Annotated in this window: 63 protein-coding genes and 2 pseudogenes; 7 read left to right on the top strand and 58 right to left on the bottom strand. The window is 40.3% G+C overall.

Translation table 11 applies throughout. The features are described from left to right. From QM877_RS08655 to QM877_RS08690, 8 genes and pseudogenes are all read right to left on the bottom strand, one after another. Positions 1-316, bottom strand: a pseudogene (locus tag QM877_RS08655) (IS3 family transposase); the annotation flags it as partial. A gap of 79 nt (positions 317-395) precedes the next feature. After that, positions 396-2,015: a chaperonin GroEL gene (groL, locus tag QM877_RS08660; protein ID WP_075228501.1), complete on the bottom strand. Its 1,620-nt coding sequence runs from the start codon at positions 2,013-2,015 to the stop codon at positions 396-398. A gap of 15 nt (positions 2,016-2,030) precedes the next feature. Further along, positions 2,031-2,315, bottom strand: a complete 285-nt coding sequence (groES, locus tag QM877_RS08665) for a co-chaperone GroES (protein WP_281335169.1) — start codon at positions 2,313-2,315, stop codon at positions 2,031-2,033. A 155-nt stretch (positions 2,316-2,470) separates the two neighbouring features. After that, the gene (locus QM877_RS08670; RefSeq protein WP_414318158.1) at positions 2,471-2,866 is read right to left on the bottom strand and encodes a single-stranded DNA-binding protein; all 396 of its coding nucleotides are present in this window, start codon (positions 2,864-2,866) and stop codon (positions 2,471-2,473) included. 74 nt (positions 2,867-2,940) lie between these two features. Further along, on the bottom strand, positions 2,941-3,702 hold the full coding sequence (locus QM877_RS08675; protein ID WP_414318159.1) for an SDR family NAD(P)-dependent oxidoreductase: 762 nt from the start codon (positions 3,700-3,702) through the stop codon (positions 2,941-2,943). A 29-nt stretch (positions 3,703-3,731) separates the two neighbouring features. Further along, complete coding sequence (gene ytpR / locus QM877_RS08680; protein WP_414318160.1) at positions 3,732-4,358, bottom strand: YtpR family tRNA-binding protein; 627 nt, start codon at positions 4,356-4,358, stop codon at positions 3,732-3,734. 13 nt (positions 4,359-4,371) lie between these two features. Then, on the bottom strand, positions 4,372-4,689 hold the full coding sequence (locus QM877_RS08685) for a thioredoxin family protein (RefSeq protein ID WP_414318161.1): 318 nt from the start codon (positions 4,687-4,689) through the stop codon (positions 4,372-4,374). Beyond that, entirely contained in the window at positions 4,686-4,976 is a 291-nt protein-coding gene (locus tag QM877_RS08690; RefSeq protein ID WP_414318162.1) for a DUF4651 domain-containing protein, read from the bottom strand. Before QM877_RS08690 ends, QM877_RS08685 begins: the two co-directional genes overlap by 4 nt. Positions 4,977-5,140: 164 nt before the next feature. Between QM877_RS08690 and QM877_RS08695 the strand changes: the two genes are divergently transcribed. Further along, positions 5,141-5,446, top strand: a complete 306-nt coding sequence (locus QM877_RS08695; protein ID WP_414276280.1) for a DUF898 family protein — start codon at positions 5,141-5,143, stop codon at positions 5,444-5,446. A gap of 37 nt (positions 5,447-5,483) precedes the next feature. Here QM877_RS08695 and QM877_RS08700 read toward each other — a convergent pair whose 3' ends face one another. The 25 genes from QM877_RS08700 to QM877_RS08820 form a co-directional block, all read right to left on the bottom strand. Next, a complete protein-coding gene (locus QM877_RS08700) occupies positions 5,484-5,738 on the bottom strand; it encodes a DUF1912 family protein (protein WP_414318163.1) in 255 nt (84 codons plus the stop codon). Between the two features lie 9 nt (positions 5,739-5,747). Next, a complete protein-coding gene (locus QM877_RS08705) occupies positions 5,748-7,082 on the bottom strand; it encodes a DUF438 domain-containing protein (RefSeq protein ID WP_414318164.1) in 1,335 nt (444 codons plus the stop codon). After that, entirely contained in the window at positions 7,082-7,315 is a 234-nt protein-coding gene (locus QM877_RS08710) for a DUF1858 domain-containing protein (RefSeq protein WP_000368731.1), read from the bottom strand. Before QM877_RS08710 ends, QM877_RS08705 begins: the two co-directional genes overlap by 1 nt. A gap of 321 nt (positions 7,316-7,636) precedes the next feature. Next, the gene (locus tag QM877_RS08715) at positions 7,637-7,819 is read right to left on the bottom strand and encodes a hypothetical protein (RefSeq protein ID WP_414318165.1); all 183 of its coding nucleotides are present in this window, start codon (positions 7,817-7,819) and stop codon (positions 7,637-7,639) included. Position 7,820: 1 nt separating this feature from the next. Next, positions 7,821-8,600, bottom strand: a complete 780-nt coding sequence (locus tag QM877_RS08720) for a hypothetical protein (protein WP_414318166.1) — start codon at positions 8,598-8,600, stop codon at positions 7,821-7,823. A 159-nt stretch (positions 8,601-8,759) separates the two neighbouring features. After that, positions 8,760-9,110 carry a 30S ribosome-binding factor RbfA gene (rbfA, locus tag QM877_RS08725; protein ID WP_075227613.1) on the bottom strand — a complete coding sequence of 117 codons (351 nt, stop codon included), beginning with the start codon at positions 9,108-9,110 and terminating at the stop codon, positions 8,760-8,762. Between the two features lie 167 nt (positions 9,111-9,277). Beyond that, on the bottom strand, positions 9,278-12,070 hold the full coding sequence (infB, locus tag QM877_RS08730; RefSeq protein WP_414318167.1) for a translation initiation factor IF-2: 2,793 nt from the start codon (positions 12,068-12,070) through the stop codon (positions 9,278-9,280). 16 nt (positions 12,071-12,086) lie between these two features. Then, complete coding sequence (locus QM877_RS08735; RefSeq protein ID WP_049530127.1) at positions 12,087-12,386, bottom strand: YlxQ-related RNA-binding protein; 300 nt, start codon at positions 12,384-12,386, stop codon at positions 12,087-12,089. Next, complete coding sequence (gene rnpM / locus QM877_RS08740) at positions 12,379-12,672, bottom strand: RNase P modulator RnpM (protein WP_000857562.1); 294 nt, start codon at positions 12,670-12,672, stop codon at positions 12,379-12,381. The genes QM877_RS08735 and rnpM overlap by 8 nt, the downstream gene beginning before the upstream one ends. A gap of 22 nt (positions 12,673-12,694) precedes the next feature. Then, on the bottom strand, positions 12,695-13,831 hold the full coding sequence (gene nusA / locus QM877_RS08745) for a transcription termination factor NusA (RefSeq protein WP_000032287.1): 1,137 nt from the start codon (positions 13,829-13,831) through the stop codon (positions 12,695-12,697). 42 nt (positions 13,832-13,873) lie between these two features. Then, positions 13,874-14,353 (bottom strand): ribosome maturation factor RimP, encoded by a 480-nt coding sequence (rimP, locus tag QM877_RS08750; protein WP_322741480.1) that lies wholly within the window; start codon positions 14,351-14,353, stop codon positions 13,874-13,876. Between the two features lie 243 nt (positions 14,354-14,596). Continuing rightward, positions 14,597-15,766, bottom strand: coding sequence for a glycoside hydrolase family 3 protein (locus QM877_RS08755; RefSeq protein WP_414318168.1), 1,170 nt, complete (start codon positions 15,764-15,766; stop codon positions 14,597-14,599). 172 nt (positions 15,767-15,938) lie between these two features. Then, a complete protein-coding gene (gene trmB / locus QM877_RS08760) occupies positions 15,939-16,574 on the bottom strand; it encodes a tRNA (guanosine(46)-N7)-methyltransferase TrmB (protein WP_414318169.1) in 636 nt (211 codons plus the stop codon). Beyond that, a complete protein-coding gene (ccrZ, locus tag QM877_RS08765) occupies positions 16,571-17,365 on the bottom strand; it encodes a cell cycle regulator CcrZ (RefSeq protein WP_049508541.1) in 795 nt (264 codons plus the stop codon). Before ccrZ ends, trmB begins: the two co-directional genes overlap by 4 nt. A gap of 161 nt (positions 17,366-17,526) precedes the next feature. Next, on the bottom strand, positions 17,527-18,138 hold the full coding sequence (locus QM877_RS08770) for a lysostaphin resistance A-like protein (protein ID WP_414318170.1): 612 nt from the start codon (positions 18,136-18,138) through the stop codon (positions 17,527-17,529). Between the two features lie 29 nt (positions 18,139-18,167). After that, complete coding sequence (blpZ, locus tag QM877_RS08775; protein ID WP_414318171.1) at positions 18,168-18,416, bottom strand: immunity protein BlpZ; 249 nt, start codon at positions 18,414-18,416, stop codon at positions 18,168-18,170. A gap of 40 nt (positions 18,417-18,456) precedes the next feature. Continuing rightward, positions 18,457-19,146, bottom strand: coding sequence for a lysostaphin resistance A-like protein (locus QM877_RS08780; RefSeq protein ID WP_414318172.1), 690 nt, complete (start codon positions 19,144-19,146; stop codon positions 18,457-18,459). 212 nt (positions 19,147-19,358) lie between these two features. Then, entirely contained in the window at positions 19,359-19,670 is a 312-nt protein-coding gene (locus QM877_RS08785; RefSeq protein WP_414318173.1) for a role in replication, read from the bottom strand. 326 nt (positions 19,671-19,996) lie between these two features. After that, a complete protein-coding gene (locus QM877_RS08790) occupies positions 19,997-20,152 on the bottom strand; it encodes a type II CAAX prenyl endopeptidase Rce1 family protein (protein WP_414318174.1) in 156 nt (51 codons plus the stop codon). A gap of 296 nt (positions 20,153-20,448) precedes the next feature. Then, positions 20,449-20,853 (bottom strand): immunity protein, encoded by a 405-nt coding sequence (locus QM877_RS08795; RefSeq protein WP_414318175.1) that lies wholly within the window; start codon positions 20,851-20,853, stop codon positions 20,449-20,451. Then, complete coding sequence (locus QM877_RS08800; protein ID WP_049504290.1) at positions 20,850-21,002, bottom strand: hypothetical protein; 153 nt, start codon at positions 21,000-21,002, stop codon at positions 20,850-20,852. The genes QM877_RS08795 and QM877_RS08800 overlap by 4 nt, the downstream gene beginning before the upstream one ends. A 180-nt stretch (positions 21,003-21,182) precedes the next feature. Then, a complete protein-coding gene (locus QM877_RS08805) occupies positions 21,183-21,539 on the bottom strand; it encodes a hypothetical protein (protein ID WP_414318176.1) in 357 nt (118 codons plus the stop codon). Positions 21,540-22,181: 642 nt separating this feature from the next. Then, complete coding sequence (locus QM877_RS08810; RefSeq protein WP_414318177.1) at positions 22,182-23,522, bottom strand: sensor histidine kinase; 1,341 nt, start codon at positions 23,520-23,522, stop codon at positions 22,182-22,184. Between the two features lie 13 nt (positions 23,523-23,535). Further along, complete coding sequence (locus tag QM877_RS08815) at positions 23,536-24,273, bottom strand: response regulator transcription factor (protein WP_414318178.1); 738 nt, start codon at positions 24,271-24,273, stop codon at positions 23,536-23,538. Positions 24,274-24,277: 4 nt separating this feature from the next. Then, positions 24,278-24,616, bottom strand: coding sequence for a LytTR family DNA-binding domain-containing protein (locus tag QM877_RS08820; protein ID WP_414318179.1), 339 nt, complete (start codon positions 24,614-24,616; stop codon positions 24,278-24,280). 278 nt (positions 24,617-24,894) lie between these two features. Here QM877_RS08820 and QM877_RS08825 point away from each other — a divergent pair, with 278 nt between their 5' ends. After that, positions 24,895-25,224, top strand: coding sequence for a helicase BlpT (locus QM877_RS08825; RefSeq protein WP_414318180.1), 330 nt, complete (start codon positions 24,895-24,897; stop codon positions 25,222-25,224). Between the two features lie 176 nt (positions 25,225-25,400). Here the strand turns inward: QM877_RS08825 and QM877_RS08830 are convergent, their stop codons facing one another. Together QM877_RS08830 and QM877_RS08835 are read right to left on the bottom strand one after the other, a co-directional pair. Beyond that, complete coding sequence (locus QM877_RS08830; RefSeq protein WP_248034718.1) at positions 25,401-26,450, bottom strand: ABC transporter permease; 1,050 nt, start codon at positions 26,448-26,450, stop codon at positions 25,401-25,403. Continuing rightward, a complete protein-coding gene (locus QM877_RS08835; RefSeq protein WP_248034719.1) occupies positions 26,447-27,178 on the bottom strand; it encodes an ABC transporter ATP-binding protein in 732 nt (243 codons plus the stop codon). The genes QM877_RS08830 and QM877_RS08835 overlap by 4 nt, the downstream gene beginning before the upstream one ends. A gap of 67 nt (positions 27,179-27,245) precedes the next feature. Here QM877_RS08835 and QM877_RS08840 point away from each other — a divergent pair, with 67 nt between their 5' ends. The 3 genes from QM877_RS08840 to QM877_RS08850 all read left to right on the top strand — a co-directional run bounded on the left by QM877_RS08840 (position 27,246) and on the right by QM877_RS08850 (position 28,693). Further along, on the top strand, positions 27,246-27,656 hold the full coding sequence (locus QM877_RS08840) for an HIT family protein (RefSeq protein WP_001278295.1): 411 nt from the start codon (positions 27,246-27,248) through the stop codon (positions 27,654-27,656). 9 nt (positions 27,657-27,665) lie between these two features. Continuing rightward, entirely contained in the window at positions 27,666-27,953 is a 288-nt protein-coding gene (locus QM877_RS08845) for a hypothetical protein (RefSeq protein ID WP_223338703.1), read from the top strand. Positions 27,954-28,039: 86 nt separating this feature from the next. Further along, positions 28,040-28,693: a hypothetical protein gene (locus QM877_RS08850; protein WP_414318191.1), complete on the top strand. Its 654-nt coding sequence runs from the start codon at positions 28,040-28,042 to the stop codon at positions 28,691-28,693. A gap of 85 nt (positions 28,694-28,778) precedes the next feature. On the opposite strand, the gene dnaJ is transcribed toward QM877_RS08850, so the two are convergent. The 20 genes from dnaJ to QM877_RS08950 all read right to left on the bottom strand — a co-directional run bounded on the left by dnaJ (position 28,779) and on the right by QM877_RS08950 (position 49,365). Further along, entirely contained in the window at positions 28,779-29,915 is a 1,137-nt protein-coding gene (gene dnaJ / locus QM877_RS08855; RefSeq protein ID WP_414318181.1) for a molecular chaperone DnaJ, read from the bottom strand. 199 nt (positions 29,916-30,114) lie between these two features. Then, positions 30,115-30,747 (bottom strand): DJ-1/PfpI family protein, encoded by a 633-nt coding sequence (locus QM877_RS08860; protein WP_248034722.1) that lies wholly within the window; start codon positions 30,745-30,747, stop codon positions 30,115-30,117. A 238-nt stretch (positions 30,748-30,985) separates the two neighbouring features. Continuing rightward, positions 30,986-32,809, bottom strand: coding sequence for a molecular chaperone DnaK (gene dnaK, locus QM877_RS08865; protein ID WP_414318182.1), 1,824 nt, complete (start codon positions 32,807-32,809; stop codon positions 30,986-30,988). 366 nt (positions 32,810-33,175) lie between these two features. After that, positions 33,176-33,691, bottom strand: a complete 516-nt coding sequence (gene grpE / locus QM877_RS08870; protein WP_414318183.1) for a nucleotide exchange factor GrpE — start codon at positions 33,689-33,691, stop codon at positions 33,176-33,178. Positions 33,692-33,823: 132 nt separating this feature from the next. Further along, on the bottom strand, positions 33,824-34,858 hold the full coding sequence (gene hrcA / locus QM877_RS08875) for a heat-inducible transcriptional repressor HrcA (protein ID WP_414318184.1): 1,035 nt from the start codon (positions 34,856-34,858) through the stop codon (positions 33,824-33,826). A gap of 161 nt (positions 34,859-35,019) precedes the next feature. Further along, a complete protein-coding gene (locus QM877_RS08880; protein WP_414318185.1) occupies positions 35,020-35,532 on the bottom strand; it encodes a DUF2812 domain-containing protein in 513 nt (170 codons plus the stop codon). Between the two features lie 34 nt (positions 35,533-35,566). Continuing rightward, positions 35,567-36,142, bottom strand: a complete 576-nt coding sequence (locus QM877_RS08885) for a DUF2812 domain-containing protein (RefSeq protein ID WP_414276260.1) — start codon at positions 36,140-36,142, stop codon at positions 35,567-35,569. Continuing rightward, positions 36,142-36,462: a PadR family transcriptional regulator gene (locus QM877_RS08890; protein WP_075231544.1), complete on the bottom strand. Its 321-nt coding sequence runs from the start codon at positions 36,460-36,462 to the stop codon at positions 36,142-36,144. The genes QM877_RS08885 and QM877_RS08890 overlap by 1 nt, the downstream gene beginning before the upstream one ends. A gap of 118 nt (positions 36,463-36,580) precedes the next feature. Further along, positions 36,581-37,927: a type I glutamate--ammonia ligase gene (gene glnA, locus QM877_RS08895; RefSeq protein WP_075231545.1), complete on the bottom strand. Its 1,347-nt coding sequence runs from the start codon at positions 37,925-37,927 to the stop codon at positions 36,581-36,583. 35 nt (positions 37,928-37,962) lie between these two features. Beyond that, positions 37,963-38,319: a transcriptional repressor GlnR gene (glnR, locus tag QM877_RS08900; protein ID WP_000659543.1), complete on the bottom strand. Its 357-nt coding sequence runs from the start codon at positions 38,317-38,319 to the stop codon at positions 37,963-37,965. A gap of 75 nt (positions 38,320-38,394) precedes the next feature. Then, positions 38,395-38,922 carry an FUSC family protein gene (locus QM877_RS08905; RefSeq protein ID WP_075231555.1) on the bottom strand — a complete coding sequence of 176 codons (528 nt, stop codon included), beginning with the start codon at positions 38,920-38,922 and terminating at the stop codon, positions 38,395-38,397. 129 nt (positions 38,923-39,051) lie between these two features. Beyond that, a complete protein-coding gene (mraY, locus tag QM877_RS08910) occupies positions 39,052-40,032 on the bottom strand; it encodes a phospho-N-acetylmuramoyl-pentapeptide-transferase (RefSeq protein ID WP_075231546.1) in 981 nt (326 codons plus the stop codon). Position 40,033: 1 nt separating this feature from the next. Then, a complete protein-coding gene (gene pbp2X, locus QM877_RS08915; protein ID WP_075231547.1) occupies positions 40,034-42,289 on the bottom strand; it encodes a penicillin-binding protein PBP2X in 2,256 nt (751 codons plus the stop codon). Positions 42,290-42,292: 3 nt separating this feature from the next. Further along, positions 42,293-42,610, bottom strand: a complete 318-nt coding sequence (gene ftsL / locus QM877_RS08920; protein ID WP_075231548.1) for a cell division protein FtsL — start codon at positions 42,608-42,610, stop codon at positions 42,293-42,295. A 9-nt stretch (positions 42,611-42,619) separates the two neighbouring features. Next, positions 42,620-43,570 carry a 16S rRNA (cytosine(1402)-N(4))-methyltransferase RsmH gene (rsmH, locus tag QM877_RS08925; protein WP_075231549.1) on the bottom strand — a complete coding sequence of 317 codons (951 nt, stop codon included), beginning with the start codon at positions 43,568-43,570 and terminating at the stop codon, positions 42,620-42,622. A gap of 71 nt (positions 43,571-43,641) precedes the next feature. Further along, positions 43,642-45,465 carry an excinuclease ABC subunit UvrC gene (gene uvrC, locus QM877_RS08930; RefSeq protein ID WP_248034729.1) on the bottom strand — a complete coding sequence of 608 codons (1,824 nt, stop codon included), beginning with the start codon at positions 45,463-45,465 and terminating at the stop codon, positions 43,642-43,644. A gap of 70 nt (positions 45,466-45,535) precedes the next feature. Next, the gene (locus QM877_RS08935) at positions 45,536-46,237 is read right to left on the bottom strand and encodes a M57 family metalloprotease (RefSeq protein WP_248034730.1); all 702 of its coding nucleotides are present in this window, start codon (positions 46,235-46,237) and stop codon (positions 45,536-45,538) included. 106 nt (positions 46,238-46,343) lie between these two features. Next, entirely contained in the window at positions 46,344-47,123 is a 780-nt protein-coding gene (locus tag QM877_RS08940; protein ID WP_414318186.1) for an alpha/beta hydrolase, read from the bottom strand. Between the two features lie 65 nt (positions 47,124-47,188). Next, a complete protein-coding gene (locus QM877_RS08945) occupies positions 47,189-48,850 on the bottom strand; it encodes a ribonuclease J (RefSeq protein WP_414318187.1) in 1,662 nt (553 codons plus the stop codon). 230 nt (positions 48,851-49,080) lie between these two features. Next, the gene (locus tag QM877_RS08950) at positions 49,081-49,365 is read right to left on the bottom strand and encodes a DUF2695 domain-containing protein (RefSeq protein WP_414318188.1); all 285 of its coding nucleotides are present in this window, start codon (positions 49,363-49,365) and stop codon (positions 49,081-49,083) included. Between the two features lie 46 nt (positions 49,366-49,411). Here QM877_RS08950 and QM877_RS08955 point away from each other — a divergent pair, with 46 nt between their 5' ends. Then, positions 49,412-49,561, top strand: coding sequence for a hypothetical protein (locus tag QM877_RS08955; protein ID WP_414318189.1), 150 nt, complete (start codon positions 49,412-49,414; stop codon positions 49,559-49,561). Between the two features lie 152 nt (positions 49,562-49,713). On the opposite strand, the gene QM877_RS08960 is transcribed toward QM877_RS08955, so the two are convergent. Together QM877_RS08960 and QM877_RS08965 are read right to left on the bottom strand one after the other, a co-directional pair. Continuing rightward, positions 49,714-50,406 (bottom strand): phosphoglycerate mutase, encoded by a 693-nt coding sequence (locus QM877_RS08960; protein WP_070679035.1) that lies wholly within the window; start codon positions 50,404-50,406, stop codon positions 49,714-49,716. A 132-nt stretch (positions 50,407-50,538) separates the two neighbouring features. Next, positions 50,539-50,907, bottom strand: a complete 369-nt coding sequence (locus QM877_RS08965; RefSeq protein ID WP_075231554.1) for a hypothetical protein — start codon at positions 50,905-50,907, stop codon at positions 50,539-50,541. Between the two features lie 309 nt (positions 50,908-51,216). On the opposite strand from QM877_RS08965, the pseudogene QM877_RS08970 reads away from it, so the two are divergent. Further along, a pseudogene (locus QM877_RS08970) lies at positions 51,217-51,432 on the top strand (transposase); the annotation flags it as partial. A gap of 157 nt (positions 51,433-51,589) precedes the next feature. Here QM877_RS08970 and QM877_RS08975 read toward each other — a convergent pair. After that, positions 51,590-52,572, bottom strand: a 983-nt coding sequence (locus QM877_RS08975) for an Ig-like domain-containing protein (RefSeq protein ID WP_414318190.1), incomplete at its 5' end; no start/stop codon positions are given.

Below are 52,572 nucleotides of genomic sequence, written 5' to 3' on the forward strand. Positions count from 1 at the left end.
TAGTATACCCGTTTTTCTTGTATTGTGCTAGCCAATTAAGAAGTATAGTACGACTTGGGAGGCCGTATTCAAGAGAAACTCTATCTTTAGTCCAGCCTTCATGTAAGACTTTATTAATCATTTCTTGCTTTAAATCAGGAGAATAGTAACGATTTTTTCCTTTTTTGACGAACTCTATTCCATAACGATCAATTAATTTAATCATGTACCTAATATTAGAATTGTTTATCCCAAATATATTTGAAAGCTTCTCTAAGCTATATCCTTGTTTTCTAAGTTCATAGATCTGAACTTTATCATCATAAGTTAATTTCATAATAAAAATACCCCAAAAGTTAGATTTTTTCTGTCTAACTTTTGGGGTTCAGTTCATTCTACCTGTTTTTATTTATTTCTTAGTAGCCACCCATCATTGATGGATCCATAGCTGGCGCTGGTGCAGCGGGTTCTGGTTTGTTAGCTACGACTGCTTCTGTTGTTAGAATCAAGCTTGCTACTGAAGCTGCGTTCTGAAGGGCTGAACGGCTAACCTTAACAGGATCGATAATTCCTGCTTCAATCATGTTGACCCATTCACCTGTTGCAGCATTGAATCCTGTTCCAAGCTCTGCATTTTTCAAACGATCAATAACAATTGAACCTTCATATCCTGCATTGTAAGCGATTTGACGTACAGGTTCTTCCAAGGCACGAAGAACAATGTTGCGTCCTGTTGCTTCATCACCTTCTAACTCCAAGGCCGCAACAGCAGAGATAACATTGACAAGGGCAGTACCACCACCTGCAACGATACCTTCTTCAACAGCTGCGCGAGTCGCATTGAGGGCGTCTTCGATACGGAGTTTCATTTCTTTCAATTCTGTTTCTGTTGCAGCACCAACCTTGATAACTGCTACCCCACCTGACAACTTAGCCAAGCGTTCTTGGAGTTTTTCACGGTCAAATTCTGAAGTTGTTGTTTCAATTTGTGATTTGATGACAGCAACACGGTTAGCAATTGCTTCAGGATTACCTGCACCTTCTACAATGACTGTACTATCTTTATCAACAGACACTTTAGCTGCTTGACCAAGCGCTTCGATAGTAGCATCTTTCAATTCAAGACCAAGATCTTCTGTAATAACAGTTCCGCCTGTCAAAATCGCGATGTCTTCCAGCATAGCCTTACGACGGTCACCAAATCCAGGTGCCTTAACAGCAACTACGTTGAAGGTTCCACGAATTTTGTTCAAAACAAGAGTTGGAAGAGCTTCACCGTCAACATCGTCTGCAATAATCAAGAGTGGACGACTGCTTTGAAGAATACTTTCTAGAAGTGGCAAGATTTCTTGGATATTTGAAATTTTCTTGTCAGTAATTAAAATGTATGGATTTTCTAGGTCTGCGACCATTTTTTCATTGTCAGTGACCATGTACTGTGATAGATAACCACGGTCAAATTGCATTCCTTCTACAACTTCAAGCTCGGTTTCCATACCACGTGATTCTTCAATGGTGATGACTCCATCCTTGCCAACTTTTTCCATGGCTTCAGAGATGTACTCACCAACTTTTTCAGAACGAGAGGATACTGCAGCGACCTGAGCAATAGCTTCTTTATTGGCTACTGGAATAGCATTGTTCTTCAAGGCTTCAACAGCTGCAGCAACCGCTGCTTCAATCCCTCGTCGTATACCAATTGGGTTTGCTCCTGCTGTAACGTTTTTGATTCCTTCACGAACGATCGCCTGTGTCAAGACTGTTGCAGTAGTTGTCCCGTCACCAGCGATATCATTCGTCTTAGAAGCTACTTCTGATACCAATTTGGCACCCATATTTTCAAAATGGTCTTCCAATTCGATTTCTTTAGCGATTGTTACACCATCATTGGTAATCAATGGAGAACCAAATGATTTTTCAAGCACAACGTTACGACCTTTAGGTCCCAAAGTTACTTTAACAGTATCTGCTAGAATATCAACGCCACGAACCATTGCTGAACGAGCATCTGATGAAAATTTAATGTCTTTTGCCATACTTACTTTCTCCTATTATTCTTCAACGATTGCCAAGATACTAGATTCACCCACGATGAGGTATTTTTCATCCCCATCTTTAACATCAATACCTGCATGAGCTTCAACTAAAACATGATCTCCAGCTTTTACACTTGGAGAGACTAACTCACCGCTCAAGGTACGAACACCTTGTCCAGTAGCCACTACTATAGCTGTTTTCGTTTCTTCTTGGGCTGATTTTGCGAGGACAAAGCCTCCAACAGTTTGTTCTTTTTCTTCAATTTTCAAGACCACACGGTCTCCTAATGGTTTCAACATCTGTTTTCCTCCATAATACAATCATATTATTAGCACTCTTTACACACGAGTGCTAAACCATAGTTCTATTGTATCACTTGGTCAAAAATAGTCAAGAAAAAAGTCTGATTTGTAGTAAAAAAAGAGTTGGAGAAAAATCTCAAACTCTTTTCATTTTAGAATGGAAGTTCCTCCTCTTCCAAGACCAGGTCTACCAAATCTTGTCCTGCATTATTTTCACGTATAGCACGTTGGGCACGGCTTTCTAAGAGTTGGAAACCCGTACAGAGAACTTCTGTTACATAGTTGGTCTGGCCATTCTTCTCAAACTTACGGGTACGAAGTTCCCCATCCACAGAAATAAGACTGCCTTTGCTTCCATAACTCGCCAAGGTTTCAGCAAGCTTGCCCCAGACTACAATATTGATGAAGTCTGCTTCACGTTCCCCGTTTTGGTCTTTGTAACGACGATTTACTGCGATAGTTGCTCGTGCAACGGACTTGTCATTGTTGGTTTTGTGCAATTCTGGTGTTGCCACAATTCTTCCAATAAGAATAATTTTATTATACATTTTTTCATCCTCCTACTTATCTATTCGAAGGAATTCAAAAAAAGTTACAAACTTTGTAACTTTTTTAAATAATATTAATCTCTATGAATCATAAATCCAGTTGCCTGTTGATTGGCCATGATGGTCATATCTGTGATTTGTACACGTCGTGGTTGACTGGTCACATAAACTACAGTATCAGCGATATCTTGCGCCTGCAAGGCTTCAAATCCCTGATAGACTGTCGCAGCCCGTGCCTCATCTCCATGAAAACGGACCTTTGAAAAATCAGTTTCTACAATACCAGGTTGAATAGTGGTCACTTTGATATCAGTCGCAATGGTGTCAATCCGAAGCCCGTCTGAAAAAGTTTTAACTGCAGCCTTGGTTGCTGAATAGACTGCTGCACCAGCATAGGCGTAGATACCTGCAGTAGATCCCATATTGATGATATGGCCTTGATTAGCTGATACCATGGCAGGCAAAATACAGCGTGTAACTGCCATTAAACCCTTGACATTGGTATCCAGCATGGTCAACATATCCAACTCTTCATAGTCCTGATAAGGTGCTAAACCGAGAGCCAGCCCAGCATTATTAACTAAAATATCAACCGAACCTACTGCTTCAAGAATTTCTGAACAAACAGTCTTAACCATTGTCATATCGGTCACATCAAGGGGAAAGGTCCAAACTTTTTGATTTGGAAAAGCTTCTGCAAACTCAGTTTTAAGAGTTTCGAGTCTTTCTGTTCGACGCCCTGTAAGAACGATATTTTCACCTTTTTCTAGATAGGCACGCGCAATAGCTTCACCAATACCTGATGTTGCACCTGTGATCACAACATTTTTTGCCATCTTACTTTCTCCTATCTAACTTAACAAATTTAAGCTGTCCAGTGTTTTGCTGGGTCAAATGGTGTTCCGACAACTTGGTCTTCTGACAATTCAATGACACCACGCTTTTGTGGAGCATTTGGTAAGGCAAGTTCACGAGGACTGCACATCATCCCAAAGCTCTTTTCACCACGAAGTTCCCCTGGGAAAATGAGATTCCCTTTTGGCATCATGGCTCCAGGAAGAGCAACAATGGTTTTCAAACCAAGACGCGCATTTGGAGCACCTGCCACGATTTGCACTGTCTTATCATTTCCAACAGCAACTTGACAGATGTTCAAGTGATCACTATCTGGATGTGCCACCATCTCTACAATTTCTCCAACCACAAATTTCGGTTCCTTGTCATTGATAATCTCTTCGGTAAAATCTTGAGCTTGCAATTCTTGGTTCAAACGAGCTACTTGATCGTCTGTCAAGAATACTTGGCCACGTTCCTCAATTTCGAATAAGCTAGAAACTTCAAAAATATTCCAAGCAACAGTTTCACCTGTTTCCTTTAGGAAAATACGCGCCACATTGCCTTTACGTTCAACATCTAGTTTAGCATCGCCACTGTTTTTCACGATGACCATAAGGACATCACCGACATGTTCTTTGTTATATGTAAAAATCATTCTTTCTTTTCTCCTATTTTAATCCTGCTAAAAAGTCGTTAATTTGTTCTTTGGTTTTACGGTCACGATTGACAAAGCGTCCAATCTCCTTGTCCTTGTCTAAAACAACAAGACTTGGAATCCCGTAAACATCCCAAAGTTTGGCTAAGTCCATGTACTCATCACGGTCTACTCGTATAAAGGTAAACTCTGGATTTGATTCTTCAATCTCTGGCAAGGCAGGGTAGATATAACGACAATCGCCACACCAATCCGCAACAAAAAGGAAGACCTTCTTGCCATCCTGCTCTACTAGATTTGCTAATTCTTCGATACTCTTAGAAGAAATCATAAGACTTCCTCCTCATAGATGAGATCTTCATCTTCATAGACAAAGGTATAGTGACGACCATCTTCAAAAATGACACCACCAATGAGACGTTCTAGGCTACTTTCGTACACTTGGACATAGAGTGTCGCAATTTCACCCATCTCTGAAAAGGAGTCACGCACAATAGCGGTCAACTCTTCCTGCGTTTTCATGAGTTTATGGTCATCAGCTACTTTCTTAGCTCCAAAAGCAAGTGCTCCGAGGCCTACTAATGCCAAACCTGTTTTAATGATATTTTTCGTTTTCATGCTAACATTGTAACACAAAAAGATAAGTAGGACAAATCGTGAATGCTATTTTCGTTTGAACTATATGTACCTCATTTCAAGAAATATTGACTCCTATCTCCTCCTATGGTACAACACCTCAAAGTAATGATTTACTTATCCATAAAATTCTAAGGAGACTCTATATGAACAAAGAAAGTTATTTTGACGGTGGATTACTCAGCTTTATTGGACACTCGATTGTCGCTTTTTTCATCATCGCCTTAACTCTAGAAATTGCCACACCTTGGGCCGTTTGTTTTATGCAAGGTTGGAAAGTCAGACATACTGTCATCGATGATCAACGTTTATATTTTGATGGAACTGGTGCCCAGTTATTTGGAAATTGGATCAAATGGTTCTTACTGACGATTATCACTCTTGAAATCTATTCATTTTGGTTAAAAATAAAAACAGAACAATGGATTACCAAGCATACCCATCATATGTAAAAAGTGCGGTTTATAGACCACACTTTTTTTATAGCTCTTAATAATATCTCTCACCAAACAAATCCTCTGGCAATTCATGAAAACCCTTGCCTGCCTTGAAATTTTCAAACTTGCCTAGCAAGAACTGGTAGGCATCTAAGCGGCTTTCATAGCGAATCATGGCATCTTTAGCACGCTCATCTTGATCTTCTTCATAGACCTTTTGGCTTTCCTTGAGCGCCATATCATTAATCATGATTTGGGTATTAACCCAGGCTTCAAATTCCTTCATAAATTCTTGTTCGTAACTCATTGTCTCTCCTTATTCTATTTCGCGATAGTAATCTGTATCAATCTCACGGTATGGTTGAATGTCCTGAACGTATTCTAGGACTCCTTGAAATTTCCCTGTCTCATCGTGTACAGCAGCATAAGTGATATGGACAAACTTGCCCCGTGACTCGGACTTGAACCACATCTCGTACTTGTCTTTTTTCCCTTCACGAAGACCTTGCATAATGGTTTTTACCTTATCCAAATACTTGGGTGGATGACATAGTTCGACATTTCGTCCAACTTGAGACGGTGTCCGCTTGAAAATCATCACATCTGCTGACGTATTGTCATTGTAATACTGGAAGATATCATCCTTATTAACAAAGGTAATCTCCATAGGAAGGTGATTAAGGATAAGATTAGCTTGTTCAACTGAAAGATAGCCATTTCCAAAAGCCTGCTGGCTATTGCGATCTAGCACCGTTTCCTTTTCCTTTGGTGTAAAGGTGATAGTAAACTGACCTTCTGGTGTATCGATCACTTGCTGAACTTGTCCATCTACAGCTTCTGGCTGACTTGGTTCTTCTACACTTTTCTCCTCAACAAAACTTTGACGCTCAGGAACCCATTTCTCAGACGGACGGATAATAGCATATCCATAGGCATCACTTTCCTCAGCAATCTGAATCCAGTCATCCTGGGTGAAGGATTCGAGCAGAATCATGAGAAGAATGGACTCTTCCTTGAAAATCATACTCTCAAATTCAGTCGCAAAAGCCTCAAAATCTGCCTTTACAATACTAATGGATGCTTCTGGTAGTGACCTAACTGTCCCCAAGGCTTTTTGATAGAGTTCCCTAATCTGGTCATCGACTCCCCACATGACTTTTGGAGGCGAATCATGTCCATAACGCTCCATGATAGGAAAGAAGAGTTCTTCCTTGCGCTGGTAGTGGATATCAAATTGACCAACAAGCCCCATCTGACGCACCAAACCCTTGCGCATCTCTGCAAGCATTTCCTCGTCTTCCATAGACTCATATGTGTCTAACAATCTTCGAACACGAATCAAGGCAGCACGGAGAGCTAGATTTTCATCCTTAAAAACACGCACAGGATGACCTGGATGCTCTGTATCTTCAACTTCGACACCCTTAACAGCATTCTTAAAGAGATTGGCATGGACATCACAGAGCTCCATGACGTCTTCAAATGTCACACCTGAGTCAGAGTTCATCAACTCGTGCTCCATGAGAGAAATCTCGATAGCTGATACACCTGTAAAGGTTGCATCAAAGCGTTCCTGAACGGATTCAGGGGAGGCTCCATTATGCAATTCTAATAAAATATCCCGTAGGATATGAATACGTTCATCTGCCATTAGTCTATTCCAATCACTTCGTAACCATTTGCTTCAAGTGTGCGCACAATCTTATCCATAGGAGTTCCCTCCAGCTTAGACCCCTGTTTGAGCGATACTTTTCGTCCGACTGTATTTCGCATCAAAGGATTTGCAAGAGGTTTAAAACCGAGTTCTACTAGGATATCTAAAACTTCTGGATGTTTATCCACCACTTCCGCAACAGGAATAGATACATCAATGATATTGTCCATCATAACCTCCATCATATTCTCTAACAGTTTTTTCTTTTTTATTATACCACAAGGGCAAAGATTAAAAAACTAGCAGTAGAAGACTTGCTAGTTTATTTCGTATAACTTCATTATTTCTAATTATATAGACTCTTCCTAGTAAGACCTCAAAGTCTTATCCTTACCATGATCATCAGAGAAGTTTGAAAAACCAATCTATGATCTTGAAAAGAATCTTATAGAACAGTAATTGGAAGGCGAAAGAGATTAGAAACCAGAGAATTTTTATCAAACCAACAATTGGTGTTATAAAAAGAAGAGTGAAGAGTCTCCAAAAAGATTTCATTCTTTATCCTCCGGCTTCATTAACCAAGTAGCTGTATCCATAAGCTTATCTACGAGAACTAATTTTCCCAAACTAACGACTATGTTTTCATCTTTTTTTATGGTTTCTGCAACTTTTAAAGCTTGCCTTGTAAGAAGATAATTACCGTAGGTTTTGGCCAGTACTGTTATGATCCCCATGTCAATCTCCTTCTATGATTTCCACTTCTTTTCGGATAGTGGCAACATCTCTTTGATATTGTGCTTCATCGTAGTTAATCAATTTGGACAATTCTTTTTGCAATCTTTCTCCCATGGGTTTCATGGTCGCAAAAGTTAAACCACCTGATAGGACTCCACCTAAGATAGGAATAACTTTTCCCATCCCCTTAGCCAATCCTCCCTTGGTCAGATTCACTCCAAAGATTTTCAGAACTTTTTCCAAAATTGGATACCAAAGAGTCTTTGTCAAAGACTTTTTATTTACAATTTTCATCACTTGCTTAGCAACTGTAACACCACCAGAACGAAGTAGAGCGCCCGCACCATTTACTCCCAACATCACTCCCAGATAGAGCAAGAGGGTATTTTTAGCTTCTTCGCTCAGCTCATTTCGCGAAGCCCAGAGATCATCGTATCCGTAAATATAGCCTATCTCCTGAGCTAGTTTCAGTGAAAATGCGTAAAACTGGGCTACATCTGCTGGTATAGTAACCGCCATAGCAAGACCTCCAGGTAGACCTGTTAAAACGGATGTTCCACTTGCCAGCAAAACATTATCTTTAATACAGGCATTGGCCACTCGATCTAAGGTTTCCTGAGGTAATAAAGCTGTCGGCCCTTCTTCCAATAATCTAGGAATATCCTTTGAAGCCACTTCCTTAGAGAATTTGTCCATTAAAAATTTTGACCGGTTCACTTTGACGACAGGAAGTTTTACTACCTGTTGCAACACTTGCATCGCCACATCTTCTTTAGCCATCTCTATCTCCGTTTTTCATTCGTATCAAGCTTTATCTTATCATATTTATGGAATAAATGATATTTTCAAGATTTATTTTATTTTCTGAATTTCTATTTATATAATCTGACTAGACAATGACCGACTTATAGCCACAAAAAAGAGGGTTGCCCCTCTTTCTTAATGTTTATCCAGATTGCGTAGCATCTCGTCAATCTTGTTTCCATATTCGATGGATTCGTCTTTGACGAAAGTTAAGTCTGGAATTTTGTACAATTTCAAATTGCGACCAAGTTCACGTTTGATAGTACCAGTTGCTTTTTCAAGTCCGACTTGAGCTTTTTGATTATCTGAAGCCAGGTTACTCAAAATAGTGTAGTAGACCTTAGCAACAGACAAGTCACCTAGCATCTGAACATCAGTGATAGTCACACCTTGGACACGTGGATCACGGACTTTCTTTTGCAAAATCTCATTGACTTCGCGCTTGATCTCCATGCCCACACGATCCGTACGGAAATGATTTGCCATGCTTCTTCCTTTCTCTCAATTGAACCAAAAGCTAGGCCAGCAGACCTAGCTTTGTCTAGTAGATAGAGGAACTAGAGCCATTTGAATCTAGGAAACAAGCCTTAGATAGAACTACGGGTTCATCAAGGCGCTGTTGACGACGAGTCAAATCGGCTATCGTTTCTCTATTATCGTTTGATTTCTTCCATGATATAGGCTTCAATCACATCATCCATCTGGATATCATTGTAGCCATCAATCATAAGACCACCTTCACGGCCGTTTGTAACTTCTTTAACGTCATCTTTATAGTGTTTCAAGCTAGCTAGAGCACCATCGTAAATAACAACACCATCACGGATAACACGGACTTTAGAGTCACGGGTAACTTTACCGCTGGTAACCATGAATCCTCCGATTGTTCCCACTTTAGATACCTTGAAGGTTTCGCGGATGATCGCTTCACCAATAATTTTTTCTTTAAATTCTGGGTCAAGCATCCCTTTCATGGCTTCTTCCATCTCTTCAATCACCTTGTAGATGATGCTGTGGAGACGGATTTCTACATCGTCAGCTTCTGCTTGTTGACGAGCTTGTGGTGTAGGACGCACGTTGAAACCAACGATAAAGGCATTTGAAGCCTCGGCAAGAGTCACGTCAGATTCATTGATGGCACCGACAGCTGCATGGACGATAGTAACTTTCACGCCTTCCACATCAATCTTTTGAAGTGATGCAGAGAGAGCTTCAACAGAACCTTGTACGTCGGCTTTGATGATGACATTAACTGACTTGAGTTCTCCTGCTTTAAGGGTATCAAAGAGATTTTCAAGGCTGACACGTTGTGTAGCTTGACGTTGCTTCATAAGAGCACGTTTAGCACGTTCTTCACCAGCTGCACGAGCAGATTTTTCATCCTCGTAAACGGCAAAGTGGTCACCGGCCATTGGCGCTTCGTTCAAACCAGTGATCGATACTGGTGTTGATGGGCCTGCAACCTTCACACGACGTCCAAGGTCGTTGGTCATGGCACGAACACGTCCGAAAGTATTTCCGACAACGATTGGATCTTGAACGTTCAAAGTACCTTGTTGAACAAGGAGGGTTGCAACCGCACCTTTACCTTTATCCAAACGGGCTTCGATAACAGTACCGATGGCGCGAACTGTTGGGTCTGCTTTGAGTTCTTGGATTTCAGCCACAAGAAGTACAGTTTCCAAGAGTTCATCGATATTTTGGTTGAACTTGGCTGAGATTTCTACAAACTCAGAATCTCCACCCCAAGCTGTTGACATAACACCATGTTCAGCCAATTCACCGATAACACGTTCTGGGTTGGCACCTGGTTTATCGATTTTATTGATAGCTACGATGATTGGGACATTAGCTGCTTTTGAGTGGTTGATGGCTTCGATAGTTTGAGGCATTACCCCGTCATCTGCCGCTACGACCAAGATGGTAATATCGGTAACAGAGGCACCACGCGCACGCATAGAGGTAAAGGCTGCGTGTCCTGGTGTATCAAGGAAGGTAATCTTCTTACCATTTTCCTCAATCTGATAGGCACCGATATGCTGAGTGATACCTCCGGCTTCACCTGTTGCAACACGAGAATTACGAAGGGTATCCAAAAGGGTTGTTTTACCATGGTCAACGTGTCCCATGATCGTTACAACTGGTGGACGCTCTACAAGTTCATCTTCATTGAGATAACCCTCTTCAGCAAAGAAACGTTCAATATCAGCATTGTCGACTTCAACCTTTTGTTTCGCATCAATACCGTAATCTACCATGAGGAGTTCGATTGTTTCACCGTCCAAGGACTGGTTTTGTGTCGCCATCACACCCATCATGAAGAGTTTCTTAACAATCTCAGCTGGTTCACGTTTGATACGTTTTGCGATTTCCGCAACTGTCATACCATCTGTATATTCAAATTCTGTTGGCAATTCATGGAACTTACGCTCTGTAACAGGTTTTGGTGCCTGATTACGGTTATTTTTGTTATTGCCTTTTTTATTCTTTTTGTTGTTGTTCCAGTTACTATTTCTTTGATTTCTCACTTGATTTTGACTACTTCGATTCTTTTGTTGTTTTCTAGGACCATCTTCTTCGTGATCGAAATCATCACGTTCTTTGTCTGGTCGGGCTTGTTTCTTACGACGTGTATCCACTACAGGTTCTTTAGCTGCAGGAGCTACTTCAACCACTGGTTGAACTTGCTGTACTTGTTCAGCCAATTTAGCAGCTTCTTCAAAGATTTCCTCAGGTTCCTTGCGTTTGTTTGCTTGGGCCAAGGCTTCTTTAGCTGCTTGAGATTGTTTGAAGCGTTCCTCACTTGAACGAGCATATTCTGCATTTTGCTCTGCCTTTAGAGCAGCTGCACGGGCTTTAAAGTCAACACGTGGGCCTGATTGATTTGGACGTTTGTCCTCTTGCTTGCGGCGATCATTTCCACGATTTTGCTGACCTTGCTGTTTCTTAGCTTGGTCATTAAAGCGACGATTGTCGCGATTGCCTTGACCTTGTTTACCACCATTACGGTCATCATTTTTTTGACGATTCCCATTTTGTTGGTGGTCACGGTTATTGCCCTTATTTTGCTTGCGTCGTTCAGCCTGCTCTTTTGCACGTGCTTCACGCTCAGCCTTAAAGTTTCGACTCTGCGGTTTTACTGGCGCCACTCTTTCTTCTTTAGGGGCAACCGCTGCTGCTGGTTTTGCCTCTTCCTTAGCTACAGCTGGTTTAGCTGGCTCAGATTTTTCGGCTTTCTTTTCTGTACTTGCTTTTGGTTCTGCAGGTTTTGCTTCTACTTTCGGAGCAGCAGACTTAAAGCTGGCAGCGATTTTTGCAGCGACAGCTTCTTCCACACTTGATGAGTGACTTTTCACATCCAAGCCCAACTCTTTTGCACGCGCTACAACTTCCTTACTTTCTTTTCCAAGTTCTTTTGCGATTTCGTACAATCTTTTCTTAGACAAATCATGTCCTCCTCTTCTATTCCATAAGAGACCTCATTTTCTTTGTAAATCCAGCATCTGTCACAGCCAAAACCTTTCTTGATTTTCCGACTGCTATGCTTAATTCCAGTGTTGAAAACACGGTAATAACTTCTACTTGATAATAATGACTTTTATCCTGAATCTTCTTGGTCAAGTTGGGAGCGGCATCATGAGCGAGAAATACCAGCTTTACTTTCTGGTCTTGAATGGCCTTGACAACCATTTCTTCACCCGAGATGATTTTCCCTGCTCGTTGAGCAAGTCCCAAGAGATTGGTAATTTTTTGCTTATTCAAGTCCTAACTCTCTTCTTTTCACTTTGTGATCGACATAGGCAATCAACTCGTCATAAAAGCTTTCTTCAACTTCCATACTAAAGCTACGGTTAAAGACTTTTTTCTTTTTGGCCTCAAGGGCTTCTGCATTGTCTAGCTTGATATAAGCGCCACGACCATTAGCCTTGCCTGTTGGGTCGATAAAGACCTGTCCTTCTTTGTTCTTGACAATACGGAGTAAATCTCGCTTATCAATCACTTCATTAGAAACAACAGACTTGCGCAAAGGGATTTTTCTAGTTTTCATCCTTCCCTCCTCTAATCAGCTCTTATTCTTCGACCAATTCGTCTGTTTCTACCTGGTCAGCTTGTTCTGCTGCTTCCATGGCTTCAAACTCACTTGCAGACTTGATATCGATACGATATCCTGTCAAATGAGCTGCCAAGCGAACGTTTTGTCCACGGCGACCGATGGCAAGAGAAAGCTTGTTATCTGGCACAACGACCAAGGCACGCTTGCTGTCGTTTTCATCAAAGATAACTTGGTCAACTTCAGCAGGAGCGATAGCGTTGTAGATAAATTCAGCTGGATCAGCAACCCATTCGATAACGTCGATGTTTTCTTCGATTGGCACCATACGATCGCTCTTGGCATCGTAGCGAGCTGGGTGGAATTTGCTAGTGATTTTCTTAATGTTAGCTCCACCACGTCCAACGATTGTACCAATGGCGTCCACGTTTGGATTGTGACTGCGAACGGCAACTTTAGTACGGTCACCAGCTTCACGAGCAACACTCATGATTTCAACAGTTCCGTCATAGACTTCTGGAATTTCTTGCTCCATCAATCGTTTGATCATTTCTGGATGGCTACGGCTTACAAAGACGTTCACTCCGCGAGGATTGTCTTCAACCTTGTAGACATAAACTTCGATACGATCATGAGAAGCAAAAACTTCTCCAGGGATTTGGTCTTGTTTTGACAATTGAGCTTCGATGCTGCCAAGGTTGACATAGATAAAGCGATTGTCAAAACGTTCTACCGTACCAGACATGATTTCTTGCTCATGCTCTTTGTAAGTATTGTAGGTAATGGCACGTGTTTGCTTACGCATTTTTTCCATGATAGTTTGTTTGGCAGATTGAGCTGCTACACGACCAAACTCACCTGGTGCTTCTTCAAATTTAATCTTGTCCCCAAGCTCGTAAGCTGAGTTAATGGCAAGAGCATCTTTTAAACTGATTTCCAAACGGCTATCAAATACTTCATCAACAACTTCACGGACAGTATAAACTGTAAAGTCACCTGTCTTTTCGTTGAAATCAATGGCTACGCTGTCTGATTGACCATAACGTCTGCGATAAGCTGAGCGAAGTGATTCCACCACTGCATCAATGATGTCTTCTTTTTTGATTCCCTTGTCTTCTTCCAAAATGCGGAAGGCCTCTAGCATTTCTTTACTCATCTTCTATTCACTTTTGAATCTTCAAAAGCTTCCTTTCTTTTACTATAATTTTACTGCTAAACGTGCTTTTGACACCAAACTGTATGGGATTTGGACCGTTTTCTTACGTGTCTTGTCCATATATTCCATAGTCAACTCATCCTCTTCAAAGGCTAGCAAGTTTCCTTCAAAGACCTTTTGCTTATCGATAGCTTGGTAAAGACCAACATGGATGTATTTCCCGACTGCTCCAGCGACCGCTTCCTTGGTTTTCAAAGGACGTTCCAAGCCTGGGCTGGTGATTTCTAGGAAATATTGTTCAGGGAAGGGATCTGGCTTGATAGTATCTAGGACAGGACTGATAATCTCTGTCAAGTCCGCTGTGTCGTTCAAGGTAATTCCCTCTGGTTTATCTACAAAAATACTAAGAATCATGTCACTGCCAATCTTTCCGTACTCGATATCAACGAGTTCAAAGGGAGCTTCAATGACAGGTTCTACGACTTCTCTGACTAATTCTACGATAGTTGCGATTGCGTCCACCTCCTCATAAGCAAGAGGCGAAGATATTTCCCCGCCTCACTTTCTCATATTCTTACTTACAGTATAGCACTTTTGACTACTTATGTAAAGTATAAGCACTCAGAAGGCTTGATTTTAAGCTTTTTCTTAAAATTCTGCACGATTTTCCAGAAAAGAATCTATTATGGAGAGACGAGAGTGTCCCCACCGAGCAATCTGAATTCCTTACAAATCAACCACCCTCATCAAAACAACAGATCCTTTTCAATCTTTCACCTCTTTTGACTGTGAAATTCCTAATAACCCCAAATCATATTTCCATGATAAAATGCGTCTCACAGACTCATCAATACGCTCTTCTGTCAGCTCTCCTGAGGAGACTTTCTTTAATAAATAGGGAATCTGAGTTTGGTACGAAGATCCTAAAATCAAATCATTACCCGCTAAAATTGCTTGAAGGGCAGCTTCATCCTGATTGACAAAATCAGCCAATCCTGCCATATCGAGATCATCCGTCATAATAACTCCATTGAAGTGGAGTTCCTTGCGAAGAATATCATTGATTTTTGGTGAGATCGATGACGGAACAGTATCAATCTTGGATAGAATATTGTGCGAAACCAAAACACTATCCGCACCTGCATCTATGCCAGCTTGAAAGGGGAGAAAATCTGCTTGTCTTAATTCATCCAGAGAACGGTTGTCTTGGATAATAGCAGTATGGCTATCTCCATTATCACCATATCCAGGAAAATGCTTCAAGGTTGACCCAACCTTAGTCTTTCCAAGTTCTTCTACAACCTCCTTAACATAACTTGCAGTCGTTTGGGCATCTTGTCCAATGGTTCGATCATAGATGAAGGCTGATGGATTGCTGGCAAGATCTGCAACTGGAAAGAGTCCAGCATTGATGCCAACAGATTTTAGTAGCTCTGCCTTCTGCCTAGTATCAGAACGTATTGCCTCCATCCCACCCTTTTGATAAAGTTCCAAAGGAGATTGGAAAGGAGTCTCTAAAATCGAACTGATACGAGTCACGGTTCCGCCTTCTTCATCTGAACCAATCAATAAAGGAATCTTTGAAGCAGCTTGGTAGCGATCTGTCAAAACCTTCATATCCTCTAGGGTTTGTCCTTGAAAATCTCTCCCAAACAAGAGATAACCTCCAAAATGATAGGACTGAAGGTCTTCTAGCTGATGACTAGAAGGAACCCTAGCCCAGAACAACTGGCCTACTTTTTCTTCCAAAGTCATCGAGACTAATCTTTCTTCAATAACCTTATTCTTCTCTGTTTCACTAGTTTGAGTAGCTTTCTCAGTTTTTTCTACTTGCGACTCCACTTGTCTATGATATTGATGGTCGGAAAAAATCAAACCACCTATCACAAGGAAAAAGAAAAGATAGACTACAATCGGTTTTATTCTTCTTCTCATAACACCTTCATTATACCACTTATCCGGTTGCAAGTATACACTTACCAAAATCTCCAATGAACTAACATCAAACTAAAAAGGCTTAGCTCTATGTACCGAACTAAACCCTTGATAAAATTATATATCTAACTTTTTGGTTATGATAGAGTTTTTGATTGATATATTTTTTACATTAAAATTGAGCTTCAACTCGGTAGATAACTTGCCCCTTGTTAGAGAATTTTTGCTCATATTCTGTCATGACATTGCCTTCAAAATCGCTGGCATGTAAGTCTAGCCAGACACCGTTGATTTTCATGCCATACTGAGAAAAGCTCACTAGGCTATATTCAAACAAGCCACGGTTATCCGTTTTGAAATGAATCTCACCGTGTTCAGGCAAGATACGCTTGAAGGTATCCAAGAAACTCTTATAGGTTAAACGACGTTTTTCGTGGCGCTTTTTAGGCCATGGATCTGAAAAATTCAGATACAAGCGATCAATCTCACCATCTTCAAAGTAGTCAGTCAAATCTGAACCATCAACCCACAACAACTTGATATTGGGTACAGCGACTTCCAAAACCTTGTCCAAGGCATAACTCAAAACGGACTTTTGAATGTCAATCCCGATATAGTTGATATTAGGGTTTTGCTTGGCCATACCTGTCACAAAAGCACCCTTACCACTACCAACCTCAACATGGATAGGATTGTCATTTCCAAAGAGGTCTCGCCATTTTCCTTTGGCTTCTAAAGGATTTAAGACAACATACTGAGGATTAGCCTCTAGTAATTCTGTTGCCCCTTTACGATTTCTAACTCTCATCTCTTCTTTCCATACTTGTCACGGAAGATACGCAAGGCATAAATCTCCCGATTGACATTTTCTAGATCTTCATTTGTATAATATTTGGCAATCTGGCTCAAGAAGGATAACTGAGCATACCAAAATAGTTTGTTGATGACTGTTTGGTTGTATTTGTAACCGTAATAAGTCAACCACTCTTTCCACTGATAGTCTGGAATATAGTGACATAGCATATGCGCCACATCAAACATGCGATCCGTTAAACGAACGGAATCCCAATCCACTAAATAAACAAGACCGCTCTCTGTCTCAATCCAATTACTATGTCGTACATCTCCATGAACGATCGTTGCATAATCTTCCCTAAAGTTTGGCAAACTTCCTCGCAAATCCTCTACTACCATTCTTAGATATTGATTGTTCTTCAAGGATTCTGGAGCATCTTTTAACCAAGCCTGAAGCAAGTCAAAAGGTGTTTCTAAAGAATAGCCCAAACGAGTCAATTGCGTCATCAAAGGACGCGAACGATGCAAGCGGCTCAAAATATTGATAATCTGCTTGCGATTCATATCATAAGGGGTCAAAATTTTACCATTCAACCATTCTTGGGCACACATATCACGCCCATCCGATAAACGGCGAGTCCATAATAATTGAGGAGCGATTTGTTCCTTGGCTAAACCAGGTAGGATTGGAGAGGTGTTCATTTTAATAAAGACGCGCTTCCCATTAGGGTAGCTTCCCATATAAGCTTTCCCGCTTTTCCCAGGTATAGGGGTCAGCGTTAGCTCAATATCACCCAAGTCCATTTCTTTCCTCCGTATAAAGTTTCCTTACTATTCTACTAGTTTTTAGCCTATTCGTCAACCGCTCCACACCCGATTCTCAAAGAAAAGCCTCTGGGATGGTGTGGGCTATCATTATAGAAAGAAAAAGGTAAGCACAATCTCCTACTTACCGTTCATGATTTTTATAAATAATATAAGAGTGGCCAACTGTTGTAAAACATGTGGACTAGAGTAGAAACCCATAGATTTTGGCTCTTTTTATAAGCAAAGCCTAGCAACAAGCCCCCAAGTAGATAAAAAATAAACGAAGGGACATTAGAAGGTCCATGCATGAAAGAAAAGAGAGAAGAAGTTAGAACAAGCCCTAACCACGAATTATCAAAAACCGCCCCCTGAAGAAGTCCTCTAAAAATGAGTTCCTCCTGGATGGGTCCAAAAACTGAGGTAGTCAAAATCAAAGACAGGGAAATTCCTCTGCTGACTTCCGCCAAGTGTTGAGCTCCTGCGCCAGAAGAAACAGCGAAGAAACGAATATAAACTAGCGTCTCAAGCACACTTAGAAGAAAAGTTCCAATGAAGAGCAAGAGTTGTTTCTTGCTTAACATCCCAAAAGAAATCATTTCAAACTGTCTAGCATAAGCAACACTCATCGAGGTTACAAGAAGACTTACAATAATCAGTGCAGGTTCATTTTGAAAAAAATCCCCATGGTTAATCGTATAAGGAACTGTAATTACGATTATTAGTACTAAAAATCCAAAACAAAAGGCATGAAATTTATTAAAAAACTCCATAAAATTATCCTCCTCACCAAACAAACTTCCTACGCGTCATCCTTTAGCTCCAGTCTTTCCAAAACAAACCATTTTAGTAACCAAAATCCGACCACATAACCAGCTCCTAAGAATATAGCAATTAAAGCTAACATGGGACTCAGGAAATAAAAGACCACCACAGATACAAAGGTTAGCACAAAAACATTAAAGGCAATGGTGTCAGAAGCCAAGACCAGAATATAGGGTGTCAACCAGTCTAAAGTTTTTGAATCTAGGAAAAATAAGTGTTTATACATGATGACCTCCTCTATGGCTAAAAAGCAATACTTTGTTTTTTTACCCCAAGACCCTATGTAGAAAAGTGAGCAAAAATGGTAAGTTTGCGATGATATTATTGATGATATGAATCGTATAAGAAGGATAGATAGTCTTGGTATAGCGTGTCAAATAACCAAATATACACCCAACTGCTGTATAAACCAGAAGGTCTAGTAGACTAGGAAAGCTTGAAAAATGAGGTAAGGCGAACAAAATCGACGGAAATAGAATATCCAGTCCCCATCTTGAATTATTAAAGAAGGCATGTTGAAGCAGTCCCCTACATACCAATTCTTCCATCAGAGGTCCTAGTACGATTAAGGTTAGATAAACACCAAACTCCGAAAAATTGGTCTCACTATAGACAATAAATAAATTCCAACCTTCGTTTGTCCCCTGAACATGTTTAGCGGTCAGATAGTTAAAGCTTATAAGAACGACAGCGGCTAACATCGTCAGAACAGAATAACTCAACCACTTTTTCCTAGGGATACGAAAGAGATAAGCATGACCCGACCTGATCAAAATCCAAACCATAAGGCCGATAAAGAGAACACTGATGATGTTTCGAATCCAGATAACATTTCCTACCCAAGACGAGAACTCCCAATAATTTCTCCAAAATTGGGTAGTCCAAAACAATCCGAAAAACAAAAATAAATAACAAAGGACTGCACTTGTTTTGAAAAGAATAGAATATTTTTTCATAGAAGCTCCCTCATAACTTTGCTATCGTAACTATCAACAATTATCATTTAATTCTCCATATTCAGTCTCGGTAGCTATCACCATGACTTTGATAAGCTAATACATCTACCCTTGTGTACTTTTGTTGCTGCTAAAAACTTTATATTTTTCATCATCTAGGCAGTCAATTCTTTTCAAAATGATAGACCATCATCTTTTTCTACCTAATCATTTTATAATACTTGATAGTCTCGATGAAAAGCCTTGGCAGATACCACTCGATGATTTGTGAGGTCAAGATAATCTCCTGGATAGCCAAGGACATACATACTATAACCAGCAAAACCTCCTCCTGCTGTTCCGACTAGACCAATTTTGAGATTGGTTACAAGAGAAGACTGAAGTCCTGCCATTAAAATTCGGACATGATTGTCTAGCCATACTATGTAATTCTTTTGCAAGGCGTCTTCTACCCAATCTGGTTTAGGAGTATCTTTATCAATTTCCCAAACTTCTACTATTTGATTTTTATATTTTGCTTGCATCTTTTTAATCTTTCAGGACTCTTGCGGGATTTTTATGTTCTTCTTACCTGGTCTATGTCTTACCAGACTATAGATCGTAACAGGAGTACTTACCAGTACAAGAACATTTCTCCAGAGTTCATTAGAAATCATGAGTACTCTTATACAAAGAACAAGCGATATCAATATCACTACAACTCGGGCAAAGCAATCTAAAAAAATACACATACTTTTTCATAGGATTCCTCCATCTATTGATTTCACATCTACTAGGTCAGTTCTATAGTCACTATGATGCTAACTGACCATGCTTGATCTGCCTTTGTAAATTTAACCATTGTCAACTACTAGAAGAATGATAAACAATTGTAACAAATATGGACTAAAATAGGCACCGATAGATTTTGAGTCTTTTTATAAGCAAAGCCCAGCACCAAACCTCCAAATAGATAATAGAAAATGATCCATTCTAGACCTATAAAACTTCTATTTTCAAGATTCAAAGTGGCTTTTTCTCCATTTTTTATTGAACTGAACGAAAATATAAACCGAAGCAAAGTATGCTAGTGCATTCATTACATAATACCACTCATTTCCTCTAAGCGGATAAAGACAGATTTGCATGATTACATACAAGATGACAATCGTAATTATTTTTTTCGCCATAAGAATCACTCCTTTATTTCAGTTTAGTATTGGTATCCTTGTAATTTTTAGTATAGCACTGCTTTTTTAGGTTTTGCATCCAAATCTTGAATGGTCATCGAGACATCTTAAATTGCAAAAACTGCATTAGCCCCTACTTTTTATAATACTTCAAACCCCAAATGAGCAGAAGCATGATAATCAAGCAGAGAACAGCACCAATATAGCCAATCAGTTGCTGATAGGATTCGACTGCTGTCATACCTCTATACAAACAAATAATAGACATAAAGCATGTCAATCCGATGAACATAAGTTGGTTGGTTCTAGGACTAACCAAATCATCATCTTCAAACTCTCTTATCCTCATCTCCCTAGTGAGGTAAACAGTGACCAAAATGGAAGCTAAGTTAATAACCACTAAAAGAAATTGGAAAACTAAGGAAAAATTTAAAAACTGACGAGATAGAAATAGATAAGTAGAGACAAGCAAGGGCAACTGACCTAGGAACAATCTCGCAAGGAAGATGTTCCGTTTTTTAGCAAGAATAGTTTTCATTTCTTTGCTCCTTTCTTTTTCATTAAAGCAAAATAGATTATAACTGCAATCAGATAGGCTATGGTATAAAATAAATGATACCAATTACTCTCCCCAAGCGGAGACATGATTAGATACAAGATGAAAATGACAAGTATTTTTTTCTTCATAAGACTTCCTCCTAAATATTTGTTGAGCAAGAACCTTTACACTGCTAGTATAGCACTCCTTTTGACAGTAATTCCCCCAAATCATAAATGGTCATCGAAACCTCCTAAATTGTAGAAAAAAGCAAACACGAAAAATATGCTTGCCCTAATAAACCATAACCAATCAAAATGCACCCATCCTTACTTCCCTTTCTTTTGATACATTCTCATGATAGCTAGGACGATAAAGACTACCCAGCTTGCTAAAACTAGAAGGGTGAGGCCTGTATGTATGATTTCAGGTGTCCTCTCTATTTGGCTGATGAGACGGACTAAGGACATCACTGCCATCTGAATGAGGAGTATGGATTCTGCCCTAACCAATGATGTCTGCTGATTTTCAACTGCATGTAAAAAGGCTGGCAGCAAGACACAGGTTGCAACAATTATAATCAGATTAGCTCCTATAGTTTCTCCCTCATTGACTAGAGAAAACATGAGAAGATTTGAAAGGATAATTAGTAGAGAACAAGCTATAAAATATGATTTATTATTCATATAGGATACCTCACAAACTATAGTATTTTATTTCGAACCCAAGAAATATTCTTCAAACTACTGCAACACCATCTCGCCGTATAGCAGTACCGTCTATGACTAGTTTCCTAGTTTTCTTCAAATACTGATTTTTTATTGAAGACAAGAATGGTAAGCTTATTATTCTGAATGGTATCGTTATTTTGGTAAGGAGAAAGTTTTTTGTTCAATTCAAGATGTTTCGATAACTATTCAAGATTTGGATGAAAATTTATTTAAAAATAGTGCTATACTAAACTTGTCACATTTGTAACACAGCAAAAATCTATATTCGGAGGCAAGTAATCTTGAAGAATAAGATTTATTATATAGCCAATATTTTTTATGGAATATTACTATTTTCTATTGGATTAACATCAAAAGTATTTAGTTTTAGCAGTTTAATGTCCATAATTTTAATAACTCTATCTATAATAGGATTATTAAAAACTAAAAATAAAAAGTAGATATAGCAGAATTAAATTTCAAAAATTAGAAACCTCTCCCGATGGTTGATGATAGAGAAAATTATTTTATACAAGCAATTTACTGTAACTCAAAATTACTTTGATTAACTATTCAGCCATACAGACCGAGAAACAAGAATTCTCGGTCTTATTTTCATCATTCTGTATGTATCATAGTAAGCACCTGACGAAAGACTTGATCTTGACAGGTGGTATTGAGACTGGCATTGGGATAACTTTCCACAATCTTCATGACGGTATAGAGACCAACACCTCGGTCCTCCCCTTTAGAACTAACTCCAAAAGAGAAGATTTCAGAAACATCTATACCCTCTTCTTTGATGGAGTTTTCAATGATAAAGGTCTCCTGTGCGCCATTTTTTATAAAGGCGATTGAGACATGAGGTTGACTAGCCTCTGCACTAGCTTCAATAGCATTGTCACAAAGGATAGACACAATAGTCAGAAAATCAAGCAGACTCATACTCTCGACTTGAATCTCTTCAGGAACTTCGACATTAAAGACAATATCCTTTTCTCTGGCTTTTAGAAATTTCCCTGCTAGAAGACTTTTGAGGGCACGGTCACGAACATTTACCAATCTGCCCAGGTCATATTTATTGTCCTGCAATTTTTGGCTAGAGTCCTTCAAGACGGAGTCGTAGACCTCTTTTATCTGCTCCATATCCTCCTCTTCAATGCCCAGACGTAAGCTGGTCAAGAGGTTGGTGTAGTCATGTCGAAAACTCCGCACTTCCTTGTAAAGCTCCTCTATATGCCGACTATAGCGTTCCATATCTCTGTAGCGCAAGTCCTGTTCTTGGTTCAGTCTCTCATGGAGTTTGTCCTTCAAATAGCTATCCAATTTCTTGATAATCCCCATAAAAAAGAGCAAGTAAAAGACTAGGATCAGATGGCGAACAGTCTTTGATTGAATACTTTGTTCATATTCAAAGAAAGACAGATTTTCCATGACTAGATAGTAGCCCCCCATTATCCAGTTAATCGTAGTCAGGGACTTTTGAAAACCTTTATCGAGAATCTCCTTTCTCAAGCTAGTGAAATCATAGTCTAACCATTTCAAAAAGGCTAGAGAAATGAAGAAATTGAAAATTATTATACATAACCCAGTAAATGAGTAGTCATTATATACTTGCCCTTGTCCCAAAAATGGAAGCACAAAATAAGAAATACCTCTATAAAAGAGATTCACCAATATCATTGGAAAGAGACCATAAAAGAAAAGGAGTTTTTTAGGAAGCCCTCTTAACAATAAGAAAGATAAGCCGATACCGTACAAGGGTTCCATAAAATAAGATAGGTAAGTATTTCCTACTATATAGCTAATCATTACAAAAACAAAGGCCAATAGTATCTTAAAAAGAAAGGCCTTAAAAATTCTCTCAAAAGTAAGACCAATTCCATCCACCTTAAAGAAAATGACAATTTCTAGTCCCTGAGTAACAAGTGTATACAATATAATCCAAATATTATACATAAGTTCTCCTAACTCAATGCAAGTTATTGATAGCCTCAGATACTTCCCTGACCTTATAACGCGCTATCATACAGCTTCCACCATTAGGAAAGAAAAGGAGTTTCTCTTTCTTATCCAAACGAACTACATTAGTTGGATTGACTAGAAAAGAGCGATGGCACTGCAAGAGACGGGGCTCCTGCTTGAAAACCTCCTCTAAACTCGCCGTAAATTCCAGCCTGTCCGTCTTGGTATAGAGAATAACACGATGGGGTCTTGGAGACGTTTCGAGATAGTAAACCTCTTTAAAGGGATACTGGAATTGGGCGAATTTTGATTTAAAGTAAAAGCAATCTTCCGCCAAACTTTTACTATCTTGACTATTGGCATAGAGGAGGGCTGTCTCGATCCGAGATTCAAACTCCTCTGCAGAAAGGGCCTTATCAATGTAGTCCAAGGCTGAAACTTGGTAGCGAAAGGACAGGGGCATAAACTCTGAGTGAGTCGTCACAAAGACAATCAGGGCATAAGGATCCCGATCTCGAATCTTTCTAGCCACTTCTAGCCCCTTCATCTCTTCGTTTCGAATCTCAATGTCCAAAAAGAAAAGCTGATGCGCCCCCTTCTCATACACTTCTGCCAGTAGTTGGTCTGGTTTCCCAAAGACTTCAAAAGACCTGGGAATGATACTCTGTTTTTTCAAAAGTTTTTCAATCGTCGTTTCAATTCTTGCTTGTTGGGAAAAATCATCTTCTAAAACAAATATTCTCATCTTCTTACTCTCCTTGTTTCAACCATTTTTGGCGAATTTCTCTATAACGACGCCTGGAATACTGAACAGCATATCGTCCTTCTTCTCCAAGAAAAAGAGTCTTTGATTGGAGTTCCATGGATTTTACTCGTTCAAGGTTAACCAGAAAATTTCGATGACATCTCATTAAAGTTTCCCCATATTGTTTCTCAAGCTTGCTTAAATTTTGAAACAGATCAAAGCTAGCGTCTTCTGTAACAATCTGCACGGTATGGGCTTTACTTGGATGCGTTTGGATGTAGTAGATATCCTTTATGTTTAATTTGAAAATTTCTTTATCTTTTTGGATGATGATATAGTTCATGGATAAAACCTCCTGAAGAGAGGATACCATAAGTCTAGAAACCATTTTTCACCAAATCCTAAACGGTTCTCAAAAATTCCTAAAGTGTCGAAGTTTTTCCGAAATGACTATGATAACCTTACAACTATTTTATCATAAAATCCCGCTATTACCATTCAGGAAATTTCAATGACAATTAAAGATTTGTAGGTAAAAAAAGAGTAAAAAGTGATAGGCTAGGATTATAGAAAGACAAAGGCTTTAAACAACTTTAAAATCATTACAAAGGAGGAATTCTCATGACGGATACAGATCCAATCAAAAGAGCTCAGACACTGATAACTGAGTTAAACAAAGCTTACCAAGTCTGCAAACAAGCAACAGCTGACGATGTCCGTTTCCAGGAGCAACTGGACAATATCCTCCGCTTTCTCTCTAAAACTGAGACAGTGGATAATCGATTCTTGATTGAGCTGGAAAAATTTTACCAGACTTCCAGTCTTCTCATGGGCCTCAGTGCTCTCAATCCAGACGCTCCTACTCGCGCCGCTTGGAGAGCCTATGACCGCTTCCACTTTGACCAAGTCAAAACCAAGTTGAGTCTCTACGGGCCAACTATTATCTTGTAGTAACTAAAAAGAAGCTGAGACAGATTGAACTCAACTTCTTTTTTAATATCATATAAGCAATGTTATACTCAATGAAAATCAAAGAGCAAACTAGGAAGCTAGCCGCAGGTTGCTCAAAGCATCGCTTTGAGGTTGCAGATAAAGCTGACGTAGTTTGAAGAGATTTTCGAAGAGTATTAGTCCTGCATCTGACGTTTCACCTGATATGGGAGATACAAGATTTGCAAGACCAGTCCAGCTCCAAGGAGGGCTAGAAGGGCTAATTTTTCTTGGAGGGTAATCAAACCAACTACCAGTTGAACCAATAAAACAAAACCAGTCAATCCTCGGACAACTGCCTGTAATCCTTTTTCCTTTTGCCCTTTGTCTAGCGGGAAAAGTTGGGTCAAATATTGGTAGTCAAAAGCATGATAGAGGGCCAGCAACTGAAAGAGCAAGAGATAGTTAAATAAAACCACTACTGCTGTCGCTATCCAAGCTTGCTCGATAAAGATCAACGCCAGCAAAGATAGAAAGAGGAGACGAAGACTGAGGGCAAAAAGATCTCCATTTCGCAAATAAGAACGAAGATAGAGGTTCTGCCAGATCTTGCTCGGCACCTTCTGAACTGCTTTTAGGATAAAGTCTAGATAAGCTCGTCGCTTGACGCTGTTTGAAATTCCCTTAACTTGGGTAAAGAGGGCAAAGAAACGGAGTAAAAACTGCTTGCGTTTACTTTCTTGGGCAATCACATAGTCCCAGTCCAGATGATTTGCACTAAAAAACTTGCCAGCTTTTTTCTGAAAAAGGAAATATTTCCCGACTCCCAACAGAAGAACATAGATACCAAAAACTCCTAAGCCTAAGCCCATGGCTAAAAATAAAGGAGCAAAAAATAGCAAAAAGAGAGTCTGTACACTAACCCAAAAGATGAAGGAAACTAAACTTTGCTTCTGGATATGTTCCCTTACTTCTTCTTCAGCTACTAAGAGAAAGAGCTTATCAGGCGCTTCCACATAGGTTGCTATTCCTCCCCAAAGTAAGAGTAAAACAGAGACAATCCCAATTAAACCTAGGATTGGTAAATGATTCTCAGGAAAATGCTGGAGCAGTTGACTATACTGATAGGCTAGAAAACCTACTAAGACCAGTAAAAACAAGACAAAGTGGTCATTGAGCACATAGCGCAGATAACCGACACACTCTTTACGAAAAGCCTGCTTTCGCTTTAGAAACAAGTCTTTCATCTGTCCTCCTCTTTGGTCAATGCCAAATAGATATCATTGAGACTTGCTTCTGGCATGGCAAAAACTTGTCTCAACTCTTCAAGATCCCCTTTAGCCCTCACTTGTCCTTTGTGAAGAATGACAAAAGAGTCACACATTTTTTCAGCAGAGTCAAGAACGTGGGTACTCATGAGAATAGACTTGCCTTTTTTCTTTTCAAGATCCAAAAGCTGAATCAAATCCGAAATAGCCAAGGGATCAAGACCAAGGAAAGGTTCATCGACGATAAAGAGACTCGGATCCACGACAAAGGCACAGATAATCATGACCTTCTGCTTCATCCCTTTCGAAAAATGAACAGGAAACCAATCTAACTTCTGATTCAAACGGAACATCTTTAAAAGAGGTTCTACACGTTCAAAAGCTAGTTTTTGCTCAATACCATAGGCCATGGCAACCGTCTCGATATGTTCTCTGAGAGTCAATTCCTCGTACAAACTAGGAGTTTCAGGGATGTAACCAATCTGCTGACGATATTCACGAGGATTGGCACCTAAGGTTAGCCCGTCGATGTTTATTTCTCCACTATAAGGTGTCAAAAGTCCAATAATTTCATTGATAGTCGTTGATTTTCCAGCACCATTGAGACCGATCAAACCGACCAACTGTCCACTCTCGACTGTAAAGGACACATCTTTCAAGACAGGAACATGAACATAGCCCCCAGTCAGGTTTTTAATTTCTAACATATTTTCTCCAAATCTGGTATAATGTAGCTATATTATATCAAAATTCAATACAGTAGAGGTAGATTTTATGTCAGATTGCATTTTTTGTAAAATTATCGCAGGAGAGATTCCCGCATCAAAGGTTTACGAAGATGATCAAGTTCTTGCCTTCCTTGATATCTCACAAGTAACACCTGGTCACACCTTGGTCGTACCAAAAGAACACTATCGCAACCTTTTAGAAATGGACGCTACAAGTGCCAGCCAACTGTTCGCCCAAGTACCAAAGATTGCTCAAAAAGTCATGAAAGCTACCAAAGCTGAAGGTATGAATATCATTGCCAACTGCGAAGAAGTTGCTGGACAAACCGTTTTCCATACCCATGTCCACCTTGTCCCTCGCTATAGTGCAGATGACGACCTAAAGATTGACTTTATCGCACATGAACCAGACTTCGACAAACTTGCCCAAGTCGCTGAAACGATCAAAAATGCTTAAGGAGTCACTATGAAACTATCAAACTTACTACTTTTTGCAGGTTCTGCAGTCGGTTCATACCTCCTCGTTAAGAACCGCCAAGCTATCACTGAAGAGGTTCTAGATACAACTGATCGTGTTGAAGCCATTAAGGATGACTTGGATATCATCCAAGATAGCCTGCAAATTATCGACCAACAAAAAGAACTCATCAAGGAATATCAAAAAGATTTGACCTATAAGTTTAAAGTCTTTGAAAAAGACCTTCAAGCAAGACTTACTGTGATAAAAGAATTACAAGAAACTGAAGAAAACTAAGGAAAAGAAAATCTCCAACTTTCCTTATTTCCCCTTTAAATCCATTTTGGGTTAGCAAATCCTAACATACAAGGGAAGGCATGAAAATGAAACAGTTTTTTAAAGTTTTGACGCGGATCATCCTGATTATTTGTGGTGGCCTCTGCCTTCTTGCAGCTCTAGCATTTCTAATACTGGCTAATCTGTTCAAGGCCTCACCGAGTGACATCCGAGAAGGAAATGAAGCCTTAAAACAAATTTTTATCTCCCTTGACCTGCCTCCTGAAAAAGTAGAATCAAATGGAAGCTATCAATTCGAGGGTGGAGGCTTAGATTTTTATGTGACTTTCTCTGATGAGGTCGTCAATAGCCACCCAGTCCTAAAAGAAAGTCCTAACCTGACTAAAAACCGACTCAAAGTCTATGTCCTAAACACAGGAGATATTTCCTACCATTCAGTAGAGGACAACTTATTCAATCATGGTTTATCCCAATTTTTAGAGGAGGAAGGCGAGAAGTATTTCCGAGAAAACGGAAATAAATCACATTCTTCTTACACAATTCTAACTTTGAATGATCCGGAAAGCATGAAAAAGGGAATCGCATTCTATGAAAAAGCTTTGACCTTGGTGGATATTCACGATAATTCGGCAATTAAGCACATTGATACCGTCACCATTAAAACTGGCAAGGAAGCGGAATTCAAGCAACTCATCCAGGAGATGGATGCTGCTGGCTTACTCACTCAAAGATCTGAATAGCAGACCAACCAGAGATTATTTCTCCCATGCTAAAAGACTAAAGATTGCACGAAAAAGAGCCCGAAGGCTCTTTTTACTTTATGCTTTATTCTCCTTCAAAGGCATCCTTAATATGGTCAAAGAAGCCTTTTTTCTTTGGATTGACTTTTAGATCACCTGCAGCTGCGAATTCTTTCAAGGCTGCTTTTTGTCGTTCGTTCAAGCCTGTTGGAGTCACGACATTGACAGTAACGTATTGGTCACCAAGGGCACCACCACGAAGGCTAGGCGCACCTTTACCGCGTAGACGGAATCGTTTACCAGTCTGAGTTCCTTCTGGAATGACTAATTCTACATCACCATGAACTGTAGGGATGTCTACTGTATCACCAAGTGCTGCTTGAACAAAATTGAGGTTCAAATTGTAGAAGATAGTGGTTCCTTCACGTTCAAACTTATCACTAGCTTCAACTGAAACCACCACGTACAAGTCACCATATGGTCCACCGTTAAATCCTGCTTCACCTTGACCAGCTAGGCGGATCTGTTGACCTGTTTCCACACCAGCAGGGATTTTCACATGTACGCTATGAGCTTGTTTTTCATGACCTGTTCCGTGACAAGTTGTACATGGATCTTTGATTTCTTTTCCACGTCCATGACAGACATCACAGGTTACTTGGCGACGCATCATACCAAGCGGAGTCTGCGTATCGACATTAATAACACCTGCGCCATGACAGCGTCCACAAGTGACTGGACTTGTTCCTGGCTTAGCACCAGAGCCATTACATATACGACAGCTTGCTTCACGGTTATATTTGACTTCTTTTTCAGCTCCAAAAATAGCTTCTTCAAAGGTCAAGTTCACACGGTATTGGAGGTCATCCCCCTGACGAGGAGCGTTTGGATTGCGCGAAGCACCGCCTCCGCCGAAGAAACTTGAGAAGATGTCCTCAAAACCACCGAAGCCACCTGCTCCGTTGAAACCGCCGAAACCACCAGCACCACCAAAGCCACCGTTGGCTCCAGCCGCACCATATTGGTCATAGGCCGCACGTTTTTGGTCGTCACTCAAAGTCTCATAGGCTTCCTGAACTTCCTTGTATTTTTCCTCAGCACCAGGCTCCTTGTTGATATCTGGGTGGTATTTTTTCGAAAGCTTACGATAAGCCTTTTTGATCTCGTCTGCCGAAGCGTTTTTTGACACCCCCAGACGATCATAAAATTCAGTATTGTTCATACAAGATACCAAGACCGTAAAATTCGACTGAAAAATAGGAAATCTGACGCTGGAGCGATTCTCCTAGACAGATTTCTATTTTTTCCGAGAATTTAGGTCGGGTTCAATTCCTTTCTTTCATATTGAGTAAGAAACTTTAGAACTCGGGTTCAATTCCCCGAACACTCTTTGTTCCTTTCTATAATTTATAAGTAAATCTTTAGAGGATGTTTTCTATACTTCGCTTCACTTGATCAAACTCTTCATCTGATAGAGTAAATATCAAATCCTCTTCTGAATATTCGTTCTGTTCTTTAAAATAGTTGTCAGTATTTTCTGTCAACCCTAGACTAAGAATTACTTTTCTTGCAAACTCTTGGTGCGCAAAGCCTATAGCCGTAATGATTTGTTTATCTTGCACAAGCACTTTAGGTTGGAAATTCTCACGTGGAAGAAATTCAAAATAGTCAAAGAAGTTTTGCCAAATTCCACCTGTAAATTTCGTGTCCTTCAACAAGCCTGCTTTCGCCAATAAAAGAGGCGCTGAAGAAATGGCGGCAATGAGGATATCTTGCTCACCAAGGTTCCTCAAGAACGAAATCAATTTCTCATCCTGTAGGGCAGGTCCTATGTTTACCATTCCTGGCAAAATCACACAAGAATACTCTTCTATACGGATCTGATCTAGTGTTTTGGTCGGTTGACAGGGCAAACCATCCTCAGAGACCACCATCGAATGATCTGAAGCGACATAATCAATCGTGATGTCAAAAGACAGAACTAAAGTACTTGTTAAAGAGGATATCTCATAAAGAGAAAAATTAGGATAAATGATACAAAGTACTTTTTTCATACGCAACATCCTCTATTTTATCGAAAAACAGAGGCTGGGTTGCAACCTCTGGATTTCTTCCTATCATTACGACGTTCTAAAACAAAGTCGATTATACTTTGTTTTAGAACTAGTAAGGCGTTTAGGCAAGTCGCCATAGCGATTGCCGTAGAATGACAATCACTTTAGTGATTAGTCATTCTTAACGACCTCGCTCCCCGATTTTCAAGCTCGGGATAAAATAGTCCACTGGACTATTTTATTTCTCCGTAAACTCTCCGTCTACGACGTCATCGCCTGCGTTTCCTGTTGCTTGTGCACCTTCTGCCCCTGCTTGAGCTTGTTGGGCTGCTGCAGCTTGTTCGTAGAGTTTAACCGCAAGTCCTTGAGCTTTTTCGTTCAATGCTTCAAGTTTTGCTTTCATTTCGTCCAAGTTGTTGTCTTCTTGAGCTTTCTTAAGATCATCAAGGGCAGCTTGTGCAGCATCACGTTCTGCATCGAAGCCTTTGCCTTCAGTTTCTTTGATTGTCTTTTCAGTCGCAAAGATAGCTTGGTCTACTTCGTTACGAAGGTCTACTTCTTCTTTACGTTTCTTATCTGCTTCAGCGTTAGCTTCTGCATCTTTCATCATGCGGTCGATTTCTTCGTCTGTCAAACCTGAGTTAGATTGGATAACAATTGTTTGTTCTTTTTGAGTTCCAAGGTCTTTGGCCTTAACAGATACGATACCGTTCTTATCGATGTCAAATGTAACTTCGATTTGTGGGATACCACGAGGTGCAGCAGGGATATCTGTCAATTGGAAACGTCCAAGAGTCTTGTTATCTGCTGCCATTGGGCGTTCACCTTGAAGAACGTGGATATCAACGGCTGGTTGGTTGTCTGCTGCAGTTGAGAAGACTTGTGATTTAGATGTTGGAATAGTTGTGTTGCGGTCGATGAGTTTTGTGAAGACTCCACCCATTGTTTCGATACCAAGTGACAATGGTGTTACGTCAAGAAGGACAACGTCTTTGACATCACCAGTAATCACACCACCTTGGATAGCAGCACCCATGGCAACAACTTCGTCAGGGTTTACTGATTTGTTTGGTTCTTTACCAGTTTCAGCTTTAACAGCTTCTACAACGGCTGGGATACGAGTTGAACCACCAACAAGGATAACTTCGTCGATTTCTGACAAGCTCAAACCTGCATCTGAAAGGGCTTGACGAACTGGAACTTTTGTACGTTCAACAAGGTCACGAGTCAAATCGTCAAATTTCGCACGAGTCAAAGTCATTTCCAAGTGAAGAGGTCCAGCTTCACCAGCAGTGATGAACGGCAAGCTAATTTGAGTTGAAGTAACACCAGAAAGGTCTTTCTTCGCTTTTTCAGCTGCGTCTTTCAAACGTTGAAGAGCCATCTTGTCTGTTGACAAGTCGATGCCGTTTTCTTTCTTGAATTCTGCTACCAAGTGGTCGATGATTTTTTGGTCAAAGTCGTCACCACCGAGTTTGTTATCCCCTGCAGTTGCCAATACGTCGAAGACACCATCACCCAATTCAAGGATAGATACGTCGAATGTACCACCACCAAGGTCGAATACCAAGATTTTTTCTTCTTTGTCAGTCTTATCCAAACCATAAGCAAGAGCTGCTGCAGTTGGTTCGTTGACAATACGTTCTACTTCAAGACCAGCGATTTTACCAGCATCTTTAGTTGCTTGACGTTGAGCATCGTTGAAGTATGCAGGAACTGTGATAACTGCTTTGGTTACTTTTTCACCAAGGTAGTCTTCAGCGTAACCTTTCAAGTATTGAAGAATCATAGCTGAGATTTCTTGTGGAGTGTATTCTTTACCGTTAGCAGAAACTTTTTCAGAAGTTCCCATCTTAGATTTGATAGAGATCACTGTATCTGGGTTTGTGACTGCTTGACGTTTTGCAGCGTCACCAACGATGATTTCACCGTTTTTGAATGACACTACAGATGGAGTTGTGCGGTTTCCTTCTGGGTTTGCGATGATTTTGCTTTCAGTTCCTTCAAGAACTGCTACTGCTGAGTTTGTTGTACCTAAGTCAATACCGATAATTTTAGACATGTGTTTTTCTCCTTAAATTTATCTTCTTTTTTTCTTTTTGATACTCTTCTTAGGTGGCGACGCCGTCAGAGCTTGACTTCGTCAATCTCTTTGACTAAACTTTGAGCCTCAGGTCTCAAAGTTTGCGAAAATACCGCCACGGCGAAGAGTATCGCCTTTGGTTCGCTTCGCTCACTATTGGCAAAGCCAAACCAATGTTAATCTTTCTTTCATAGTTTAGTGTCGTTTCGGACAAGTTTCCTATTATGTTACGACACGAGAAGTCGAAATCGATATTATTTCGACGACGAGTTAGTAAGGAGGCTAGGCAAACGCCATAGCGATTGCCGTTTTCTGACGAGTTGCTTTAGCTACCGTCAGAATTGCCTAGTTATAAACCACTACCATAGCCGGTCTTAGGATACGGTCATGGAGTTTGTAGCCTTTTTGGAAGACTTGTGCGATGGTATCTGCTGGATGTTCGTCATCTGCTGGGACTGTTTGAATTGCCATATGGTAGTTATGGTCAAATTCACCATCTGCTAGAATTTCTTCAATTCCTTCTTCTTTCAGAGCATGTACCAAACTTTCTTGGACCATTTCCAAGCCCTTCTTCACATCATCTGTCAAACCTTCGACGGCAAGGGCACGTTCAAGGTTATCCAGTGATGGCAAGATTGCTTTTGCCAAATCTTGGCTGCGGTAGCGTTGCAAGAGTTGACGTTCTTCGTTAGCACGGCGCTGAATGTTTTGCATCTCTGCATGAGCACGAAGGTATTTGTTTTCAAATTCTTCGGCACGTTCATTTGCCAAGTCCAGTTCAGACTTTTCAGGTCTTGTTTCTTCAGCTGTTTCCACAACTTCCTCTTCTTTTACTTCTTCATTTTTAATATCTTGGGCCATTTTCGCCTCCTTTAATGATTTCAATCTTATACTCAATGAAAATCAAAGAGCAAACTAGGAAACTAGCCGCAGGCTGTACTTGAGTACGGCAAGGCGACGTTGACGTGGTTTGAATTTGATTTTTGAAGAGTATTAATTCACTTCATAGTGATTACTGCTGAGATAGCGGTAAAAATCCGTCAACTTCATAGTCAGAACTCGATTGACAACATTGAGTTGATTAACCAATTGTTGATAATTCAAATTGACTGGACCAATAATCGCAAGAATTCCAAATCCACGATAGGGAATCAGGAACTTACTGCTAATCACTGCTAGGTCAGCAAGACAAGATTCTTGGCTATCCGCAACTCGGACACTCTGCATCTGGTCTCCAATCAAATTCTCTCGAATTTCCAAAGCTACCTTTTGTGGATGATCAAAGAATTGATATGCCGCTAAATTAGCGAAATTCAGAAGATTGACTTTTCCAGAAACCACGATATTTTCATTGAACATTTCTTTGAAGATATGCTCAATAAGATCCATAACATTATCCGTTGTTGTAAAGTAACGTTGGATAATTTGCGGAATCTCTGTCCGAATCTTGTAGTGAATATCCAAAACAGTCTGTTCCAGGAAACGTTCTTGAATCATGGTCTTGAGGCGATTCAAATCCTCCTGCAAGAAATTTCTCGGAATCAAAAACTGACTGGTAACTGTTCTAGATTCATCAAGCGTAAAAACTGCCAGAGCTGTATGTTGTCCGAGGACAACGATATCAAAAGCTGTTAGCTTCTGCCTACTTGGTTCGACATCTAGTGCTACAACCGTACAACCACTCAAGTCTGCCAAGATTTTCGTTGCCTCTTGAAGAATATCCTCAAGCTTGAAGAATTCTTGATCAAAGGCTTTTACAATCTCATAAACTTGATTTTCAGCTAAACGGTCAAAGGATAGGGAGTGTTTGACATAGTATTGAAATCCAGCCACACTGGGCATCCGACCACTGGAAGTATGAGCCTTTTCAAGTAAACCTTGCTTTTCTAGAGCTGCCATATCATTTCGAATGGTAGCACTACTAGAGTTGATAGACTCTTGCAAGGCTTTGGATCCAACAGGTTCGTGCGTTTTGGTAAAGATGTCAATAATCAGATTTAAAATATTCTGCTGACGTTCTGTAACCATCTCGCTACTCCTCTCTGATAGATCGTTTTAGCACTCGATACATCCAAGTGCTAACTTATGATTCTATTATACACCCTTAAAAGAGAATGTCAAGACAAAAACTCAAAAAATTAGCACTCTTTTGCAAAGAGTGCTAAAAATCGGTCTGAGGACCTAGAAAATCATCTTACATTCTCAAGATATTTCTTTTTAAGTCTGTAAAAACTATAGATTAGATAAGTAATCATGAGAGCATATAGGGCAAAAATAAGGAAGAAAGACTGAGAGAGACTTTCGCGAAACAGGCTCATACATACAACTAGACCACCAGAGATAGAAACTGTAGCTGTACGAAGTCTAGATTTCACATCAGCCCATTGAAGACGATTGTCCATTAAAGATTGATCATTTAAATCTACATCACAAGTTTCTTTTCGAAAAACAGAATAAGAACAATTTTCCACAAATTCCCATCCTCTATCCTTAACACTTTGTAAATCTACCTCATTTTTTCTAAGGTGGCTAGTATTCCACACACGGTACATCACATCATCTGGTCGGCATTGTTCAAAATAGAAAAAACCAAAACGATTCGATTTAAATTTCCAACCTTTCAAATGCATCTCATGCAAATAATCTTCTACCTTATCCAAATCAAAAATGGTAAACATTCGAAATTGTACTTTGCTATTCATTGTCTGACCTCCAAATTAGAAAACATGCATGGTCTTATTTATCGGATAATTCTTTCCACTTTTGAAACAATCTCCAAAAAATATAAGAAATCTGAATCGCAAAAACGATCAATAAAGTACAGTCTATGCTAATAATCAGAAACATTCCCCAACTGAAATAACCTCTTCCACTGAGTGACTTTGAGAAAACCGGTAGTAGCGCTGAAAAGAGAAGCAAAATAGGAAGCATCCGCATTATTAAAATGCGCTTGACCATTGCTAACTTCCCGGTCGCATCATTATAAATTTCAAACTCGGCATCCGACTCAACTCCAGAATAAAGCTTTCTAAAGTAGGAAAAACCATTAAAGTCTGTAATATGCTCCCAGCCACAATCTTTAAACAGTTGTAAATAGGAAGCTCTCTCTGATTTTTTCATAGGATAAAAGTCCAACTGATAAACCACCTGCTCCGGTTGGCACTTTTCAAATGTATACTTAACCGCAACTACTAAGTTAGAATAACTTACTTCCTTAAGTTTCCAGCCCTGCGCATGCATTTCTCTAAGATAGAGAGCCTCTCTATCATAATCCGCAATGGTACAAATCCTATAAACAACTTTCTTTTCCATCAAAGCTCCTCCCGACTGTTTCTGTAGAGCCGTTCAATACGTTTTAACTCAATCTCTAAAACTTTTCGGCCCAAGTCTGTTATCTGATAGATTTTTCGTTTTTCCTCTTCTCGGACAAAGGAAATCAAACCGTCTTTTTCCATCTTTGACAGGGTTCCATACATGGTCCCAGGACTAATTGAAACCTGTGAATCTGTCATCTCTTTGACCTTTTGTGTAATACCATAACCATGGTTCTCCTTTTGCAGACAGAACAGAATATAAAAACCTGTTTCAGTCATGGGAAGGTAGACCCGTCTAATCTTATCTGTTAATCCCATTTAACAAGACCTCCTATTCAGTTCGATATATCGCACTTCGTTATACAAAATATATCACACCTCGATATAAATTGCAAGAAAAAAAGATTGCCCTCACGGACAATCTTATTATTTGTTATTAGTAAAGATCTAGGTAGTTATCAACTTCCCATTGTGAAACGAAGGTTGCATAACTTGCCCATTCGATTCGTTTAGCTTCAAGGAAGCTGGTGTAGATGTGATCTCCTAGAGCAGCCTTAACCACCTCATCCTCAGTCAAAGCCTTCAAAGCGTTGTGAAGAGTTGATGGAAGGTCTGTAATACCAGCTTCCTTACGCTCTTCTGCTGTCATGATGTAGATATTTTCTTCGATAGGAGCTGGTGCTTCGATTTTGTTTTCAATACCATGCAGACCAACTTCCAACAGAACCGCCATAGCGATGTACGGATTAGCCATTGGATCCACTGAACGCAACTCAAGACGAGTTCCCATACCACGTGAAGCAGGCACGCGCACAAGTGGCGAACGGTTACGACCAGCCCAAGCAATGTAAACAGGCGCTTCATAGCCTGGAACCAAACGTTTGTATGAGTTCACTGTTGGGTTGGTAATAGCTGTAAAGTTGTAAGCGTGCTTGATCAAACCTCCAAGGAAATGATAGGCTGTTTCTGATAGTTGCATACCTTTTGGATCATTTGGATCAAAGAAAGCATTGTTCCCTTCAGCATCAAACAAGGACATATTACAGTGCATACCTGATCCAGCAATACCAAATTTTGGTTTGGCCATAAAGGTTGCGTAAAGCCCATGTTTGCGAGCAATAGTTTTAACAACAAGTTTAAAAATTTGAATCTTATCACAGGCACGGAGAACTTCATCGTACTTAAAGTCAATCTCGTGTTGTCCAACCGCAACCTCGTGGTGACTCGCTTCTACTTCAAATCCCATTTTGGTCAAGACGTTAACAATCTCACGACGAGTGTTATCGGCAAGGTCTGTAGGCGCCAAATCAAAGTAACCACCCTTGTCATTTACCTCAAGAGTTGGATCACCATTCTCATCCAGTTTAAATAGGAAGAATTCTGGTTCTGGTCCAAGGTTGAAAGACTTGAATCCAACTTCTTCCATGTGGCGAAGAGCACGTTTGAGGTTTCCACGAGGATCTCCAGCAAATGGTTCCCCTTCTGTTGTATAGACATCACAGATCAATCCTGCGACACTACCGTTCTCATCTCCCCAAGGAAAGACTGTCCAAGTGTCCAAGTCAGGGTAGAGGTACATATCTGATTCGTTGATACGAACAAACCCTTCAATAGAAGATCCATCAAACATAGCCTTGTTTGACAAGACCTTGTCTAGTTGTTCATCTGTAGCAGGAATTTCGACGTTTTTCATAGTTCCCAAAATATCTGAAAACATGAGACGGATAAAGGTTACATTTTTTTCCTTAACTTCACGACGAATATCTGCAGCTGTGATTGGCATGGTTTTTCTCCTTATATATGACGACTTGCGGTTGCCTAACCGCGACCAAAAGGTGATTGTTGAGAAGCGAAGCGACTTTGCTGGAGAACTTCATTCCGAAGCGCTCTACGCACTTCAGTTTGACTCACTGGTTTCTTAGACTTCGCCTCACGTTCAGCATATTTTTTCTTGATGGCAGCAATGTTAAGACCTTCAGAGATATAATCTTTAATCTCAAGCAATCGATCCATGTCATTCAAAGAATACATACGGCGATTGCCCTCGTTACGATCAGGCTTAATCAATTCCTGGTCTTCATAGTAACGAATTTGGCGCGCCGAAAGATCGGTCAGTTTCATAACACTGCCAATAGGGAAAACTGCCATATTGCGACGAAATTCTTTTTCCTTCATGTACACTTCCTTCTTTCTGTCTATTATAGTCTAAAAAAATTCAATCGTCAATCAATAATGTTATATCTTATAACATTATTTTTCTTTTTTCTCTAAAATACTTCGTAAACGATCAATATCGTAATTTACAAGAATTGCCACAAAAACACCCATAAATGTTTCAAAAACTCGGGCAAACACGTACAAAACAGTCTCACCATTTGGAATTGATAAGGTAATAATCAACATAGCCGCAACTCCACCGATAACACCTGCTTTATTGTTCATAGCAACATTTGTCATAATGGTTAACATGGTGCAAATTGGAACAACAAGGAGGGTTACCCAGAAGGAGCCGTGAAAAAGATTATTTAAGAGAAAGAAAATCAGGGCATAAAAACCACCGATACTATTTCCGAGAATACGAGAAGTACCAAAATGAACACTCTTGTCAAAGTCTTCTCTTAAACTAAAAACTGCAGTCAAGGCTCCAATCTGAAGTCCTTTCCAACCAAAAAAACCAAAAATCATGAGAACTAAAAAAACAGCGATCCCTGTCTTGAAAGTTCGCATCCCTAACTTAAACTTGGATTTGTCAAATCTATACTTTTTAAAATAACTCATCATTTCAACTTTCTATTTCCATTTTACCATAAATTTACCTATTTTTGAGAAGGGGATGCAATAAACTGATGGAAATAAAAAAGAGAAGGAACTTAATCCTTCTCTATCTGATGATTCCACACTCTCTTTTTAGAACAAATACATGAAAACTAAAGTCAAGAGACTAGCGAGCAAGCCCACTCCCCAGAAGAAGAAGTCGACCTTCCATTCACTCCAGGCTTGCCCTTTTCCAGAAAAACCACCCAGCTCAAAATGGTGATGAACAGGTGTCATCCGGAAGATACGCTTACCTCCACTCAGTTTAAAATAGCTGACCTGCATCATGACAGATGTTGTTTCAAAGACATACACTAGACCAATCAATAGAAGAGTCCACTCTTGGTGAAGAGCCATTGAGATAGCAGCCAACATTCCTCCAAGGGCTAGACTTCCTACGTCCCCCATAAAGACTTTAGCTGGTTTGTGGTTAAAGACAAAGAAGCCAAGCAAACCACCAATCATGGCTAAAATTACTAACAGGATATCTAACTGGTTTTGCACATAAGCAATCACTCCGTAGGCAGATAGACTAATCACCACCGAAATACTTGCCAAACCATCAATTCCATCAGTCAGGTTAACTGCATTTGAGAAACCAACTAACCAAAAGAGGGCAAAGAGAATGTAAAGAACACCTAAATGCAAGGGATAACCAAATACATTTAAGATATCTCCTCCTCTTTCATAGAAGAAATAGAAGATCACTCCTCCGACCAACTGAAGCAAGAGCTTCTGTTTAGGATTAAGTCCTTCATTGATTTTGCGGAAAACCTTGAGGAAATCGTCCAAGAAACCGACCAAACCATATAAGACCAGGATAAAGAGGATCATTCCGACATTATTGGTTAATTGATTAGTCACGAGAGCAAGGACCAGACTAACTAAAACTCCTGCTAGGAGAAAGACGAGTCCCCCCATTGTTGGTGTCCCGGCTTTTGCTTGGTGTTGTTTGACATCTTCATGCATCTGTTGACCGGTAATCTGTGCTTTATGGTAAAAACGGATAAAGGCTGGAATTCCTATGACTGTTAGAATAAAGGCAATCACTCCAGCAAAGATAGAAATAAGCATTCTAATCTCCTAATGTTATTTTTATTTTCTGTAAATCTTTTAAAGCTGTATTGGCACGAACACTTTGCTTTTTAACAGTTTCTCCTGTACCTTCAAACTCAACTTGGATATTCAGCCATTTGGCAAAGGTTTCAACATTTTTCTTAGACCATCCATATAAGTCAGGCATCTCTTCTACCTTATCTGAAAGGAGTAAGATTTGCTGATTGGCGTCTAGATTGGTTCCTTCTGCTACAGAGCTTTCTTTGATTTTTGTTCCCGAACCGATAACAATTGGTTGTACAAGGTTACGACGGAGTTCCTCAGCTAGATCTCCAGGGCTATAATCCTTCATTTCTGGCATGGAATAACTAGTTGTAGATGTTACCTGATCCAAGCTTTTAGCTGTTGATTGAAGATTGAGTGTATCTTTCATTGCTGAAGCTCTTTCCAGAATAGGGTTGGCAAATTCTCCTAACTGTATTCCTGAGTAATGTTCTGGCTGTTGAACGGTCACATAGAGGATGAAATCTGGATTTTCAGCTGGGTGCATAGAGACAACTGAGAAAATATAGTTGGTTGAACCTTTTAGATATCCTCCATTTTGTTCATCCGCAATCTGGGCAGTCCCTGATTTCAATGCCACATTATAGCCAGGAACGTTGATTGTCCCTTTTCCTGTACTATGATTGTACATTGTACCATAGGTAGGATCTGTACCAACCATCACCATGTGATCTCGAGTCAGGCTAGCTGCTTCCTTGGACACAGGATTTCCCACAACTTCCTTTTGTGACTTACGTACTGTTTGATCATTTGGATCATAAAGGGCACTGATAAATTTAGGCTCCAACATAACCCCATCATTGGCAATAGCCGTAAAGGCACGAAGCATCTGGGTTTGCGTAACAGAAATCCCTTGACCAAAGGAACTCATGGCAATATTAACGATATTATCTTCAGGGAGTTGACCAGCATACTCTTCACTCATCCCAAACCGAGTCGGAACTCCAAATTTGAAACGATTGAGATAGTCTAACCAAGTAGCATCACCCATTTTCTGCTCAAGGAGAGTCATACCGATGTTACTAGAGTGAGCAAAACCTTGCGAGAAGGTCATCATTCCACCACTAGTCAGACCTTCATTGACATCCCAGTCTTTGATGGTAGCATCCGCCACCTTCAGTTCACTACTGTTGAAATATTCTCCTCCAGGGAAGGTATTGTTATCTATAGCTGCTGCTAAGGTCATGACCTTCATGGTTGAACCTGGTTCATAGTTACTTTGGTAAAGGATATCACGCCAGACAAAGTCCTCTGTAATCCCTTCTTTGGTATCAGCATCAAAGGTCGGCCTTTGAGTCGTGGCCAGAATTTCTCCTGTCTTGGCGCTAACCAAGGTCGCAGTCATATACTTGCCTTTCACTTTTTCCTGGAAGGCATCCATTTGGCTTTCCATAAAGGATTGCAAAGGACTAGATATTGTCGTGTAGACATCTTTTCCATCTACGGTTTGTTGAGTGACTTGTTCCGTACCTGGAACGATATCCCCCAAACGATCCTTTTCATAGGTAATAATACCATCTGTCCCTGCTAACAATCTATTCAAGGAGCTTTCAATACCAGATGTTCCAATAAGGCTCTTTGAACCATCTTCATTTTCATGAAGCTGGGCTAGACCAATGAAGGATGAAGCAAATTTCCCATTTGGATAACTTCGATTGGGGCTTGTGGTAAAATCCACTCCCTCAACCTTGGCAGCTTCTAGATCCTTTTTTATGGACATCATATTTGCGTAGGTAATCCCATTTCCTTTAGTACCAAAGGAAACCTGTTTGAGATTGGGTTGAGAGAGTTGATCTTTGACGTAGGTCTCCTCCATATCCAAATACTTATGGAAAATTTCGGCTACCTTATTGTACTGAGATTCCTCAACATATAGAATATCTCCATTCGCAGACTTATAATCCTTATCAATGACCGCATAAACATTGTAGGAGGTTGCATCTTCTGCAATCGGAGTTCCATTACGATCATAAATGGTTCCCCTCTTAGCAGGGACTGTTCGAGTTGTTTGATGAACCTTATAAGCTTCTTTGACCAGGTCAACACCAAACTTCTTTCCCGTACCAATAATCACCGCAAAGTTAACCAAAAAAACAGCAAAGAGAATGACAGCCAAGAGACTAAGGCTTTTTCCAACTCGTCTGCGGTTTTCTAGAGGAGTTCTGCGATTCTTAATGGCAAAGTGTACTATTTTTTCTTTCCATGTTTTCATATATTACTCCGCCGATCGGATATTTCCATTGTTTAATTGCAAGTCTTGCGAATCCGCGACACCCGCCAGACGTTCTGAGCGAATCAATTCATTGACTTCTTGCTTAGCGTCGTCCAGCTCCGTCTTTTTCTCCTCAATCTGTCTGTTGACAGTTGTCAAATCACTTTGAACTTGTAGGAGCTTGGTTTGCATATAGACCACACTGATGGCTAAGACAAGGGCTGTAATGGCAATCGAAAGGTAAAAGGCCTTCTCAACACGTGAAAATCTCTTGATACGAGCTTGCAGTAATTGGCTCGTTGTTTCTCTTTTTTCTACCATTTTATCCCCTTACTTATGAATTTTTCGAGCTACTCGTAACTTGGCTGAGTGGGAACGATTATTGGCCTCCAACTCCTCCTTGCTTGGTAGAATCGGTTTGCGAGAGACTAATTCCATCTTGGGCTTAAGATCATCTGGGATGAAAGGCAAGCCTTTTGGCACTTCCACTGTTGAAGCTTCCTTGAACAATTGCTTGGTCAAGCGATCTTCCAGTGAATGAAAGGTAATGACTGAGATTCTTCCGTCCACTGCTAGTAATTCCATAGCTTGTTGGATGGACTCATCTGCAGCTCCTAATTCATCATTAACCTCAATACGGATGGCTTGGAAAATCTGCTTGGCCGGATGACCTTTTTTCTTGAGTTCCTTGGCAGGCTTAGCAGACTTGATAATCTCGGCCAATTCTGTCGTGGTCTCAATCGGCTTCAGCTCACGCGCCTGTTCAATCTTCCGAGCGATCTGTTTGGAGAATTTGTCCTCGCCATACTTGAAGAAAATACGAACCAAGTCATGATAGTCATAGTGATTGACAACCTCATAAGCTGTCAAACTAGCCTCCTGGTTCATCCGCATGTCCAGTGGCGCATCTTTTTTATAAGAAAAACCTCGTTCACGCTGATCCAATTGCGGGCTCGAAACTCCCAAATCATAACAAATGCCATCAATTTCTTCTACACCTGCTTCCTGCAAACGTACCTGCAAATGACGGAAGTTGTCCTTGATGAAGGTAACCATTCCTTTTTCGATATAAGGCGCCAGACGTTTTTGGGCGTTGTCAATGGCATTCTGGTCCTGATCAAAGGCATAGAGATGCCCCTTTTCACTTAATTTACTTAATAAATACTCGCTATGGCCTGCTCCACCCAAGGTCGCATCAACGTAAATACCGTCAGGTTTTACATCAAGCATATCAATGGTTTCATGGAGCATGACCGTTACATGATGAAATTCTTTAGTCATATCTTATCTATTTTACCACAATTCTGACTAGCTTGCACTCGCTAAAGCAAAAACCTTTCCTTACTACTTTATCACTTGTATTCAGCAGGCGATTCTGCTACCTGAGCTAGTTCTACACGCTCTTGAGGATTCAAGTGTTGGCGAACAGCCTCTGCTACTGCTCTTGGTATACCAACTGCGACAATCTCATCCACGCTGGCTTCCTTGATTTTTGTCAGAGATTTGAAATATTTCATCAAATTCTGCTTGCGTTTTGGACCCAAGCCCTCAATTCCATCCAATTGAGAGGAGAAGGAATTTTTAGAGCGCAGTTGACGGTGGAAGGTGATGGCAAAGCGATGGACCTCATCCTGTATGCGTTGCAGGAGGAAAAATTCCTGAGAATTACGAGATAACTCCACCACCTCAAGCGGATCTCCAAAGAGCAATTCATGGGTCTGGTGCTTATCATTCTTTTGCAAACCTGCAATGGGAATATCTAACCCCAACTCTTCTTGAATAACCTGCTTAGCGATATTAACCTGACCTTGACCACCATCAATCACAATCAAATCTGGCGGAGTTAAAGCCTCACGTTGAACTCGACCATAGCGTCTGCGGATAACCTCTCGCATACTTGCATAGTCATCTGACCCTACAACTGTTTTTATCTTGTACTTGCGGTAATCCTTCTTGCTCGGTTTCCCATTGACAAAAACAACCATGGCAGAAACTGGACTAGTCCCCATGATATTGGAATTGTCAAAGGACTCGATACGGACTGGGGTTGGAATTTGTAGCAAGCGCCCCAGATTTTCAATAGCCCCTTGTGTCTTCTCAACTGATTTTTCTAGTAGGTTAAATTTTTGCTCCAAGCTTACACGCGCATTTTTGATAGCCAGATTGACCAGCTGTTTTTTCTCTCCACGCTGGGGCTTGAGAATCTTAGTATCCACCAAGGCTTTAACGGCTTCTTCATCGATATCCTTCGGAATCAGCACCTCATTAGGAACCAGGTGAGATTTTTCTTGATAAAACTGCCCAACATAAGTCAGGAAATCTTCATCTGGATCATTGTAGTAAGGAAAAAGGTTGACATCACGCTCAATGAGCTTACCTTGACGGACAAAGAAAACCTGAACGCACATCCAACCCTTATCTACATAATAGCCAAAGACATCGCGATTTTGGAGATCCTTGGCCATAACTCGTTGCTTGGTCCGAAGGGTTCCAATGGCCTGAATCAGATCTCGATATTCAGCTGCACGTTCAAATTCCATACTCTGAGCTGCCACATTCATCTTTTCCTTGAGGTCATCGATGATTTTATCATCCTGCCCCTTTAGAAAATCAGAGACTTCTTGAGCCATGGCTTTGAAATAAGCCTCGTCTTTCTTACAAATGGTGTGAGCCACGCACTGGCCGATATGGTAATAAAAACAGACCTTAGACGGTGGATTAGTACACTTACGAAAAGGAAAAATCCGATCCAGAAGTCGCTTGATTTCATTGGCCGCCCCCACATCAGGATAGGGACCAAAATAAAGACCACCGTCTTTCTTGACCTGACGAGTGATAATCAGGCGAGGATAGCGCTCATTGGTAATTTTGATGAAAGGATAGGACTTATCGTCCTTGAGCATAATATTGTACTTGGGCTTGTTTTCCTTAATCAGGTTGATTTCCAGAAGGAGAGCCTCAATATTAGACTCCGTGACAATAAACTCAAAATCTACAATTTCAGACACCAAGGCTTCTGTTTTGGTATCATGGCTCCCACGGAAATATGATCGCACACGATTGCGCAGATTTTTAGCCTTCCCAACATAGATGATTGTGCCGTTTTTGTCCTTGTGAATGTAACAACCAGGGCTGGTCGGCAAGAGCTCCAGTTTTGATTTAATCAAGTTATTCATAGTTCCATTATAGCAAAAAGCTCCCCTCATTGCTTACATCAGGGAGCTCTATTTTTCGTTTGAAAATCACCTATTCTCCAGACTCATATAGTTCTTGAACTGCTTGAACATCTTGAGCCTGAATACCATAATAAGAACCTGCTGGCTGCATGACTGACACTTCATTAGTATGTTCCAAGCCAATGGCATGTCCTAACTCATGCTCTGCTGTATGCAAGATACGATCATAGGTATAGCCATAGCTTGGATTAGATAGATAATAATGATTCAAACGAACTGTTACCGAAGTAAATTGTTTAGTAAGGAGATTTGTCTGACTCTCCGCCTCACCGGCAACAGATGTGGAACCATCATTCATTTCAGTCGCAAAAATAGTTGCTTGGTCAGGTTCTGTCACAACTACAAAATTAAAAGCACCGGTCTGATTCCAATTGGTAATAGCCTCAGCGTAGGCCTTTTGGAAGGTTGCATCCATTTGGGGATCGATATAAATTGTCGCCTGCGCTTGGGGCCATTTTACTCCTGAATCTTGATGATGATCAGTCTGAGACAAGCCTTGCAACTTACCAGTTTCTTGCCATTGATGCCAACCTGCTTGACCAACTTGAACAAGTTGCCCCGCTTGATTGAAGATACCAGATAAATCTCCCGTCACATACCAGAGAATCCCTAAAGCAATGAGAATTAAGACTACAAGAGTCCACACAAGGCGCCAGAACATGCGCCAAATCCCTAGTAACAATCGACATAGAACACGAATAATCCAGAACATGATTTCCCGCCTTTCTAAAAAAATAAGAACCCATCTTTAAGCCATGGATTCCCATTCTAAAGATAGATTCCTTATTTTACTTGAGTAAGCTGAAAGAAAACTAAAACTAAGACAAGCGTTCTTCCAAAACAAAATCAATTGGCAAGGTAGCCAAAAACCGTTCCAATTGTTTTTCCCAATAATACCACTCATGGGTCCCTGCACTGTGGCTATAGGTCACATCAAAACCAAGTTTCTTGAGATTCTTCACTGCTAGATTATTGGCAGCATACAAGAAATCTTGTTCACCACACCAAGCCCAGAGTTTGGTCTTCTTGTCTGATTTGTTAGCAAGAGTTTCAAGTGAGTAAGGACTAGTTTCCCAGTTATCAAGCTTACCAAAAACACCTCGCCAGTAAGCAAGCGACCCAAGATTTTGACTTTCTGGAGAAAACTCTTCGAAACTGAGAGCACCAGAAAGACTAGCTGCATGTGAGAAACGGTTGGTTGATAGGGCCAATTTAAAGGAACCGTAGCCTCCCATTGATAGACCAGCGATAAAAGTCTTTTCACGCTTGCTAGTCATATTAGGGAAGAAGCGTTTGAGCACTTTAGGCAGTTCTTCTGCTAGAGCTGTATAGTAGTTATAGCCATACTGAGTATCTGTGTACCAGCCATTACTTGTATTTGGCATGACAACAATTAGATTGGTCCCTCGCACCAAGCGCTCTACATTGGTCCGTTTGAGCCAGCTATTATGATTCCCTGACATCCCATGTAAGAGATAGAGGACAGGAATATCTGTAGAATCTGGCTCCTCAACCCGAGACGCATCTGGGTAGAGAACATTCACTCCCCACTCCATATCTAAAACTTCTGAGTAATACTCAATCTTCATTACTGCCATAACTTGCTCCTTATTCGTTTAAGATAAGAAAAAGCCGAAACTCGACTTTCTCCTGCTATTTGATTCTATTTTGCTTCCATGACTACTGGTAAGATAGCTGGACGACGCTTGGTTTGGTCAAAGAGGAACTTGGCCAAATGATCACGTACCTTACCTTTGAGCTCTGCCCAGTCAAAATCTTCACCTTGTAGATAGTCTTCTACTGTTTGATTGACTAGCTCTGTACTTTCACGCAAGATATCACGACTCTTCTTGAGATAGACAAATCCACGCGTGTGCACTCGAGCTTTAGCGATGATTTTTTTCTCACGACGGTTAACAGTGATAGCCACGATGAAAATACCATCTTCTGACAAGACTTTACGGTCACGAAGGACGACATTGCCGACATCTCCGATGGCATTCCCATCAATCAAGACATCTCCTGCAGTAACTGCACCAGATGGGACAAAGTCCCCATGCTCATAAGACATGGTAGTCCCTTTTTTAGGGATAAAAATACGTTCTGGCAACATACCAACTGCCATAGCAGCCTTAGCATGGGCATCCAACTCACGGTATTCTCCTTGGATTGGGAAGAGATATTTAGGTTGCAAGAGATTGATCATCAATTGCAAATCACGCGCATTCCCATGTCCTGACACACGCAAGCTATGAGTAATTGGCTTGACTACACCGCCTGCTTGGTAGACCATATTTTCCACACGTGCCATAACCGCTTCCTTGGCGATTGATGGCGTTGTAACGATATAAACTAGGTCACCTTCTTTGATTTCAACATAACGGTGACGACCGATAGACATTTTGCGTAGGCCGTTAATGGGTTCACCCATGCGTCCAGTTTCAAGGATAATTAATTCGTGATCTTCAAAACGAGACATATCTTTTGGTTTAATCAAAAGATTTTCACTTGCTAGAGACAATTTTTTCAAGCGAATCGCTGTACGGACGATATTTTCAATATCAAATCCTGTCAAAACAACACGGCGTCCTGTCTCCGCGGCTGCATCAAAAACTTGCTGGATACGAGAAAGGTTACTTGCAACTGCAGCAACGATGATACGTCCATCCCAGTCAGAAATGGTTTGCGTGATTTCTACACCAACTTCATTTTCACTAGCTACTTGGATATTGCTATCTGCATTTGCTGAGTCACTAAGCAAAGCCAAGACACCTTCGCGACCAATCTCTGCTAAACGCCCAAAGTCAGTGGCGTAAGATTCACTAGCTGTTTGGTCAAACTTGAAATCCCCTGTATAGACGATGTTGCCTTCAGATGTTTTCAAAACCACACCCAAACTTTCTGGAATAGAGTGGGTTGTACGGAAAAAGGACACTATCGTTCCACCAAAATCAATCTCTGTATTTTCATCAATCACATGGAAATCATCAAATTTCTTGACGCTGTCATTTCCCTTAACAAAAAGTTTAGCCAATTCAATGGTCAACTCTGAGCCAAATACAGGAACCTTAGCTTCTGCCAAGAGATAAGGAAGGGCGCCAATCGCATCTGCATGCCCGTGTGTTAAGAAAACCCCAGCAATACGGGCGCTATTTTCAAACAAATAGTCCATATTTGGAATAACGACATCGACACCCAACTGTTCATTTTCAGGATATTTCAAACCTGCATCTAATACAAAAATCGAGTCGTTAATTTCTGCGATGTACATGTTTTTACCGTTTTCACGTACACCCCCAAGTGTTGTTAATTTAATAGTATTCATTTTTCCTCCGAATAGTCACTTCAACTGTTTGTAGAGCTTTAAAAGCTCTCTTTTTCTGAAAGTCCAATTCACTTTCAGCCGAATCTTTTCCATTCATTATACCATTTTTTTACTAATTTTCAAAATGAATCTTACAGATAATCGCACTTCAACTACCTCTTTCCGTTCAATAACGGACAAAACAGCACTAATAAGAGGATCAAATGAGACAATTGTTGCTCCCATCCTGTCTAATCTTCAAATAAGTCAGCAACATTATAAAGCACTTCGCAGTCACAGTAGGCTCCATTTGCTTCTAAAAATCCCAAAATCACTTCAACTTCTAAATCACGCCCTTTTAGAAAGAATCTAGTCAAGGTAAAATCAGCAGGACAAGTCAGCGACTCTAACTCCTGATCCAAAAAATCAAACAAATCTAAAAAGGTCTCCCTTGGTATCGGTAAACTAGCTTCAAATTCTTTCTTCTGTTGCTGCTTATACTCTGCCAGTAATTTCTTTTTCTTCTCTTTTTCCATTTTCTACTCCGACTAACTTCTCTGGTACTTTTGAGACTAATACTCAATGAAAATCAAAGAACAAACTAGAAAGCTAGCCGCAGGTTGCTCAAAACACCGTTTTGAGGTTGTGGATATAACTGACGAAGTTAGCTCAAAACACTGTTTTGAGGTTGTAGATGGAACTGACGTAGTCAGTATCCTACATATACGGTAAGGCGACGCTGACGTGGTTTGAAGAGATTTTCGAAGAGTATAAAATCAAACTAAAAGGACTCAGCCCTGTGCAAGACAGAACCAAATCCTTCGCTTGAATTATTTGTGTAACTTTTTGAAATCGATATAAATCAATTCTAGACTTACAATTTTTTACTTACCAAGGTAGTATTCAGAAACTACGTTCAATTTTTCGTCGAATTCGAATACCAATGGTGGGAAGTTAGGGATTTCCACGTCCATGATTTCGTCGTCTGACAAACCTTTGATGTGTTTTACAAGGGCACGGATTGAGTTACCGTGAGCTCCTACGAATACATTTTTACCATCTTTAAGAGCTGGAGCGATTTTATCTTCCCAGAATGGAAGAGCACGTTCCAAAGTCACTTTCAAGTTTTCAGCATCTGGGATAACTGAGTCGTCAAGTGAAGCATAACGACGGTCTGTGTGAGCTGAATATTCGTCATCACGAGGCATTGCAGGAGGCAATACATCGTATGAACGACGCCAGATGTGAACTTGCTCATCACCAAATTGCTCAGCAGCTTCAGCTTTGTTTTTACCAGTCAAACCACCGTAGTGACGTTCGTTCAAGCGCCATGATTTTTCAACTGGAACCCACAATTGGTCAGATGCTTCAAGAGCCAAGTTAGTTGTTTTGATCGCACGTTTCAATACTGAAGTGTAAGCTTGGTCAAATTCGATACCAGCTTCTTTGATCAATTTACCAGCGTCAATCGCTTGTTGTGTTCCTTTTTCAGACAAATCAACATCAGCCCAACCAGTGAAAAGGTTAGCTTTGTTCCATTCAGACTCACCGTGGCGAGCAAAAACCAATTTTACCATTTGATGGATACTCCTTTTATTTTCCGAGGTTTCCCTCGTTTATCTATTCTATTTTACACAATTTTTCACAAAAAAGCTAGTCAAAATCGACTAAAAAGAGAAGAGGTGACCTCCCCTTCTCTCAATAAACAACTATTCTTGAACTTGAAATTGTTTCAAACTTGTTAGGAATAGGGCACCACCGATGACAATGACGATACCACCAATCCAGCCTAAAAATGGAATCAATCCTACCACAGAACCTACGATTAACAAAACAGATGGCGCCATTGATATGCGCTTATCATCCTTATAGTAGATTAGAGAGAGAATCCCAAGAATGAGAGTTGCGATTTTTACTAAGGTAAAAACAATGAAGATGATCGCTAAAACTACTCCTGCAAAATCTTCATTCGCAAAAATAGATGCAACCATTAATATTACGACTGGCAAAATTGCCAAGAGTGAGCCTGAGATAGTCCCAATAATTCCAGCAATTTGCGCTAGTGTTTTTGTCTTCATAAGTGTCTCCTTCAAATTTTGATAATTGTTATTCTACCATATTTTAGGTTAAATTCAAAGCTTTTCCAAGTAGACCACAATATCATCAGTGGCACTTTATTTTCCTTGATTCATATAGTAAATTGAAATAAAGTATGAACAATTCGATTAGGAAAGTCAAACTAATTTCTAGAAATATTTTTAGCAGTCGTAATGTACTATTCTAGATTCACTTTGCTATATATAGTGGATTGAACTTAGAGTAGTACAATATAGATTCTAAAACATTTTTAGCAGTCTTGGTGTACTGTTCTAGATTCATTATACTATATTATAGATAATGCAAGATTCCATAGAATGGGCAAGCTAGAGCTCTTATGTGAAGAATTTGGGCATAAACTTTTACCACTTCCTCCCTACTCACCTGAGTACAATCCTATAGAGAAAACATGGGCTCATATTAAAAAGCATCTCAAAAAGGTATTGCCAAGTTGCAATACTTTTTTCGAGGTTCTTTTGTCCTGTTCTTGTTTCAATCGACTATAAAAGACTTTGATTATAAACAATGACATAAGAAAAACGAGCATCTCCAACTATGGAAATGCTCGTTTTTTTGATATTTAGAAGTGAGTTTTTACCCAGCTTCTTTTCTAGCAATCTCATAGAATCAAGATTCTAAGATTTGCTTTATCCGAGTAATGGTTTACTCTTCTTCCTTACGTTTTTTAGAGATAAGGAGTCCTCCTGTCACTGCTGCAAGAAGTGCTAGTCCAAGTGAAGCGTTAGATTGTTTAGTACCAGTGTTTGGCAATTCTTTCGCTCCTGCTTTCTTAGATGGTGCTTGAGCAGATGACTCTTTAGTAGCTTCTTTAACAACTTTATTAGCTGCAATTGTTGCTACTGATCCGTCCGCAAAGGTTACAACTACTGATCCGTCATTGTTAACTTTAACATCTGTCGCAGTTGGGTTAGCTTTCTTAACTTCTTCAGCTACTTTAGCTTTTTCTGCATCTGTCAAGTTGTTAGGATCTACTACTGGAGTAAGAGCTGGTACTTTAACATTATCCGCATCCTTACCATCACCTTTACCAACTGTTTTCTCTGTTGGAGTTGATGTATTGCCTGATGCATCTTTTGCTACGGCAGTCACTTTATCACCAGCTTTCAAGCCAGATACTGGAATGCTGAAGGTTCCATCTTCACCTGCTGTGGCTGATTTCTTAGCTCCGCCTGGAAGAGTGACTTCGACTGTTGAACCTGGCTCAGCTTTACCTGTGACGGCTTCATCTCCAGCTTTAACTGGGTTCACAACTGGCGCATCTGGTGCTGTCTTATCATCGGCTTTCGCTACTGTTGCTGTAGTTGGTACTGATGTGTTTTTAGCTGCGTCTGTTGCTGTTACAGTAACTTCGTCGTTTTCATTCAAGCCTGAGACTGGAATGCTGAAGGTTCCATCTTCACCTGCTGTGGCTGATTTCTTAGCTCCGCCTGGAAGAGTGACTTCGACTGTTGAACCTGGCTCAGCTTTACCTGTGATTGCTTCATCTCCAGCTTTAACCGGGTTCACACTTGGTGCTGATGGAGCTGTCTTATCATCGGCTTTCCCTACAGTTGCTGTAGTTGGTGCTGATGTGTTTTTAGCTGCGTCTGTTGCTGTTACAGTAACTTCGTCGTTTTCATTCAAGC

The organism is Streptococcus infantis (assembly GCF_047463655.1).
GTDB lineage: Bacteria > Bacillota > Bacilli > Lactobacillales > Streptococcaceae > Streptococcus > Streptococcus infantis_Z.

What these genes read in the sequence shown, in the direction of transcription:
- groL (WP_075228501.1), bottom strand. Translation starts at nt 2,015, where the DNA reads ATGGCAAAAGACATTAAATTTTCATCAGATGCTCGTTCAGCAATGGTT.
- groES (WP_281335169.1), bottom strand. Translation starts at nt 2,315, where the DNA reads ATGTTGAAACCATTAGGAGACCGTGTGGTCTTGAAAATTGAAGAAAAA.
- QM877_RS08670 (WP_414318158.1), bottom strand. Translation starts at nt 2,866, where the DNA reads ATGTATAATAAAATTATTCTTATTGGAAGAATTGTGGCAACACCAGAA.
- QM877_RS08675 (WP_414318159.1), bottom strand. Translation starts at nt 3,702, where the DNA reads ATGGCAAAAAATGTTGTGATCACAGGTGCAACATCAGGTATTGGTGAA.
- ytpR (WP_414318160.1), bottom strand. Translation starts at nt 4,358, where the DNA reads ATGATTTTTACATATAACAAAGAACATGTCGGTGATGTCCTTATGGTC.
- QM877_RS08685 (WP_414318161.1), bottom strand. Translation starts at nt 4,689, where the DNA reads ATGATTTCTTCTAAGAGTATCGAAGAATTAGCAAATCTAGTAGAGCAG.
- QM877_RS08690 (WP_414318162.1), bottom strand. Translation starts at nt 4,976, where the DNA reads ATGAAAACGAAAAATATCATTAAAACAGGTTTGGCATTAGTAGGCCTC.
- QM877_RS08695 (WP_414276280.1), top strand. Translation starts at nt 5,141, where the DNA reads ATGAACAAAGAAAGTTATTTTGACGGTGGATTACTCAGCTTTATTGGA.
- QM877_RS08700 (WP_414318163.1), bottom strand. Translation starts at nt 5,738, where the DNA reads ATGAGTTACGAACAAGAATTTATGAAGGAATTTGAAGCCTGGGTTAAT.
- QM877_RS08705 (WP_414318164.1), bottom strand. Translation starts at nt 7,082, where the DNA reads ATGGCAGATGAACGTATTCATATCCTACGGGATATTTTATTAGAATTG.
- QM877_RS08710 (WP_000368731.1), bottom strand. Translation starts at nt 7,315, where the DNA reads ATGGACAATATCATTGATGTATCTATTCCTGTTGCGGAAGTGGTGGAT.
- QM877_RS08715 (WP_414318165.1), bottom strand. Translation starts at nt 7,819, where the DNA reads ATGGGGATCATAACAGTACTGGCCAAAACCTACGGTAATTATCTTCTT.
- QM877_RS08720 (WP_414318166.1), bottom strand. Translation starts at nt 8,600, where the DNA reads ATGGCTAAAGAAGATGTGGCGATGCAAGTGTTGCAACAGGTAGTAAAA.
- rbfA (WP_075227613.1), bottom strand. Translation starts at nt 9,110, where the DNA reads ATGGCAAATCATTTCCGTACGGATCGTGTGGGCATGGAGATCAAGCGC.
- rnpM (WP_000857562.1), bottom strand. Translation starts at nt 12,672, where the DNA reads ATGAAAACTAGAAAAATCCCTTTGCGCAAGTCTGTTGTTTCTAATGAA.
- nusA (WP_000032287.1), bottom strand. Translation starts at nt 13,831, where the DNA reads ATGAGTAAAGAAATGCTAGAGGCCTTCCGCATTTTGGAAGAAGACAAG.
- QM877_RS08755 (WP_414318168.1), bottom strand. Translation starts at nt 15,766, where the DNA reads ATGAGAAGAAGAATAAAACCGATTGTAGTCTATCTTTTCTTTTTCCTT.
- trmB (WP_414318169.1), bottom strand. Translation starts at nt 16,574, where the DNA reads ATGAGAGTTAGAAATCGTAAAGGGGCAACAGAATTACTAGAGGCTAAT.
- ccrZ (WP_049508541.1), bottom strand. Translation starts at nt 17,365, where the DNA reads ATGGACTTGGGTGATATTGAGCTAACGCTGACCCCTATACCTGGGAAA.
- QM877_RS08770 (WP_414318170.1), bottom strand. Translation starts at nt 18,138, where the DNA reads ATGGAGTTTTTTAATAAATTTCATGCCTTTTGTTTTGGATTTTTAGTA.
- blpZ (WP_414318171.1), bottom strand. Translation starts at nt 18,416, where the DNA reads ATGTATAAACACTTATTTTTCCTAGATTCAAAAACTTTAGACTGGTTG.
- QM877_RS08780 (WP_414318172.1), bottom strand. Translation starts at nt 19,146, where the DNA reads ATGAAAAAATATTCTATTCTTTTCAAAACAAGTGCAGTCCTTTGTTAT.
- QM877_RS08785 (WP_414318173.1), bottom strand. Translation starts at nt 19,670, where the DNA reads ATGCAAGCAAAATATAAAAATCAAATAGTAGAAGTTTGGGAAATTGAT.
- QM877_RS08795 (WP_414318175.1), bottom strand. Translation starts at nt 20,853, where the DNA reads ATGAAAACTATTCTTGCTAAAAAACGGAACATCTTCCTTGCGAGATTG.
- QM877_RS08800 (WP_049504290.1), bottom strand. Translation starts at nt 21,002, where the DNA reads ATGAAGAAAAAAATACTTGTCATTTTCATCTTGTATCTAATCATGTCT.
- QM877_RS08805 (WP_414318176.1), bottom strand. Translation starts at nt 21,539, where the DNA reads ATGAATAATAAATCATATTTTATAGCTTGTTCTCTACTAATTATCCTT.
- QM877_RS08810 (WP_414318177.1), bottom strand. Translation starts at nt 23,522, where the DNA reads ATGTATAATATTTGGATTATATTGTATACACTTGTTACTCAGGGACTA.
- QM877_RS08815 (WP_414318178.1), bottom strand. Translation starts at nt 24,273, where the DNA reads ATGAGAATATTTGTTTTAGAAGATGATTTTTCCCAACAAGCAAGAATT.
- QM877_RS08820 (WP_414318179.1), bottom strand. Translation starts at nt 24,616, where the DNA reads ATGAACTATATCATCATCCAAAAAGATAAAGAAATTTTCAAATTAAAC.
- QM877_RS08825 (WP_414318180.1), top strand. Translation starts at nt 24,895, where the DNA reads ATGACGGATACAGATCCAATCAAAAGAGCTCAGACACTGATAACTGAG.
- QM877_RS08830 (WP_248034718.1), bottom strand. Translation starts at nt 26,450, where the DNA reads ATGAAAGACTTGTTTCTAAAGCGAAAGCAGGCTTTTCGTAAAGAGTGT.
- QM877_RS08835 (WP_248034719.1), bottom strand. Translation starts at nt 27,178, where the DNA reads ATGTTAGAAATTAAAAACCTGACTGGGGGCTATGTTCATGTTCCTGTC.
- QM877_RS08840 (WP_001278295.1), top strand. Translation starts at nt 27,246, where the DNA reads ATGTCAGATTGCATTTTTTGTAAAATTATCGCAGGAGAGATTCCCGCA.
- QM877_RS08845 (WP_223338703.1), top strand. Translation starts at nt 27,666, where the DNA reads ATGAAACTATCAAACTTACTACTTTTTGCAGGTTCTGCAGTCGGTTCA.
- QM877_RS08850 (WP_414318191.1), top strand. Translation starts at nt 28,040, where the DNA reads ATGAAACAGTTTTTTAAAGTTTTGACGCGGATCATCCTGATTATTTGT.
- dnaJ (WP_414318181.1), bottom strand. Translation starts at nt 29,915, where the DNA reads ATGAACAATACTGAATTTTATGATCGTCTGGGGGTGTCAAAAAACGCT.
- QM877_RS08860 (WP_248034722.1), bottom strand. Translation starts at nt 30,747, where the DNA reads ATGAAAAAAGTACTTTGTATCATTTATCCTAATTTTTCTCTTTATGAG.
- dnaK (WP_414318182.1), bottom strand. Translation starts at nt 32,809, where the DNA reads ATGTCTAAAATTATCGGTATTGACTTAGGTACAACAAACTCAGCAGTA.
- grpE (WP_414318183.1), bottom strand. Translation starts at nt 33,691, where the DNA reads ATGGCCCAAGATATTAAAAATGAAGAAGTAAAAGAAGAGGAAGTTGTG.
- hrcA (WP_414318184.1), bottom strand. Translation starts at nt 34,858, where the DNA reads ATGGTTACAGAACGTCAGCAGAATATTTTAAATCTGATTATTGACATC.
- QM877_RS08880 (WP_414318185.1), bottom strand. Translation starts at nt 35,532, where the DNA reads ATGAATAGCAAAGTACAATTTCGAATGTTTACCATTTTTGATTTGGAT.
- QM877_RS08885 (WP_414276260.1), bottom strand. Translation starts at nt 36,142, where the DNA reads ATGGAAAAGAAAGTTGTTTATAGGATTTGTACCATTGCGGATTATGAT.
- QM877_RS08890 (WP_075231544.1), bottom strand. Translation starts at nt 36,462, where the DNA reads ATGGGATTAACAGATAAGATTAGACGGGTCTACCTTCCCATGACTGAA.
- glnA (WP_075231545.1), bottom strand. Translation starts at nt 37,927, where the DNA reads ATGCCAATCACAGCTGCAGATATTCGTCGTGAAGTTAAGGAAAAAAAT.
- glnR (WP_000659543.1), bottom strand. Translation starts at nt 38,319, where the DNA reads ATGAAGGAAAAAGAATTTCGTCGCAATATGGCAGTTTTCCCTATTGGC.
- QM877_RS08905 (WP_075231555.1), bottom strand. Translation starts at nt 38,922, where the DNA reads ATGAGTTATTTTAAAAAGTATAGATTTGACAAATCCAAGTTTAAGTTA.
- mraY (WP_075231546.1), bottom strand. Translation starts at nt 40,032, where the DNA reads ATGCTTATTTCTATCTTTGCTGGAGTGATTGCCTTTATTCTAACAGTC.
- pbp2X (WP_075231547.1), bottom strand. Translation starts at nt 42,289, where the DNA reads ATGAAAACATGGAAAGAAAAAATAGTACACTTTGCCATTAAGAATCGC.
- ftsL (WP_075231548.1), bottom strand. Translation starts at nt 42,610, where the DNA reads ATGGTAGAAAAAAGAGAAACAACGAGCCAATTACTGCAAGCTCGTATC.
- rsmH (WP_075231549.1), bottom strand. Translation starts at nt 43,570, where the DNA reads ATGACTAAAGAATTTCATCATGTAACGGTCATGCTCCATGAAACCATT.
- uvrC (WP_248034729.1), bottom strand. Translation starts at nt 45,465, where the DNA reads ATGAATAACTTGATTAAATCAAAACTGGAGCTCTTGCCGACCAGCCCT.
- QM877_RS08935 (WP_248034730.1), bottom strand. Translation starts at nt 46,237, where the DNA reads ATGTTCTGGATTATTCGTGTTCTATGTCGATTGTTACTAGGGATTTGG.
- QM877_RS08940 (WP_414318186.1), bottom strand. Translation starts at nt 47,123, where the DNA reads ATGGCAGTAATGAAGATTGAGTATTACTCAGAAGTTTTAGATATGGAG.
- QM877_RS08945 (WP_414318187.1), bottom strand. Translation starts at nt 48,850, where the DNA reads ATGAATACTATTAAATTAACAACACTTGGGGGTGTACGTGAAAACGGT.
- QM877_RS08950 (WP_414318188.1), bottom strand. Translation starts at nt 49,365, where the DNA reads ATGGAAAAAGAGAAGAAAAAGAAATTACTGGCAGAGTATAAGCAGCAA.
- QM877_RS08955 (WP_414318189.1), top strand. Translation starts at nt 49,412, where the DNA reads ATGAAAATCAAAGAACAAACTAGAAAGCTAGCCGCAGGTTGCTCAAAA.
- QM877_RS08960 (WP_070679035.1), bottom strand. Translation starts at nt 50,406, where the DNA reads ATGGTAAAATTGGTTTTTGCTCGCCACGGTGAGTCTGAATGGAACAAA.
- QM877_RS08965 (WP_075231554.1), bottom strand. Translation starts at nt 50,907, where the DNA reads ATGAAGACAAAAACACTAGCGCAAATTGCTGGAATTATTGGGACTATC.